Source organism: Lewinella sp. (assembly GCF_050633125.1).
Taxonomy (GTDB): domain Bacteria; phylum Bacteroidota; class Bacteroidia; order Chitinophagales; family Saprospiraceae; genus Lewinella.
In genome coordinates, this window is sequence record NZ_JBOEFX010000001.1 from 1 (window position 1) to 57,671 (window position 57,671).

Genomic DNA, 57,671 nt, shown 5'->3' on the forward strand with positions numbered 1-57,671 from the left:
AAAAAATCCCTGCAAGTAAGCCCCAGACAAGTGCTCTTTCTACACCTGTAGTTAAACCTACGTCAGCTGCGGGAGTAAGAGCCGATCAAGTTGCCGGTGGTATTGCCAAATGGTTTCAGGATAATTTGACCTGGTTGCTGGGCCTAAGCTTGGCCATCATTGCTTTGGCTATCTATCTTATGTTTTTGCGGCCTGGCCCCTCTGTACCTGACCCTGTTGCAGAAGTACCTCAGGAAAGATTAAATGCCAGCCCTTCAAAAAGCACACCTCCAGCACAAGAGGACGTCGCTGAAAATGATAACACGACGACCGAGAAGCTCCCTTCAGCTCCTTCTGAAGAGGATATGAATGATCTCGATACCGAAGCACCAACCATAGCTGCCGAAGAACACACTGCAGTCATAGCAGTAGGCCTTTTCGGCAACCCGGACAATGTGCAAAAACTCATGCAACGACTTTCCGAAGATGGCTATGCGCCGGTTTCTCGAAAGGAAGGCGGGAACTCTCGGATTGGTGTTAGTGTTCGGTTTACTACAGAAGCAGAACTACAGCAAGTCCTTCAAGAAGTACGCAAAGATTACGCTGAAAATGCCTTTTTGCTATCGCGTGATGGTAAGTCGCTGAGATAGTTCTTTAGTGTAGGCTTTTTATCACTTGGTAATGGTATGTTTTGAGCTTGTTCAGAAAACTTCGGAACAAGCGCTGTGAATTTTAATGCTTCTCTGTACAAAAAAAACAACCTCTCTGAACAAGGTTAATAATACATTTTTCATTCATTAACCATTTTAAAATTTTAGTATGACCAAGATTTTAAGCTTTCTCTTACCTGTTATATTATTTGTAATGGGGATTCAGGTTACACGAGATTATTTTGGAGGCGGCTCGCAAGAAAAAAGGAGCAACCTCGAACAATTAGTAGCTCAAGGCGAAGAAACGATTGGCTTTTTAAAAAACGAGTACACAGAAAAAACAGTAAAAATTGCTAGAATTCCGGTTACGACCTATGAAGTAGGGTATACTTTTCAAGTTGATGGAAAAGAATACAGTGGCCTGAAAACGCTCAATGATCCACCAACGGAGCCAACAATAAGCGTTAAATATTTGCCATCAGACCCTATGGTTAATGCTGCAAGTCCAGAGGCGGAGCTTGCGTCATTAGACGAATACGAAGGGGGGACTTCTACACTCTTAATTGGACTAGGTTTGATTTTAGCTGGACTTGGCTTGGGCTTTTATAGGTTCAAAGCTATGCAGAAAGGAAAATCAGCTTAAGCTGGTATTCGACCTCATTCAGTGTCGTTTTTCATTCCGATAAACATGGTTCTATCCATCTATGACCTCTACTGAGGTCAATTTTAGAGATCTGCTTTGACGTCGTACGGTGATGTTTCTTTAGGTGCGCAATGCAGTGCATAGGGCACACCGCATTCCGATCGAAGATCGGAAGAGAAGACCAAGGATGGGAATGTTATAAAGTAAAGGCGCGATGCATCGCGCCTTTACTTATAGCTATGGACAACCTGTTGCCAACCGAAGGGCGGGCAAGGGCCCAAAATAAATACTATTCTTATCGTCAAACAGTACGTAGGTGATCTGCTATTCCTCCACCAAAATCAAGGCGGCATTTCGCGAAACGGGAATCATCCCTCCGTTATGCTGACCGATGCCTTCGGTATTGACGACACCACCGTCGACAACGATTTTCCAATTGCCACTAGGGACTTCGATGCCCTGGGCTTGGTCTTTGCCATTGTAGGCAACGACGATACGTTTCCATGAATCACCTACGGCAGCTCCATTGAGGGTATAGGCAACAAGGTTCTCGTCATCGGTATCTATAAATTCCAAGTTCTTCTGGATATCCGCAGTGCTGGTCATTCGGAAGGCAGGGTGTGCTTTGCGGATAGCGATGAGTTCACGAAAGTAATCGAAAATCTCGCGGTACTTATGCTTGCGGCTCCAGTCGATCTGGTTGATCGCATCGGGAGAGTTGAAGGAGTTTTCAACGCCGTCTTTGGTTCTTAGAAAATCAACGCCGGCGTGGAGGAAACTTACGCCTTGGCTGGTAAGCACAATTGTGCCGGCGAGCTTATGCATCTGGATTTTCTCTGCCTCGGTGGCTTCTGGCCGCGAGAGGGTGAGCCGATCCCATAGGGTATGATTATCGTGGCAGCTCATGTAGGTCATACATTGATCTGGCTGAGGAGCCCACGCTGCCTCGGAGTAGTTGATGTCGCCATAATCAACCTGGGGGTGTTGGGTAGCGGCTACGATGCCAAATTTCAGACTCTCTTTCAGTGTTTCGTTGCCGCTGATGAAGCCGGTCGCATCGTGAGTGAAGACATGCCCCTTGATGGCATCGCGAACATCATCACTGAAAGCGGCGATGCCTGTAAGTTGTGGTGTGTTGGCTTTTACGGCCAGTTGCTTTTCGTCCAGTGGGCTATCGCCTGCCTTCCAGCCTTCGCCGTAAACGAAGATGGTAGGGTCGATGCTATGTAACTCGGCGGCTACAGTATTCATGGTTTCGATATCATGGATGCCCATCAGATCTACCCGGAAACCATCCATGTGGTATTCCTCTACCCAGTAGCGCATGGATTCTACCATGTATTTGCGGAACATGGCGCGCTCAGAAGCCGTTTCATTGCCACAAGCACTGGCATCAGAGAAGCCGCCTTCTGCATTTTGGCGATAGTAATAACCGGGCACCAGTTGGTTGAAAATTGATTCTTCGCTTTGCCCGGTGTGATTGTAAACCACATCCAGGATAACCCGAATGCCGTTGTCATGGAAAGTTTTCACCATCTGCTTGAATTCACTGATACGACGTGCGCCATCATAAGGGTCAGAAGAATAGCTACCCTCCGGGACGTTGAAGTTGAGTGGGTCGTAGCCCCAATTGTACTGCGCCTCGTTCAGGCGAGTTTCGTCTATAGAGCGGTGATCGAAAACGGGGATGAGGTGAACGTGTGTGACACCCAATTCCTTGAAGTGATCCAACCCTGTGGTCTCTCCATCTGGCGATTTAGTGCCACCTTCGATGAGCCCGAAATATTCGCCGGGATAGCCAGAGCCGGAAGAAGGATGAATAGTCATGTCTCGTACGTGTAGCTCGTAGATGATGATTTCATTGAAATTATTGAGGGCTGGCCGCTGGTCATCGTCCCAGTTTTTAGGATTGGTCAACCGAAAGTCAATGATATGCCCGCGTAGGCCATTTACACCTACTGCTTTTACATAAGGATCGGTTACTTCGGCGTTCCATTGCCCATCGTATTTGGCTTGAAAGGCATAATATTTGCCTAGCAAATTTTCCTCTACCGTGAGCGACCATACGCCTTGTTCTCCAAGCTTGAGTGCGAGGCTGTCCAGCGGTTCTCCATCAATACCTTCGGCGTAGAGTTTGACTTGTAGCGCTTCTGCAGCAGGGGCCCAAACCTTGAAGGTAGTGGCGGATGGACTGTATTGAAGTCCCAAATCCTGGCCTTCGTAAACAGGGTAATCGTTGTAGTTGTCGTAAACGGACACGGCAGTATCATTTTGGCAGGCGGCCAGACTTACAAGGAGTAAGGTTAGTACCATAGATTGGATAAAGATGACAGCTAGTTTCATATAGGCAAAGGTTAATGGTTGTTTGATGCTTTGGTAATTTCATGATGATACCAATATCCAATCATTTCATTGACCGACTTGGTAAGATCAAGTTGTGGCCAGCCTAAGGCTGCTTGTATCATAGGAACCAGTTGGTGGAGCCCATTGATATTGGTTTGTGGCTTAGTGGGCAATAGTTTTTTGAGTTGCCGCTTCAAATTTAAGGGAAGATAACTTGCCAAAGGCTTAAATAGTGGCTTTGTTTTTTGATCTTCTGGAAAAATAAGCTGCTTAGGTCGGAACCAATTGTCTTCCAATACCTCGCGGTACATTTGCATGTCTATGCGTAATCCGTTGGGGATTTGTTGCCAAAAACGAATGAACTCCAAGTCCCACAGCGGAAGATACCAATTGCAATCGAACCATTCGTAAGCCCGAACACCGTTGATAATGAACTTGCTGACGTATTCCCGTAGCACCCAATGCTCAAGTTCACTTACGTAATCATGTTTGTTACTGACCTCAGCCTGGGGAAAGTAAGGTTGCCATAATTGGCGGAGCGTGGGGGAGGGGTAGCGGATAAAACGCTGATAGATGAAATTTTGTAGGGTTTTAAGATTGTCGGGGCTAAATGAGAAGGTCGCTTCGGGCAGGTAACTCCCCGCTTGAAAATCACCACAATAACCGGGGCAGATGATGCTGTCTTCTTTTAGCCAACCCGATGCTTTTAAGAAGCGTAGGGCAAAATAATCTTGTTCTTGAGGAATGCTGCTGAGGTTGCCAGCGAAGTTTGTAAAGTCCTTCCAGTTTTGGTCGCCAAACTGTTGCAAAACCTCTTTGGTGTAAGGTACAAATTGCCAATCTACTCTTAATTGAGTAGCTACCGAACGAGCGATTTCTACTTCCCAAGTTCCTTCCTGTCCGTAAGTAAACGCCTTGAGGGCAGGGTATTGCTTTTGTTGGAGGATGGTCAGCAGAATACGAGAATCATAGCCACCACTGAGTGGAATGACGATCTCTCGGCCTGCCGCAAATGTGATGAGTCGGTCGATCTGATCTTCTAATAATTGGCCGAACCGTTGTTTGAGCACCGAGGGCGAATCCGTAAAAGGAGCTGGTCGCTGGTGCGGGAAATAATTATGAAGGTAGCAGCGATTGTTGTGGATTTCCAGAAGCTCGCCTGCCTGTAGCTGTTGCCAACCCAGGAGCAGCGTCGTATGCCCAGGGATAAACTCCGTTTGGGCGAAAGCCTTGTCTTTGTGGATTTGTAAAAGCGTCCCGTCAGCAGGCAATAAATGATTGGTCAGTTTGACTTCCTTTTCACGTACCGACCAAAATAGCGGAATCGTGCGCGCAATATCTGTGGCGGCGTAAGTATGGTTGTCCTTGGTCCAAATGAGTGCAAAAGAACCGTTCCACTCTTGCAGCAAAGCCGCTAGCGCTTCACAAGAATCTACTTTTAGCAGCAATTGCTCCACCTCTTTAGGCAAAAGCCATTGGCCCTGGTAATGAACATGCCCGGTCCACCAGCCATCAGACAAAGAATGCCAAACCCGTTTTTGTTGCTTGATTTGCACGTTGATCATGGCGGCTAAATTACGAAGAAAGTGGGAGTGGGGTTTCAGAGCCCTACGCCCTTGGATTTCCAATCTGGCTGGTTTAATGCGGGGCGTGAATACTGGTCCCAAAAGTGCCACACTCCTTTTACTGTCAGATTGAACATCCTGCCCTTACGCCCGCGGACAAACCTGAATTGGTGTCAAATTATCCAGCAAGATATTCCCGGGATATCGAAATGGCCCCTCTTTGTGAAAAGCTTCAAAAATGATGTAGCGGATGGGCTGTTCGGCAGTGAACTCAACACGGTGTTGCTTCCAGTAGGTGTGCTCGATGAGGGGAGATTCGTAGAGGAGCTGGTCTTTGCTACAGCGGTCGGTGCTGCCCCAGATGCGTATTTTTAGGGGGCTACTGTAGCCGCTGTAGGTAGCGCCGCGCGCGAGGTCGAGGCCGAATACGTAGCATTCTGCTTTCCCGATGGTACGTGGCAGGCGTTGGGTGATGCTCTCCCAGGTGCCATTGGCGCGGGTGATGAGGCCCACGTAGGTGTCACCATCATTGGCTTCTTGGTAGATGCCCCAAACGCCGGGGAGGATGTCGGGCGTAGTCATCGCTTCGCAGCCCAGCCAGCCGATGGGGACGGTAGCGTCTTGGGGTTCACCTTCAAAAGAAGGGTTTTGCCAGTAGATGGGTGGTGCCGTCGATTCTTGGCAAAAGCCAAGAAATGGGAGTGCGGCAAAAATAAAAGGAAAGACTCGGTAGTGATGATTCATTGGTTATCTTTGTATTGCACATAAAACAAAATCGCGTTTTATTTTCGTGCTGTTCCTTTGTTATGCTAAGCGCTTTTTGTAACGCTTAAAGTTACTAGATTCTCTCTCTTTTTAGTTAATAAATAACGCACTCTCAAAATGAAAACCCTCTTTTTCTCCTGTATATTACTGGTGAGTATGTTATTCTTTTTGCCATCGCTTATTGGCCAACCTCACCAATGTACTAATCAATTTTTCATTTCTCTTTATCAATCAAATAATCCTTCGTTTACGCGCTTTTATGAAGTAGAAGCGACGGAAGATCAGGTCAATTTTAATACCGTCTTTAATGCGAACGCCTGGATCAATGCTATCGGTTTTAACCGCTTGGATCATTACATTTATGGGGTCCGGCGGAATACGGGCGACATTATTAGAATTGCAGCCAATGGACAAGTGACAACGGTGGGTACCGAGCCGGTAGTGGTATCCGAAGGCGGCTGGATTACGGGGGCAGGTGATGTCGCATCAGATGGGCGTTTCGTTGTCAATCAACGTCCTCGGAATTCTTTGTTTATCTATCAAGTTACGCCAAGTTTTAACTTTTTAGAGGAGTTGCCACTGCGCTGGGACCCCTCTACAGGCAATTCTGGCCCGGTAACTATCGCATTAGACGATATCGTTTTTGATCCCTGCAACGCGAATGTAGCTTTTACCTTCCAACGATTTTACGACGTAGTGAGCGCGCCTCCAGAACCCGTTGCTACCAAGAATAATTTGTTAAGGATTGATATGGATGCCGACAGTCCCACTTACGGTAATGTTTTTACCGTAGGAGCAGCCGACCCCAATGTCGTTCAACATATCGGAGCCATGTTCTTCAATAACCAGGGAGAACTCTATGGCTATGGTGCTACCAATGTAAACCCTAGCACCTCTCCTAACCAGAACCGAATGGTACTTATTGATGCCCAAACAGGAGCTGCCACGCTGGTAGGCACTGGCCCTTCAGCGGTAGGGAACGATGGCTGTTCTTGCCCTTATACCCTCAGTATTGTCAAGGAGTTAGAAGGCGTAAATTATGGTTGTGAATCAACAAGCGTAACGTATTCCGTAACGATTATTAACAAAGCGTATGAAAATTTAAGCGGGTTACGCTTGCGAGACCAATTTCCTGCGGGAACCGTTATTGCGCAAATTGTCCCGCCTAATCCGATGGGAGTAGCCGCTACTGCGGGAACAGGCATAGGGGAAGAATTACTGATTTACGATAACTTTAGCATCGCTGACGGAGACACCCTCCGTTTTGAAATTACGGTAAGTACGGATGTGCAAGGAGACTTCTCTAGCCAAGCGATCATAGAAAGCCTCCCCGCGCTATTAGGCGACCAGATTTTATCCGATGATCCAACCACGGTAGCAATCAATGATCCTACCAGGGCAACCCTCAATAACCCGACAAATGGAGAAGTGCTTGTTGAAAACGAAGCCTTTCTTTGTGAAGGAGATAGCCTCTTTTTTGGCGGGGAAACGATCAATACGGCAGGTGAATTTGAATACCTCGTTGAAACGCTTGACCCAGCGTTGTGCGATACGCTTTTTCGTCTCACTGTAAGCATTCGCGAAGAGGTAGAGCTGCTGTTGGAGGCTTTCCTTTGCCCAGGGGAGTCGTATGCCTGGCAAGATACTTTGCTGGGTGCAGGTAGTTATCAGTTTTTATCTCCTTCTGTTACCTCCGGTTGTGATACGGTCACTTATTTGGAACTTTATGCATTGCCACCTGCCATCGGAACGGCAGCAATTACGCTTTGTGGCGAAGAGTCGGTTTTGGTGGATGGGGTGAGCTATCAGCAGCCGGGTGAATATGAGGTGTTATTGCAGGGAGCGAGCAGTGAAGGATGTGACAGTTTGCTGCTGCTGGAGGTATTTCCTCCTCAGAAGTTGTACATTCCCAATGCCTTTAGTCCTTTGAATAGAGATGGGGTGAATGATGAGGTCGTTTTGTTTCCTGGCAAGTCGGGAGCGCGCATTGACCGTTTTGATATTTTTTCTCGTTGGGGAGAACATCTTTATCGACTTGATGATGTTGATTTCAATGGCCCCTTATCTACCTGGGATGGAACGTTCAGAGGTCGGCCCGCACAGACAGGTGTTTATGTGTATTACCTCAATTATACCTGTAGTTCTGGTAAGCAAGTGTTTTTAGAAGGCGATTTACACCTGGTGAATTGATCGGAATTCCAGCAGGGAGGTGTATAATTCTTTCAACTCTTGGTTTAAAGCATCAGGGAGTACCCAGTTTTCCTTGGGCAAGGGAGGTCTTTTGATCAACACGGAGGAAATGGGGTAGTTTTCTAATTTGAATCCGAAAGCGGTAAGCCTTTGGAAGATGCTAGCGGAATGCTCTTTTACATCGTCGGTGGTTCCCAAAAAATAACCTTCTTCCGGAAGAGCTTTTACTAAGGTTAATAGTTGCTCGTTGTAATATTTCCATGCTTTTGCATAGCGGAGTGCTCTGACTTTCCTGTTTTTTATCAGTAAATAGCTTTTGTACCAACGTTTTAACGGATGATCGCGCAAGCTCAAACGGATGCGAGTCCAGTCGCGTTGCATGAGCGAGTTGATTACTTTGTCCGGGTGCCGAACCAATACGATGTACTTGGCCTGTGGTAGTAACTCCTGGTAAAGCTCAATAAACAAGCAGGTTCTTGGTTCTTTCCAGCCCCATTGATGGTGCAGCTGGTGCTTATAGGTCACCATGGCTTTGGCCCGTGCGCGATGATAGGCAGAAAGTTGCAAAGGAGTTTCACCAGCGTAGGTGTAGTCCGTTTTATTATCTTCCAGAATGTCTTTGTGAAGTTGTAAAAAATCTATGTCTTCATAATGCCCAGTGGGGTTGCTCTCGTCGTGGGTCAGTAGCCTGTCGCCAAGATGAAGGCCACAATGATGAAGCCAATTGGCCGTTAAGGAAGTACCCGAACGGTGCATACCCAACAAGACGAGCACAGGGGAAGAATCAATCATGTAGCATAAATATTGTTCAAGACTAAGGAAGGTTATAACTTCGTCGCAAAAGTAAGCTCAAAATTTTGAAAATACCACCAACCGTTGGTCTTGTAATTCCGTATTACCTGGGAGATGATTTTATAGAAGGATGTTTGGCGAGCATTCAAGCTTCTGAATATCCGGTAAAGACGGTTTATCTGGCGGATAATAGCCCTGAACCTTATGCTGGAGTAAACGCGCAAGGAATAGCGCGTCTGCCGCTACCTGCGGGAATTGGTTTTGGTCGTGCGTGCAATGCAGGCTTGGCCAAAGCACTAGCTGACGGGCACGATTATCTGATGATCCTTAACCAGGATGCTGTTTTGGCACCAGATACCATCAGCCATCTGGTGGAAGCTATGGAAGATTGCTTGCTAGCAACAGCAGCGGCACCATTGTCGTATGATCTTTCCCTACAGCATATCAGCGAAAAAACTTATCACCATTACGTAGCGCCAATTACCGGTCTGGCTACCGACTTGGAGCGAGGTGACCTAAAACTGAGTTACCCTGTCGATTATACACAGATCAATGGAGCCTGTGTTATTTTTCGTGCTACAGGAATGGTCGATAAACCGTGGTTTGACCCCGTTTTTAAACAATACGGTGAGGATACGGAGCTTTTTCAGCGCCTTCTTTATGAATACAACACGCCATTGTTAGTAGTGCCTCGGGCGCGAATTGGCCACCAGCACTCCAACTTTTCGGCGAAAGGAGAGCGTGCCGACTGGATAGCTGCGCAAGTACGAACGGGTATGCTGATCTGCTGGTTGAAAGACCCACGCCGGTCGTGGGGCGGATCACTTTTGAAAGCATTCATTGTTGCTTTACACACCCAATGGATAACGGTTCGCGCTGGTAACGGTCATCGTTTGCCAACATTTTGGCGAAGAGATATACAATTATTGGGGCAATTAGCCGAAATTCGCCGCCGCAGGGAAAGCAATTATCTTTATCAGTTCGTTCAGGATATGATAAAAAAAGATACCACTGGTCAATAAGCAGCTATGGGGGTAATTCAAAGACAAGGGTTGAAGGCAGGCATCTGGATGTATGCAGGGGTCTTGTTAGGCTTTTTAAATGGCATTCTGCTTTACCCTCGTATTTTGGGCCCCGAGGTTTATGGTTTTGTTCAGTGGCTTTTTCCAACAGCTGCTGTGCTAGCTACTTTGGCTAGCTTGGGGATGAGGTCGGGGGTTATTCGGTATTTTCCGTTTTATCGGGATAAAGGAAAATTGCATTCCGGATTTTTGGGCTTTAGCCTCTTGGTAGCTCATATCGGCCTACTACTCATGTTGCTGATTTTGTGGGGAGGGAAAGACTATTTTATTGAATGGTTTCGCTCGGATAATAATGAGAAATACCTCCTGAGTAGTTACTGGTTGTTGCCTTTGTTATTAACCCTTTCTGTTTCCTTCGATATCCTGGTTGCTTACCTTACGGCGCTTTTACGACCCAGTATTACCTTGTTCTTCAAGGATTTAGTAGCCAGAGTGATTACCACAGCACTGATCGTTTGGTTTTATTTTGGAGGCTTGACGGTGGATCAGTTTCTACTTTTGATCGTATTGAAACAAGGGATTCTTGTCCTTGGAGCCTATGTTTATCTAAAGCGAATGGGGGAGTGGCACCTCAAAATTGATTGGCCGGCCTATCCCACCGAGCGTCTGCGAGAAATGGGGAGTTATAATTTATTTAATGTGCTCAGCGGGGTTGGTAATCAGTTGATTAACCGCATTGACAGCATTATGATTCCGGCTATTCTGAGTTTTGAAGCCAATGGCGTCTACAGCATATTTTACTTTATTACGACCATCATTATCATGCCTTACGAGGCCGTCCGGCAAATTGTGACGCCACTAATTGCGCAAGCCTGGAAAGACAATGACGAAGTTCAAATTCAGGATATTTATAAACGCTCAACAAGAGGGGCTTTTGCCATCGCACTCTTGATTTTTATTGGCATAGTTGCTAATTTAGACAATGCTGTTTTACTCATCGGGCCCGAATTTGCGGATGGCACTACTGTAGCGATTTGGTTGGGTATTGGCCAGTTGATCCATTGTGTGAATGGGTACAACGTGACGATTCTCAATTTGAGCGATCGCTTTCGCTGGGACTTGGTTGTAAAAGTATTTGCGGTGGTATTGAATGCTTTGGCCAATTACTTACTGATTACGAAGATGGGGATCACTGGCGCGGCTATTGCTACAGCGAGTACGATTATGTTGACCAACGTAATTTACCAAAGCTTGATTTGGCGCTATTACAAGATGCACCCTTTTAGTTGGGAGATATTGGGAATACTGCTGCTGGGAATTGTTGTTTTTGGGGCGCAAGCCCAGCTGGCAAGTATCTCTTATCACTTTTTGGTAGACTTGGTGGTCCGATCATTGTTGATCGTCGTTTTCTTCGGTTTGGGTATTTTAGGCTTTAAGCTGGTGCCGGAGGCGCGTGACATGCTCGATAAACTTCCGTGGAGAAAATAGAAACCTCACATTAATTTATTGAGAAAGCGGAATGTAGACCGTCAGTTTGGTGCCTGTGATTTTGCCATTGGCATCACGGGGCTCTTCCACTTTTAATTCAAATTGGTTATTGTTTAGAATCGACAACCTACGCTGTGTGATGGTCATGCCTAACGATTTGTGCTGGTATTTACTGGCAAATTTAGCTTTTTCGGCTTTTGTTACGCTAATACCCGGGCCGTTGTCTTCAATGATTACACGCAAGGTGTTGTCTATTAATTCGTAAGATAAAATGATCTTCCCATCGCCACTTTTTGTTCTCATGCCATGGAGGACGGCATTTTCTGCAAAGGGCTGAATAAGCATGGGCGGCACGCGCACCCAGTCGGCCTCAATGGTAGGGGGAACGTTAATTTCGTAAGTAAAACTGTGGTTAAACCGCAGTTGTTCCAGCGCCAGGTAGTTGTGCAAAAGCTTGAGTTCTTCTTTTAATAAAACCGTCTCTTCTTCTGCAAATTCCAGCGCAGAACGGATAAGTTGGGAAAAACTCGTCACCATTCTAATGGCTTTATCTTGTTCTCCTTGGTCACCAATAATCATTCCCTGAATGGTACTCATGCAGTTGAAAATAAAATGAGGGTTCATCTGGGCGCGGTAGGCTTGTTGTTTAAGTTGGGTGACTTGCTCTTGTAAATTGGTGCGTTCCTGCGCTTGAGCAAGGGTTTGTAATCGGCGAGTGAAAAACGAATAAGCAATCCCTAATGCTCCCAAGGTACAGATGAGGAAAAACCAGATGGTTTGCCAGAAGGGCGGAGAGATATTGATGACTATTGGTGCCGCCGCAATCCAGTTACCAACTTTGCCTTTAGCTTCTATATCCAGTTGATAGTTGCCGGGATTGAGATTGAGCAAGTCCATGGAGTTATTAACAGTTGTGAACCATTCATTTTGAGGATTTAAGCGGAAGCGATATTGTATATTTCCGTCTTGTGAATAATCCAAAAGATGGTAATCCAACTGAATATTATTTTCCTGCCAGTCGAGTTGTTGCAATTGGGTAGGAGGGTACGCTTTCCCATTAACGAATATTTTATCAATGTAAAGAGGGGAGGGGGCTATTACAGTGGGAGGTTGCTGGCTGATTCGTGTAATGTTATTTTGAGAAATCAAATAAATGTAATCCCCCAGAATAGCGAGATCATTAATATGCTCATTAGGCAGCCCGTCTTTACGGGTGAAGATGTAGTTAGCCGTAATCCCTTCCTCTAAGGGGATGCGATTGAGCCCCTTGTTACCTGTTGCCCACAAAATACCGTCTGCTATGTGTAGATGACTGATAGTGTTAGAGCTAAGCCCATCGGCAACCGACCAGATGATGAGCGAGTCTGCTCGTTGAAGGTAGATGCCACTTCCTCGGGTAGCTACTGCGATCCCTCCGCCGGGCAGCAGTTGAATATCTTCGATTCTTTCCCTGTAAATGGGATGGCCCTCCTGGGCAATGGGAGGGGTATTATCTCCCGCCAGTTTAAATAATCCGTCTAAGCCTCCTAGCCATACGTTGCCTTGCAAATCTTCTGCAAGAGCAGTCATTTTGTTACTACCTGGCAGAGGGAAGTTTTCTTCAATATTGATTTTTTGGTTTTGGTAGGAAAACTTAAAGAGCCCACGCATCGCATGTATCCCCCAAAATTGATTGCTTTGCTGAGAGGGTTCTATTTTTTTTAAACCAATACCCCGCATCATTCGATTGACCTCATAATAGCGTTGGTATTCCGTCCAAACACCATTGTCCCAGTATTTAAGTGGAGAAGTACTAAAGATAGGTAGGGAATCAAAGGCCACCAGATCGTTTAGACTATTCACGTTTTCAATGAAAGAATGTTCCTGCAAACTCAAATCCTCTTTCACTGTATAGACTTTTCCGGAAGATTGAGCCACGATGATGCCTTCGTTTTTGCTGATCACTATTTCACTAAGAATACCACCTTCTTGATTGGCGTCAACGGTATTGGTAAAGTTTTCGGGGACGGGGGCATAAAATATACCATCCTCGAGGGTAGCGACCCACAGCCCGCCCCAGCGATCTTTGAGCACGTGGGTGATTGTGTATCCTTCCAGTAGAACAGCACTGGGCTGATGTGCCAGAAGCCGATCTACGGAAGCGTAATGTTTGAGACCAGCCAGCAGGTTGTAACCAACCATAATGCTGCCGTCGCTATCATTGAAAACGCAATTGATGAAATCGGGCGATCGACCCGTCAAAAATTCAGGTGCTCCTTGCACAGGTATATGGAAAAGGGAGTCGAAATTTTGGATAAGTGGTCCAGCTGTGAGCGCTTGGACATTGGTGCGACTACCGGCTCCTTGTTGTGGGCGATCAGAGTGGTCTACGGGGAAATGGTAAGATAGAGGAGTTGGGTTTAGTCCATGATAAACCAGAAAAAAGAGTAGATTGTTATCCCAATATTTTTGAGTGAAATAAGTTTTTCCTTCTTCGGAATCATTCAATTCTCTAGAGAGATAATATGGGGTGTTACTAGCCTCTGCGTAGTAAATGGAATGGTAGCCCTGTTCTTCGATTGTGGTGTTAAAGAAAACACTCAGTTTTCCTTTTTTATCAATTCTGCCAATATTATATCCCTTCATAACCACTAGCATTTCTCCTTGCTCATCGATTTCGAAGTTTTCAATCAGGTAATATTTACTTCTGATCTGCTGAAGGACGTCGTTATGAGCATAAGGCACGATGGTATCACCCTGAACAATGTAAAAATTACCTGAAAAAGTGCTGAGCCAAATCCAGCCCCGGTGATCTTCTTTCATCACCAATACGGTTTTGTCTAGTAGTCCTTCTTCCGTGCCGTAATTTTTAAATTCATAGCCATCAAAACGGCTCACACCATTGTCTGTGGATATCCAGATGTATCCTTCTCGATCCTGAATAATTTCGTAGCATTCGGAACTAGGCAAGCCATCTGCGGAGGTGTAATGAAAAAAAGAAGGCTGTGGATTTTGTCCAGCTGCGATGAAGCTCCACCCGATGCTCAAAAGGGATAATAGCAAGCGCGGGAAGATGTTAACGTGTAGTGATGTCATAGCCGTTGGATTAACTAAAGACTGGAATATTGATCGTAACGGTGGTACCGACAATATTACCGTGCTCATCCTTAGGTTCTTCGATAAGGAAGTTGTAGTCTTCATTATTGAGAATCTCCAATCTCCGCTGGGTAATTGTCATGCCTAGTGACTTGTGCTGATATTTGCTTTGGGTTTTATGTTTTTGAGCCTTGGTTGCACTGATTCCTGGCCCATTGTCTATAATTTTCACTTGTAAGCTTTCCTCCGCTAATTCATACTGGATGACGATTTTACCATCACCAGTTTTTTTCTCCATTCCGTGCAAGACGGCATTCTCTACGAAAGGCTGTACGAGCATTGGCGGAAGCCTAATCCAGTCAGGATCTAAATCAGGGTCAATCTCAATAGCATAGGAAAAGTTGTGATTAAAGCGAATTTGTTCGAGTGACAAATAGTTTTCCAAAAGGGTTATTTCTTCTTCTAAACTCAGGGTTTCTGCTTCCGAAAACTCTAAAGACATTCGAATCAATCGAGAAAAGTTGGCAAGCATTTTTACAGCCTGATCCTGGTCGTGATTATCGCCAATAATCATTCCCTGGATGGTACTCATGCAGTTGAAAATGAAGTGCGGATTCATCTGCGCACGGTAGGCACGTTGTTTGAGTTCTGTGACTTGCTCTTTAAGTTTTAGTCGTTCCTGTTCTCTGGCTAATAAGTTGAGTCTGCGCTTGAATAACCAGTAAATAAACACCAAGCCCAATGCTAGTCCTAAGATGATAAACCAGCTTCGTTGCCAAAAAGGAGGTGTGACTACAATCGATAAGGAGGTTGATGGACTCCATTGCTGATCATTTTGTAACGCCTGAATTTCCAAGGTATACGCATTAGGAGCAAGATCAATTAAGGTAAGGCGGGGTTCATTAGTTTCCACCCATGGAGCATTTGCTAATAATCGATACCGGAATCGGTTGGGGCGATAAGCAGCAAAGTTAAGCGCAGAGAAGTTGATATTGATCGTACTTGCGTAAGGTACTTGCTTGTGGGAGGCAACAGGAACATTTTCTTCATTGACAATGATAGTTTGAATGACCACCTCTAAATGATGATACCTGTTTTCCAACGAAAGTGGGAAAATATTGATTTGTTGAGGATCTAAAGTCCAGAGTTGATCTTTTTGAAAAGCAATGTCAATGATATCCAGAGAGGAAAGACCATTCTTGGGAGACAGGAAGTAAGTTTGCCGTAAAGTATCCTGGTAAGTGATTTTAAAGATGCCGGTTCGATTAAGCACCCAAATATTCCCTTCGGGGTCCGTGTGTATTTTATTAACGGGATGTTTTGCCATCTCCTCATTGAAGGAAGGATTAATCAATTGCCCATTTTTATAATGCAATAAACCTTTTCGTTTAGTGCCAATCAGTAAGGATTCATCGGGCAGTAATTCCAAGGCATTGATTTGCTCATTATGCAAAAGACTGTCGTTGAATAGTAAGAGCGTATTTGCTCGTTGTGAAAACTGATAAAGACCTGCTCTTGAGCCGACCCAAAGATGATCTAAATCACGTCCGGCAGCACAGTTGATATTTTTTATATCAAATGGAAAGAGGACTTGCTGGAGTGTATTTTCCTCGTCTTCCTCTCCCAATGTAAGTTGATACAGATAAACATGGGAATAACCTGTAATATCAGCTGTAGGAGGTAGGTCATCGATCAGTCCGTGTATCGCTACAGTGGTGGAGGTGATCGTGTCGTTGATATGATGGTAAATGGTATGCCAGGCGTCTTGTTTGAAGATTTTTATTGGAGCACTGGTTAGTAATGTCTGTGAATTTTGATCGTATTCTACCATTAATAAATCAAAAGCATTAGCTAAAGGAGGGAGCTCTTTTTGTAGTTTTTCTTGATGAATTTTAAACCACCTCCCTTCTTTAGTTCCGATATACAAATCTTCCTGATGAGGGTAGGTAGAGGTGATACCTTTGTATTGGTCGGGGGCAATGTTAAGATCAAAAATTTTGTGGTGAATGGAGGGGATATAGAATATTCCCTTTTGGGTAGTGGCTACCCATATACCTCCGGATTGGTCTTCAAAAAGGTGGCTAATGGTGTAGTTTTCGAACAAGCTGAATGCAAGATGGTCTACTTGGAAATCTTCTTTACTGTTGTATACCCTCAATCCTCTTCCTTCGTAAAAACCAATATAAACCATTCCTGTTTTAGACTCCAGGATGCAATTGATTGTTCCGTGGTGAAACGGCTGACTCCTTTGGACATTGAAGTGTTGGTCCAGGAATATGTTATTGGTTTTGTAATTGAAAAAGTATTGGCCTCCGAGTTTGAAAAAATAAGAGGTTTTACCCCCTGCACCTGTGAAATTGCTACTGTTTAAAGTAATTTCTGTTTGGTAGTTTTTCGCGATGGTACTTTTAAAACTCAAAAAATGGAAATTTGAAAAAGGTATTTTATCGTTTCTGGTACTGTTTTGGAGGAAACCTTCATCTATTTCGTAAAGGCCAAATTGGAGCGAGGATTTCAAAGGAAGGGTCCAATCAGAAACTTCGCCTTGTGGCGTAATTTTAATTATTGATTTATACATAAGGGAGGCGTGTAAATTACCTTCCTTGTCTACAATGAAATTGTGTACTAAATTATAATCAGTCCTGGATTCTTGAAAAATGTGATTGTGTTCATAGGCAGCAATAGTGTCTCCTCTGTGAATATAGAAATTACCCGAAAGGGTATTCATCCAAATCCAACCGCGATGGTCTTCGTGCATGAAGAGTACGGTTTTATCCAAAAGACCTTCTTTCGTGCCATAGTTTTTGAATTCGTCGCCATTGAATCTACTGACGCCGTTGTCGGTAGATATCCAGATGTACCCCTTTTTATCTTGTAGTATTTCGTAGCATTCGGAGCTGGGCAGGCCGTCTTCGGTGGTGTAGTTAAAAGAAAAAGGCTGAACTGATTGCGCAGCTACCAACCCGGAATAGAGGATCAGGTTGGTGAACCAAAGGAGGCGTTTTAAGCCTGATATGGGAAGAGAGCTGTGCATTGTTTGTCGTAAGTAATGCTCAAGTGGTTTTTGCGCAATAACACGGTGAAAATAAGCAATCTTTTTTGGAACACTGAGCAGTGAATGCTTTACCTAAAGCAGTGGTTTGCAGAATTCGAGATGATGGGCTCTGAATTCAAGATGGTAAGTTCCGAATATTAGATAAAGAGAATGTATATTTTTTTTCAACTTACATTTGAGAAGTAAGCAGGAGGATTATTTGATGTTTTGACGAATGCTTACAAAACGCGCTTTCTCAAAAGATTTAAGCTCTCTCTTGAAATTAGGTTCCGATTAAGTAACAGCTGAAACGTTGCTACTTAATCGGTTTTTAAAAGCACCTAGAATTTTTTTATTCTTTTAATAAAATCCTCCCTTCTGGCACGTGCTAAAGGGATCGGCGTTTTGTCGCGCATGATGATTGTACCACCGTCCTGAAATAAATAACTGGAAACCCACCTTAAATTAATAACATGCGACTGATGGCAACGAAAAAAGCTGCTCTCAGGTAGCATTTTTGCAAATTCGCCAATGTTTTTGGCGACCGTTATCACCGGCTGGCTCTCACTGTGAAAAGCAGTAGTGCCCCGGTCGGAACTAAGTCTCATCAGCCCAGACAATGGAATGAAATGGTAACCTTGGTCATTGTTGACTACAATTGTTTCGGGTTCATTTTTATCCCAATCATTACGCATGGCCTGCAAGCGCCCAGAGAGTTGATGGTTGTTTCTCTCCTTAATAGATTTCTGTACCACATAGATAAGACGATCTGGGTCGATGGGCTTTAGTAGATAGTCCAACGCGCTGTATTCGAAGGCCTGAAGGGCGTATTGGTCATAGGCAGTGACAAACACCAGCTGGAAGCTTGGCTGCTTGATCATCTCCAGTAGGTCGAAGCCGGTATGTTGGCCAATACGAATATCAAGGAAGACGATTTCTGGCTCCAGTTGCTGGATCAGCTTGCCTGCGTCAATGATATTGCCCGCTTCGCCAACAATTTCGACTTCCGGACAATACATCTTCAATATGCGGGAAAGGGTAATACGGGCTGTCGTTTCATCGTCGACCAGGAGAGCCCTCAAACTGTTTTTCATACTAGTTTATGTCTTGGGATTAACCGAAGCGCAGAGAGAAAATCATTCTACGGTAGGCAGCAGCAAGTTGCGGCTAGCCAAGCGAAGCAAGATAGGAGAATTTGAGATAAATTACTAAACTTTAACCTTCGCTGCAGGTTAAAGACATCAAATCAAAATGTCTTTGATATTATTCACCTTCTACAGAAATCCTAGCTTTTTTTGTAACCTCCTATTCCTATCAACTTTGATAAGCCCACTACTGTAGCCATCTAATTTAAAACCAACAATCCCTTCCAACTCTTGAAAGAAATCATCGAATTCGAATACAACAGGTTCTTCATCGTCTAATACGAAGGAAGCTTTGATCGAAGCATTCAATATCTTAAATCGTTGGGCCATATTCCGATATTTGATTTTTTACTTCTTCATGTCGCCGAACTGAATTGTCCTGTTGGCCCTCGTCGTTGAACGGACTTCGATGGCTACTTTTAGAACGAGGTCCAAACCGCTAACCACCCAACCATCTAACAAACTCCTATCCCGGCAAAAACTCCACCAACTCACAATAGCCAAAGAATTTTCCATTCCGGTCGAAGACCTCGCGGCGGATGACGCCGACTGTGGGTGCAAACCAGTCGCGGAGTCGGAAGCGTTTGCGTACCAGCTGGGTTACCCATAGCTCGTAGGCCATGGCTACGCAAGGGAAGCCACCGGCTGGGGTACTCAGGTCTTCTTGGTCGAGAATGTGCACGGGGCCGATAGCGAGGTCGATTTCCAGAACTTTGGCTCCCTGACTGTAGCCCGTGATGTGGGAATAAGCCTGAGGAATGCTGTCGCCGGAGCTGATGCCTTTGGGGAGGAGCCAGCCGTTTTCTTCAGTGCGCAGCTCAAATCCTGCCAGCGAGCTCAGCATATCGGGGGTGAGTTTGGCTAGCAGGTCTTGGGCCAGCCCATTTTCGGTACACCTGATTTCATACTGCCCACGGTAGACGGTATCCTGAAAAGCATTGAGTATCACGACCTCCAACTGATTGTGGTCAGCCGTTTTTTGTGGTAAAACTCGGTGGAAGGTGCGGAAACTCGGCTTTTCATTAGCACCATACCATTGATAAGTCCATTGCCGGTCCACGGGGAATTCGGCAAGGCTACTACAGTCATTTTGGGCCAACCCGGAGAGGGAAACGCCAATGATTAAAAGGACGGTGGTGAGTAGTTTTCTCAAGGACAACAAATTTCACCCCAAAAATAGGTCTTTTTTTGTGATCAAGGCTTTCAATTGTAAAATAGAAACTCTACATTTGTGCCCGCTGCTAAACGGAGGAACTAATTCCCCGAATTACTTGTCTTAAAAAAGCAGCATCGGAACGGTCCCGTAGTACAACGGATAGTATATAGGTTTCCGGAGCCTAAGATGGTGGTTCGATTCCACCCGGGATCACAAAAGCGTAAGTCAGTATAGTGCTGGTTTGCGCTTTTTTGTTTTTAAACGCCTCACATCGAGCTACTAGACTATATCCCCATCTTCTAAATTTACAATAGACAAATCTAGTCTCTTTACGATTAGCCAAATGGCTAGCACTATTTCTTGAAGAACTACAGGTATTGTAAGGAGAATATATGTCGTTGAAACAACTTCCGTTAGCTGGAATAAGATTAAGAAACTGGCTGACATGATAAGTACATTGCCCAATATTCCCCAGGCAGACAGCCACTTAGGGATATAATTTCCTTGGTAGAAAATAGTGTATAAAATTAGGTTCCCCAGCCCTGTCGCTAGCATTACGCCTAGATGGTTAGTTAGATCTCGAAACAGCTTTAATAGGTTGCCTAAGTATTCAAAATACGCCAAGTCTGAAGGTGCTGAGTTTAGGTATAACTGACTTAAATAGATAAATAGTGGGAGCAAGATCACCCCTATTAGCTGAAAAACGCCTGCCATTAACCGAAATCCTACAAAACCAAGGGCAAGGGTTTCTTTATAATCCTTAAGGATTTGGTAAAGTACCAGTGAAAATCCGATATAGATTGGGACCAATAGAAACTGGAATAAAGCTCCGGTTAGTACTTGATTCCTGTTTGGGTAAACCTCTGTTAGATAGTCTGTTCCTTCAACAGAAGGAACAATACTTAGAATCCCTGAAATCATCCCAAGAATTATTAGTGTACCGGCAATTATTGCTGCCCTTTTATTGAGACTGTTCATTAATGTGTGTCTGATGAATAATTGCCGAAATGTATCTACTTGATAACCAGTAATAAAAAATCTCTGCGGGCTCTGCGGCTCTGCGCGAAACACACAATTTTGAACATTCTCCTTTTATTTGAGTTCATTGTTTTTACCTTGGCTTGATAATTTAGCAGTGTTGACGGAAGAATACCTCCCTCAAAGGTTCGACAAGATCGTGTGAATGATCTATAAATTATTGACCTAATACTCGGGATTCTACTAGCGCTTAGAAGTTGTCAGATGTAATTCATGGATTAATCGACGAATCGGAGTTGTTTCTTGCTTTGGAAGGGGCCGTTTTTGGTGAGATTAACAAAAGAATAAAGAAGCCAGCGTCCATCTCTGGACGTTTTACGGTATGTGGTAAGCACCGAGAATAAAAGTAGTTTGGTATACAAGGCCGCGATAAATTAAAAAGAATCAATTTAAAATTGTTATTGATTTTTTTCTAAATTGTGTAGTCTCAATTTCTCGTCCCCTAAAATAATTGTGACCGTTTGAAACACAGGTATACCGGATAAGGTATAACTGGAAGAGCTCTAGAGGTGGAGTAGGAGAGAGGTGTATATAACTAACATTCTTATATATTTTGTTTTTTTTAATAACCAGGCGGTTATTGATTGCAATCACTTAATTACTTTTTGATGGGTTATACTTGTCATGGTATATAGTGTTTTGTTGTCAACGATTTACTTTCTGCCGCTGCAGTTAGGATAACCATGAAACTAGAGCACGTTCTTAATTACCTGAATTCTTTTGAGAAAAACCCATTTCTCAAGTGCATTGATAATATCATTTCTGAAAAGCCTAAGAATTTCAAGGAAGTAGACAAAATCCTTAATCAACTGGATGGTCGGTTGAAAAATGCCGACAGTGCGAGTGTGGGCCTTGTTTTGGGGCTTGTAGAGGACGAGTTTTCTCAGTTGGTAAGAGAGGAATTTCTAAATACAACGACTCAGTTGGATATCCTCATCGATATCATTAATCGAGACGGTAATTCTTTGATGAAGCGAGAGTGGCTGGGGCAATTGTACGATAAGGAGATCAAGAAAATAAAGAGTAAGCTCAAGGACTTTAAAGCCCTCTTAGAGGAAGAAGCTACAGACGGGCGGCTGAGAGATTACCGTATCTATTCAGAATGCCTTAAAACGGCCTATCATAACGATAGAGAAAACAATCAGGAGAACAAAATCACCAATGATGAGCAATCGATCCTGGTAACTCTTGCACGCCAGCTAGAGCTTTCCCACGAAGAGATAAAGCTAATCAATTATTCTATCCTCCCTCTCGAGAAGTTAGATGTTGATGAAATCATTAAATACCTTACCGGTATTGGGGTTATTTTTTATTCCAGAAAGAACCATCAAATTTATGTAGCAGATGAGGTTGTTCGCGTTCTCCGGAAAATCAGAGGTAAGGAAATCCCTGATAAGATTTTCCGTATAGTGCTTAAGCAGCTGAAAGACAGCCAGATTAATCAGCTCAGCCGTAAGCACAATATCAACTGGAAACTCTCTAGAGAAGAAAAAATAAAAGAGATTATCGATGAAGGCATTAGCTTCCGGGGAGCTATCTCTAATGGCATTTTTAAAGATGATGTGAGCAAAACGGATCGGAAGAATTTTGTCAATGAGTTAGTGGAAAAGCGTTTAAGTATAGAGGAGCGTATCAAAGGGTCTACGATGGAGGCGAAGCTTGGTAGTTTGATAGAATACTTCGAACGCAAAGAAAGAGATGGGGCGATCAGTATATCCATCAGTGGTTACGATAAGTTAATGCAGGATCTGGCTAGGACGAACAAAACGCTCAAGAAGAAAATTAAAACAGCCTTTGAACTACAAGAAGAAGATGTTTTGGGTGCTAAATTTCTATTGAATTACAACATCAAACCGATGGACATCCTCTACTTGATGGAGGATGAGGAAATAAAGCAATTTTGCGAAGCACAATCTATTTCTACTCGAGGTAGTGAGGTGCAGAATATCCTGGCTCAATACAAAGATGTAGAAAATCTCTTCATTGAGAACTACGTAAATATTGCCATGCGCAACTACAACTTACTTGTAGAGAACGGATTGGATATCAAAGAAGCTGATCTTGGAATCAAATTTGAAGAGGTGACAAAGACCATCTTCCGAAAGCTCGGCTTCACCATCGCGGATGATCTTAGAAAAACGATCAATACTGCCAAAGACAAGATGGATATCCTACTAAAGGACAAAGACGAGTCGGTCATTGTCATAGAGTGTAAGTCTATCAAGGAGCGCGGGTATAATAAATACAGTGCTGTATCACGCCAAATGAAGGCCTACAAAGCCTTGGCGGAGAAGAATAGTCTGATTGTCAAGAAGCTCTTCCTGATTGCCCCAGAATTCACAGATGACTTCGTGAATGAATGTGGCCTCGATTATGAACTCAATCTTTCCCTCATTACAGCAGATACCCTCCTGGACATTTACCAAGTATGCCAGGAGAGTGGAAACAAGACCGTTCCAATTTCCTTACTTATGCGAGATGTGCTGATTGATAAGGAGCGGGTTTTGAAGGCGTTGGGGAGGTAGGAGCAGGTGCTGGTTTTTCTAAAAATCACAAGCCCTCATCCACCCTCTCCTTAAATATTTTCGGCTGGTCGATATGCAAACCAAGCACTTTGAAGGTTTTCTTCTTTCCGTAGAGGCTCGTCAATTCGTAGGTGCGATTTAGGTGGATGATCACATTGTGACTTTCCATTTCGCCTAAAGGCGAAAGCTTTTCCGACAAGGAATCTTTAGCCAAGGGTTTTCTTGAAAGTTCAATATGATCGATGTCTGAAAAGGAGATTTCCACTTCACTTAGAATGCCATACTTGAGTGACAGACGGTCTTCATGGATAGAAATGGGCCTCCTGGAGAGCGATTTTGCAAAGCCTAATAGCTGAATACCGGTGTAAATACTCAAGGTTGTCAAAAACCAGGCGGCGATGTTGCTCCAGCTAGCAAGTAAAAGATGAATGGCGACGGTCTCAATACCAACAATGAAAATAAATATTCCGAGCAATGCCGGCGTGCCGCTTCTCTTGTGGTAGGTAAACTCATTGTCTTGAAGTGGCCGCTTCCTCCAATGGATAAAACCGTAATAAATGACGGCAACTTCGGTCGCAAATGGCACCGCAAGTTTTGTAGGAAGAATTTCGCTGCACGTACTTTTCAACGTGTTATAAAGATCAGGTGTAGCACCTTTTAATCCTTTATAAGTCTTGATCGCCTTACGAACCTTAAAGACCACAAAAATTAGTATTGAAACTTCAATGACAGGTAAAACCCAAGCCTTAAAGATGGTCAAATAGGTTTGACTGTCTTGTGGCAGCAGGTACGAACCAATCAAAAGCCCAATAATCATCACCGGGACGACCGTTGTCTTGGGGATCTCCGTTTTCCGAATAAGAAGAAAGTAAACCAACGGAACAGTAAACAACAAATCAGCTGTAATTGCAAGGTTAATCGTGTCGCTACTCCCCGTCAAAAAGGAAGAATTTATGAATAAGATAAGCACGCCAAAAAGGCTTAATGGAATCCCAAAATTGATAAGGTTCCTATTGAGGTTGATGGTCTTATTCATATCGTTTGTTTTAGCGCGTTGCATAGTGGATAGTGCAATGTGGCCGAAGTAATTACTCGCACAAGCAAGTGTATTCCGCAGCAGGTAAAGATAACCCAAATTGATGTCTAGTTCATTGTAATTGAGAGCGAAAAGCTCTAACCCTGAATTTATTTTTTATATTAGCCTAACGAATAACAGCCGCTTCTGTAAATATATCCAGACCACTTAAGTAACGGATATAAAGCAGCAGCAGCCCCGCGCTTTTTATTTTTTTTCACCTTAAATATTCTATTATGAAAAATTATGCAATTTGTTTATTCCTGCTTTGTGCAGTAGGTCTCACCACTGCTTATGGGCAGGTAAAGTTTGGTCTTAAGGGAGGGCTTACCCTCTCCAACGCGGTCATCAAAGGCGGTGGTATTGAGTTGGATACCGACATTCTTACGACTTTTCATATAGGAGCTGTCGCTGAATTTGGTGTTTCCGAAAACATCGGTATTAATACAGGTCTTTTGCTCACTGGGCGAGGCTACAAATACACCTTCGATTTTCTCGGTACTTCTGAGGAGTTTAAAAACTCGCTGATGTATGTCCAGATTCCGGTAAATGTTATTTACAACGCAGACTTGTTCTATTTTTCTGCTGGTCCTTACTTAGGTATTGGCGTAGCCGGAAATTCTGATAATGGAGACGAAAAAGTTGATGTAGAATTTGGTAATGGAGAAGACGATGATGTAAGTCCTATGGATATTGGCCTCAACGTGGAATTGGGCGTTAACCTGAATAATGTACGCTTAGGTCTTGGTTACGGATTGGGCCTTTTCAATACCGTACCTAGTGATCAGCAGGATGGAGAGGACGAGGATTTCAAGGCGACCAATAATGCCATCAATGTAAGTGCTACTTACTTCTTTGGTGGGTAATTGCCTGTTTATAAAGCAAAAAATAAAAAGCCTCAGTCATTTATGATTGGGGCTTTCTATTATATTTCTATCTGTGACCTAAATTTCAGTATTTCGAACTTTCGCAACCAACAACCATCTAACCATCAACCATCCAACCCTTAAAGATGTTGACTATTTGTTTATTATAAATCACCCCAAATTTATCCCCAAGTGAAGTACCTCCTCACCTTGGTATTGGCAAGCTGTGCTTTCATCGGCAGTAGCCAAGTTCAACCCATTTTAGAAGCCCCTCCCCGGCGCATTGACCTACTCAAAATAGATGGCCGCAATGCCGTAAAGAGCGTCTTGCACGCCTATTCAGGGCCAGCACGTTGGAAAAAGAAAGAATGGCTCATCGCCGGTGGTGTTGCCTTAGGTACTTACGGTCTTTTTCTCTTGGATGAAGAGGCCAATCCTTTTTTCACTAAACAGCACGATGACATTCCCGGAACCGTTCAGGATTTAGCCTTTTACTTTGGTAAACCGCAGTACAACTATGGCCTCACTGCGGCCGTATACGGTGTCGGGTTGCTCACCAAGAATGAGAAAATCCGCAAAACGGGCGTCTTGCTCATCGCTTCCGCTACGACAGCAGGCCTTATCCAGTCGGTCAGTAAAACCGTTGTCGGCCGGGCGCGGCCCAGCACCGGCGTCGGAAATAGCGATTTTGATTTTTTCAACGGCACGCCCGATTATCATTCTTTTCCCTCCGGGCATGCTATCCTTGCATTTACTACAGCTCATGCGCTGGCCCGCAGTGTCCATAACCCTTGGCTCAAAGTTGGTATCTATAGCCTGGGCGCTGTCACCCCCGTTTCTCGCTTGTGGACCAACGCCCATTGGCTGTCCGACATAGGCCTAAGCTTAGCCATCAGTATCATCTCCGTAGATAGCGTGTACAATTATCTTCATGCCAGCGGCGATTACGACCACCAGCCACGTATCTCCTGGCGCTTACAGGCAGGCCCTTCCTCGGTAGGTTTAGTTGGCACCTTTTAAGGTGTAAAGGTTGGAAAAGTGTAAAAGTTAGCCCGAACCTAGCACCCATCCGCACCCCGCACGTCGCACCTAGCACCCCGCACGTCGCACGTCGCACCAAGTCACACCCCGCACCTTGGACCCATTCCCCCTTTCCAAGTCAAAATCTACCTATTCGAGAGCATTCCCATAGTGAGTTTGCCTAGATTGCCCAAGATTCTGTATTTTAGGCTATCAAAATAAACTAACAATATGCCAAGTTACAGTCTAAGTATCAATGGGCAAGCCCACGAGGTGGAGGTTGCCGAGGATACGCCCGTGCTTTGGGTGCTCCGGGATCATATCAAATTATTAGGCACCAAATACGGTTGCGGAATCGGTCAGTGTGGGGCTTGCACCATCCACCTGGATGGGTTGGCGATGCGGTCTTGCTCTGTACCTGTTTCCTCGGTGGGTAGTCAGAAGATTACTACCATCGAAGGGCTTTCCGAAAAAGGCAATCATCCCGTTCAGCAAGCCTGGATCGAGCATGATGTGCCACAGTGTGGCTACTGCCAGGCCGGACAGATCATGAATGCTGCCGCTTTACTCGCAGATACACCTAGCCCCAGTGATAAAGAAATCGCTGCTCGGATGAATGGTAATATCTGCCGCTGTGGCACTTACACCCGTATCCAAAAGGCCATCAAGACGGCTGCTGAAAAAATGAGCTAAAGTCAAAAAAAAAAACGGATTCTCTGACAATTTTTGTGTTGAGAGTCAATCGAAAGCAAAAATCACGCTCCTTATCAGTCGCTTACGATTTTTACTTTAGCTTGACCACAAAAATTGTCAGAGAAGGAAAATCCAGTACAATGAAAGTTAAAACACAACATAATCGCCGATCTTTCTTGAAAGTATCGGCTGCCGCTGGAGGAGGATTGGTACTCGGATTCAGCTGGCTGGCTGGCTGTTCGCCTGCCGAATCGGAGATTGCCGAAGAGGTAGCCCGTCAAATGCCGGAAAACTGGTTTGATATCAATGGTTTTCTCAAAATTGGCGACAATGGCCTCGTAACCATTATGTCGCCTAATCCAGAAATCGGACAAAACGTCAAAACTTCCATGCCGATGATCGTCGCCGAAGAGCTTGATGTCGCTTGGGAAGACGTTATCGTAGAGCAAGCCGGCCTTGATACCGACAACTTCACCCGCCAACTGGCAGGTGGGAGCCAGTCGATTCGCTTTGGCTGGCCAGGCTTGCGCAGAGCTGGAGCTGCTGCTCGTCATCTACTCGTAGCTGCTGCCGCAGAAAAGTGGCAAGTGCCAGTAGAAGAATTAACGACAGATAATGGTATAATCACCCACGCTGCTACGGGCCAGACCATTGGTTACGGCGAGATCGCTTCCGCAGCAGCTGGCATAGAAGTTCCCGAAGAAATAGCCCTCAAAGAACCCGCTGATTTTAAAATCATTGGTCAAGGGAAAAAGAATGTCGATGGACGAAAAATAACAAAAGGCGAGCCCTTGTTTGGTATCGATGTGCAGCGAGAAGGTATGCTCACTGCGATGATCATTCATCCACCCGCTTTTGGTATGAAACTCAAAGCTTACGATGCCACTACCATTAGTAGTATGCCTGGCATTAGCAAGGTCTTTACGATTAACGCCGACAAAGAAGGCGTAGAAAAGCAATGGTCAGACACCAATGCCTTCCCGGAATTGATCGCTATTGTAGGTGAAACCACCTGGCAGGTGATGAAGGCCAAGAAAGCTTTGCAGGTCGAATGGGAGCAAGATACCCCTCCGGAAAGCAGCCCTGAATTGCAACAAGCACTGGTGGCATTGATGGAGACCACTCCTAAGGAAGCAGCCCGTAAAGATGGCGACCCAACAGGGGCTTTTGCTGCTGCTGCCCAAGTGATAGAAGCCACATACACGGCCCCTTTCTTGGCGCACAATACCATGGAGCCCATGAATTTCTTTGCGCACGTGACCGCCGATCATGCCGAATTAGAAGGGCCTATCCAGACCCCCGAATTCTTGCGTCCTACGGTGGCTGCTCTGGTGGGTTTGCCCGAGGAAAAAGTGTCTATCATGATGACCCGCATGGGTGGTGGTTTTGGCCGCCGACTCTACGGCAATTTTGGGGTAGAAGCCGCCTTGATCTCCAAAGAGATGAACGCGCCGGTAAAACTCCTATACACGCGAGAGGATGACATGACCCAAGGCACCTATCGCCCGGATTACCGTGTGACGTATCGCGCAGCACTTGATGAGAATAACGAGCTAATTGGTTTCCATGTTCGTGGTTCCGGCACCAATGGTAGCCCTGTCTTTGCCAACCGGTTTCCTGCCGGAGCGGTAGACAATTACCTGGCTGAAAACCTTGAAAAAAGCTCCAATATTTCTACTGGCGCCTGGCGCGCACCGCGCTCGAATTTTATCGCTGGTGCAGAGCAAGCTTTCCTGGATGAGGTAGCTGAAGCAGCAGGAAAAGATCCTATCGAATTCCGTTTGGAACTCTTTGATCGTGCGATAGCAAAGCCAGTAGGAGAGGAGAACGACTACGAAGCAGATCGCTACGCAGGTGTGCTCAAGCTGGTAAAAGAAAAGGCTGGCTGGGGTGCCGAACGGGTAGGTGTTCATCGCGGGGTAGCGGCTTATTACTGCCACAACTCTTATGTAGCTCAGGTCGTGGATGTAGTTATGGAAAACGATCGCCCCAAGGTAGATAAAGTATGGTGCGCCGTAGATTGTGGCATTGTGGTCAACCCGGAGGGGGCCATCAACCAGATCGAAGGGGGCATTATTGACGGCATCGGCCACGCTATGTACAGCGCCATTACCTTCGAAGATGGCAAGCCTCAACAGCGCAATTTTGACAAGTACCGCCTGATTCGTCATACGGAAGCACCCCGCGAAATTGAGGTCTTCTTCGTCGAAAATGGTATCGATCCCACAGGTTTGGGCGAGCCATCGCTGCCACCGGTTATCGGAGCACTGGCAAATGCGTTGGCCAAAGCTACTGGCGAGCGATTGTATCACCAGCCTTTTGAACTGAACTCAGAGGAAGTACTGGGTTAGTAAGAGGTACGAAGCAGGTAAGAGTGGATATGTCAGGTAGGAAGTGTCATTGATTTGGCATCCCCCGGCCTAAGAGCTTATTTGGTAGAGCCTGATTAGTCGAAATCGAGCAAAATTTATTCTGATTGAGGCTCAAGGAAGGAGCATAGCCGTAGCTAAGTGACTGATCGCAGAACGAAGAGCAGGATGAAATTTGCCGATTGCAGACAATTGAGGCCCTACCAAACAAGCTCTAAGAGCCGGGCCGGGCTATCCGCTCTTATACGCCTCCGCTTTGCTACGCGCATACCGCTACTATCCCTGGCTGTGCTCGCTCCGCTGCGCTTTGAAAACAAGTGATAGGGTTTATTCAATCTCGAAAGAAATCATTGAGAAGCATAAGGTTGATATCGAACACTTTTTAAATAAAGTGGGTAGTCAACTGGGGTTGAGAAATTTCCCCGCCCATGCAGAAGTAAGAATAGATGAAAACGGAAAAATTGTGCCTATTGAAATCAATCCTTTAAGATTTGGTGGTTGGTGTACTACTGGCGATTTGTTAGGGGTAACCTTAGGTTTTAACGCCTACAAATGCTTTTATGAAAACAAAAAGCCAGACAGGGAGGAAATATTTGATTACAAAAAAAGAAATGATGAATACCCTGACCTTTTTCCGCTACGGCATTCTATTACTGGCTTTCGGAGCATTACCTGGTTGGTCGGTGTCTCAGGTTTATGTCGACCTTTTAGTAGGAGCCCATCCTCAGTTTTTGAATGATGGGGGAGCTTCCGTTCATATCAACGGAGCGATTGGCTACCAGGGAAGTACGAACGTGGGATATGGCGTCTGTTTTGGAGGGATGAGTGTATTGTCGGTAAGCACCACTCGATCTTTTTCCACCTTTGGGGTACAGTATCGGTGGCTCGGTAATCAGCGCCATAAGTATTTTGCAAAAGCAGAATTTGGAACGCTACTTAACGCTAGTTACACCACTGATGGCCCTTATCTCTATGAATACGAATCAGGCTTTAATCCTTATTTTCGGATTTATACAGGCTACCGTTTAGGGCGATTTACGGTAGCGCTCAACTATACCCGGATTACGCCTTTTTCTGAAAGCATCTTGGCCTATGATGAAAATACAGGTGATTTTTTGCCCACTAATGATATCCGACACCGAGACCAGCATGACTTACAGCTGTCTATAGGCTTTATGCTAGATAACTTTCGTCCGATAAAGAAGATTCGGTAAGATTCGCTTATCTTAGAGAGGCTCGATTGGGGTTTATTCCGATTTGGTGTGTTTATTCCTAATTCTAAACGATACAAAATGGAAAATCAAACAACAACAATTCCAAAGTGGTATTGGGCCGTAGCTGTCATTTTTTTACTCTGGAACCTGATGGGTGTAGGTTCGTTTTTTTACCATGTGTTCATTACGGAAGAAGCCTTAAGCGCTTTACCTATCGCAGAGCAAGATCTTTATCGAAGCTATCCATTTTGGACAAAAATAGCTTTCGCTGTTGCGGTCTTTGGAGGTCTAGCTGGCTGTATAGGCTTGTTGATGAAGAAAGGATGGGCCAGAATGGCTTTTATCATTTCGCTAGCTGGCATCATCCCGCAAATGAGCTATGACTTGTTTATTAGTAACGCAAAAGAAGTCTATGGTGAGGGTACAGAATATATGCCTATTTCCATTATCGTAGTGGGGGTGTTTCTCGTTTGGTTTTCTTCCTATGCAGTCAAGAAAGGTTGGTTGAGATAGGTATTCCCCTCAGCCAGTGATAGTAGTGGAATGCGCGGAGCTTGGCGAGCACATTATAACGGATAGCGCGGTGCCTTGGCAGGCTGCAAAATAATTACCACCGTGCGAAATTTTGAAATTTGTATTTGTGTTGTTCCCTTCCTTCTCTTCAACTGTTCTACCTTTGCGGAAAATAAAAAAGTTTAACATGTCCTACCAAAATCTGCTGGTGACCGAAGAGGGTCCCTTTCTCACTGTAACGATCAACCGCGAGAAGGCGCTTAATGCCTTGAATCAACAAACGATGAGCGATTTGGCGCAGTTTTTTGGTGAAGATTTGCCTCAACGTAGTGATGTTCGGGGAGTGATCCTTACTGGTGCTGGCGACCGTGCTTTTGTAGCAGGTGCTGATATCAAGGAGTTTACCAGTCTGGAAGGAGAAGGAGGTGCCAATATGGCCCAACGTGGACAGGATGTCTTCTTTTTGATTGAGCGTTCGCAGGTGCCTGTGGTGGCGGCTATTCAAGGGTTTGCACTGGGTGGTGGTTGTGAGTTGGCCATGGCCTGTCACCTGAGAATAGCAGGAGAGAAGGCACGTTTTGGTCAGCCTGAAGTGAATTTAGGAATTATCCCTGGTTACGGGGGCACGCAACGACTGATCCAATACATTGGCAAAACAAAAGCAACAGAATTGATGATGACCGGCGATATGCTGGGCGCAGAGGATGCGCTGCGGCTTGGCTTGGTCAATTATGTTGTAGCTCCTGGTGAGGAAATAGCCAAGGCGAAGGAACTTCTACAAAAAATTGCCACAAAAGGCCCACGCGCAATCGCTAAAGTGATCGAAGCCGTCAATGCCTATTTTCAGTACGATGTCGATGGGTTCGCTAATGAAGTTAGTGGTTTCGGAGATGTCACCAAGACCGAAGATTTCAAGGAAGGTGCGCAAGCTTTTGTTGAGAAGCGGGCTGCTAATTTCACAGGGAAGTAGGGGGGGCGCTGCGCTCACGGAGATGCTTGCTGCTCTCGCGGTTTTTGCAACTCCCTAGATGATGTATCTCCTCTTTAAATCTGGATCACGTTTTAGCTAGTTCTTTGGAGAATCTAAAACCAATTAACTTAGCCCCGTGAGCGCAGCGAACACTAAAACCCTCCTTCCATCATAAATGGCAGGCGCATTTGCATACCTTGGCCATCAGACATTTCCTTTAGGTAGTTGTAGTAAGGGTAGAAGCTGCCCAACTGTTCCTTGAGCGCCATCTTTTGCAGTGCATCCTGAGGATTAAGCAATTCGTTGGCCAAGCGCTCCCAAGGGTGTTGTGGTGTGGGATAGGTGGTGGTGTGGTAATCCTCTAAGCTGGCTAGTTCTGCTGCTTTTGTGATGGCGGCATCTAGGTTGCCTAATTCATCTACCAGGCCAATTTCTTTTGCGGTGGTACCAACCCATACGCGGCCTTGTGCAACACTATCTACAGCAGCAACGGGCATTCCACGGCCTGTACTTACTCTACTAAGGAAGGTTTCATACATCTTTTGGGTACGTGCCCGCAAGAGGGCTTTTTCTCCTTCTGACATATCGAATGCAGGGTTGATACCTGCGGCAAATGGGCCAGTTTTTACACTGTCGAAATGAACGCCTATTTTTTGCTTGAGCAATTCTTGAAACTGTGGAATAGCACTCACCACACCGATACTGCCGGTAATGGTACTAGGTTCGGCAAGAATATGATCAGCAGGAGCTGCGATGTAGTAGCCGCCGGAAGCAGCAACGGCTCCCATAGATACGACCAGTGGCTTACCGCTGGCCTTGAGGTCCATAAGGGCTTGCCAAATATGATCAGAAGCCATGGCGCTACCGCCGGGAGAATTGACACGAAGTACAACTGCTTTGACGCTTTCGTCGTTCTTGAGTTCTTCGATGAGCTTGACGTAGGTTTTGTCACCGACCTGCGCCACCTGGCCTTTACCGTCGACAATGACTCCTTCAGCCATTAGCAAGGCGATTTTTTCACCACCGTGATTCACATCTTCCAATAATGGGTTGTAGTAGCCGCCTAATTTGACAAAATTGATATCGTCATTGCTATCTAGACCGATTTGGCCGCGCAATTGATCGAGTAATTCTTCGCGGTAGATAATTTGATCTACTAGCCCCGTGCTTAGCGCATCATCAGGGTCTATACCTGCGTAGGTAGCCGCTAGTCTGTCAAGGGCCGCTGTGGAAAGTCCTCTGGTTTCGCTTACATCCTCGAGCATTAGGCGATACATTTCTCCCAAGAAAGCGCGAGTTTGATCTTTGCTAGGCTCCGACATGCTGTTGCGGCGATAGGGTTCAGAAGCACTTTTGTAGCGGCCCGCAAAAAAGACTTCATAGTCTACACCAATGCGGTCCAGTACATCTTTGAAAAAGGGATACTGAGCAGAGAATCCACGCCAGTCTACCACGCCTAGAGGTGCCAGTGTTACCTTGTCAGCAGCAGAAGAGAGGTAGTAGCCCCCTTGGGCATAATAAGGAGCATAGGCGTAAATGAATTTGCCACTGGTGCGGAAATCCACTAGCGCCTCACGAATAGCGCGCATGGTCGTAAAGCTGGCCATCGGCATTTCTGGTTCGAGAAAGATACCTTTTATCTTGTCGTCGTTTTTAGCTTTTTCAATAGCCTTGATAATGTCGCGCAGCCCCAGCGTACGTTCAGGGTCAAGCTCAAAACTTGCGGTTTCAACATTGTCCATTAATTCAGGAATCGCCTGGTTCAGCTTGAGGTGTAAAACCGAATTAGCGCTTACCGGAGTAGCTTGGTCAGCCTTGCCGGCCAGGGCTCCTATACTGCCAACGACAATAAAGAAAATTACGAAAAGGGCAATGAAAGTGCCCAGGCACGAAGCAAAAAGAAACTTGAAGAATTGACGCATGCTGTTTTGTTTGGGAACGCGAAATTTGGGATGAAAAAATCACGAACACAAGGTATCCATTGCATCTTGGATGCAGGCCTTTATTCGATGAAGAACGAGCTTCTGTAGACTAATTTAATAACGGCTTCCACCCTTGGCTATCGCTAACCACTGGTAAAGGAAGATACCGATGAATAAATACATCATAAGATTGTCGGCCATCTCATGATTTCCTAGGAATACCGTGACTACCCCCAAAACCCACAAGGCCCCTAGTAAGATGGTTGACCCCACTAGAATGCGTTGGTCTTTAGGCGTCCGTCCGGCAAACATAGAAGACAGGGGAATCATCATTGCAATAGCACCAATGCCTGAGAACAGATAACCCTCGTGTTGCACATTGCTAAAAAAGTGGATGCCAATAAATACTAAGGCTACTGCCAGCAGGGCACCAACCAGCCGTGCGCTTATTTTTGCCTTTGGTTTTAATAAGTATTTGCCGAAAGGGTGTAAAAACAGAAAGAGGTTAGAGATAGGTTCAAAGAACCAGGTGGACAAGGCAAAAGCGATGTAGGCGTAGAGAATAGGGTTGAGGAAGGGAGCTAAATCGGGGTTGTTTTGTGCGATGTTATTCACTACGCGGTAGCCAAGATAGATACCGATGATAAAAGCCCATTGGTATTGTGCTGTAAGGCGGTTCATCCAGAATACGTAGCGTAAAAACTGCCGGTAAAAGAAATTTTTAGCTTTGATGGCTTCCATCATCCCGGCTTGGGCATATTCGAAATTGGGCTGCAGGCGGAGCGCTTCGGCAAAATGCTCTTGTGCTTCCTGCGCGCGACCGGTTTCTAATTTTGACCAGCCCAGATTAGCGTGTGTATAGCTGTTTTCCGGCTGGTGTTCCAGCGAAGTGGCAATGGTATCAAGTGCATCTTCGGCTTTTTCCAGTTTTACCAGTGCTCGAGCACGAACGTTGAGACAAAAGGTGTTTTCGGGGTCGAGGCCAAGGCCTGCATTGGCTGCTTCAAGGGCACCTTGATAATCCTTGGTCGCCAGTTTCAGTTCTCCTAAAACGCCACGATAAGCGCCTACGACGGGGTTCAGGACGATGGCGTTTTCTATTTCTTTTATGGCTTCCGGCTCTCTGTCGAGTCGGAAGAGGATCAATGCTCTTTGAGCAATCAGTTCGTCATCATTTNNGCCCGGGAATTGATCTCCAGCGCCTCTTCGTGTTGGTCTTGCGCAGAGAGCACCTCTGCCAGAAGGAAGAGTGCATAAACCTCGTCGGGGTTTTCACTTAGATGCTGTCGGACTTCCCGTTCAGCTTCCGGAAAACGTTGCTGGTTATAGTAGAGCTTTGCTTTTTGGAGACTGTGGTCGTTGCTCATAGGGTTATTTCTTGACTTTGAGGTAGGAGAGGATATCGTCGTAAAGGCCACTTTCGTTGGCGTAAAGTGCATAGTTGCGAGCAGTGTTGAACCATTCGCGGGTAGTTGCTTTGTGTACTTTAGCAGCCTTGAGCAAGTCTTTGGTGGCAATAGGATCAGGAATACCCGTACTGAAGGAAGCCTTTAGCTTGTCTTCAATACATCGATCGATGACGGCTTGTAAATCCGCACCGGAAAAGCCTTCTGTTTTTTTAGCAACGGAGGATAAGTCTACTTTACCCAATGGTTTGCCCGCCAGCATTATTTGCAAGATAGCTTCCCGTCCTTTTTGGTCAGGTGGCTCCACGAAAAGGATTCGATCAAAACGACCGGGACGGCGAAAAGCGGGATCCATGTGCCAAGGAGCATTGGTGGCTCCGATAACCAGCAGGCCATCGTTATTAGCATCTACACCATCCAACTCTGATAGGAACTGATTGATTAGTTGCCGACCAGCAGATTGACGCATATCTGAACGGCTGGCACCCAGGGCATCTACTTCATCGAAGAAAAGCACACAGGGCGCTTTGGCGCGAGCTTGTTCGAAAAGTTGGTGCAGGTTTTTTTCGCTGCTGCCAATCCACATATCCAGAATGTCGCTAATGCCAACACTGATGAATTCTGCATTTATTTCACCTGCTGTTGCTCGTGCCAGGTGGGTTTTTCCACAGCCGGGAGGGCCGTACATCAGGATGCCACCACCGATTTTTTTGCCATAAGCGGCGTACAGTTCTTTGTGTTCCAGTGGTTTGATGATCTTAAGGCTGATTTCGTCCTTCACGCGATCCATACCACCGACATGCTTGAAGTTGATGCCGGGGCGACTGCTTCGCAAAGCATCTTCATCAATACCGTCATCGGCATCAGCGGAAGCATCAAAGTGGAAATTGCGGAAGGCCTGGTCCAGTTCTTCGTCGCGCAGGGTAGGGTTGGCCCGTACAAGTTCTTGGAAAGCCTGTTGCGCTTCTGCTTTGTTGTCGTTGCGCAAGTAGGCCCGACACAGGAGCAGTTTGTAGTTCTCGGCATCAGGGTCGAGGTGAAGTAATTCTTCGATTACCACGATGGTAACGCCGTATTTTTCCTGGTGGAAATAAGCTTTGGCTAAACCAAATTTTGCGTCCTTGTGCTGTGGACTTAGTCGTAAGACGGCCTTAAACTCCTGCTCTGCTTCCTGGTATTGAAACAGTTGTGCGAGCGACTGAGCGAGGTGCAAACGCAGAGGGATATTATCTGGAGAATGCGCAAGCGCTTCGCGAAGGTTATTGATAGCATTTTGGTCCATGAAGAGGTTGTTTTTTGGAGCGCATTATTGGGACTGGAATAATGTGTAGACATTAGAGCTTGTTGGGGAATTTCATCAGCCCTAACCGTTCAGCAAGAACGCAATCCTAAGCCGTAAAATTCCAAAATATTTGCTCATTTCCAAAATAAATCCTGAACTTGAAGACATGAAAGTAAGTTTTGAGCACGAAAAGCTGGTGGTTTTTGAAAGTGAGCTGATGCAAACCACCTGTACTTTGATCATAGGAGAACGGCATCTGCTGCTTGTAGACCCCAATTGGCTGCCTTCAGAGGTAGAGAAGATTGCGCAGCGAGTCTCTGCATTACAAGGTGATCGGAGTCTTTATCTTTATTTTACACACTCGGATTATGACCATATTATTGCTTACGAACGATTTTGTGACCAAGCTCAGGTGATCGTTTCACAAGCATTGTTGAGTAATCCGGAATGGCACCAGCAGCTAGAAGAGATTCGGCAATTTTATGATCAATACTATCTAGCTCCTCCCTGGCCTGTAAGCTACCCTCAAAGGGCTGATTTGATTATTGCACAGCCCGCAGAGCGACATGAAATCGGGGGAGAGGTCTACCATTTTTATCAAGCCCTAGGACATAACCGTGATGGATTGATCGCTTTTCACGAAACCACAGGTACGCTGATCACGGGAGATTACCTCTGCGGAGTGGAGTTTCCGTTTATCTATTACAGTGTTTTGGCTTACCAAAAGACGCTAGACCTGCTAGGTCGCTTGTTAAACGATTTACCGGTGAAGACTTTAGTGGCTGGCCACGGTGCGGTCACACAAGATAAGCAAGAGATGCAAGCACGTTGGCAAGCATCACAGTGGTATCTGGATGCCCTGGTGGCTTATGGCCGGGACGGGCGCGGTTTCCCGGAAACGGAATTATGGAGGAAGTACCCCTATTTTCAGCACATTCAGAAGAAATACCATCAGGCCAACCTGGCTTTGGCTAAGCGGGAATTGGGAAGGATTTGAACCACCAAAGGCACCCGAGGGCAAATTCATGAATTCGCCTTGAGCCTATTCATACAACAAGTATTTTGCCCTTACCTGATTAAAGGTTTCAAGATCATCTTGCCAGCTGGCTCGGATTTGTTCGGCAGTCCAACCGGCGGTGACCTGTTCGCGGAGGCGACTACTACCGGCGAGTTTGTCTATGAAATGATTGGAGAGGAAAAAGTTTTTCTTGTCGGGATAGTGAGTGTAGGCTTGTAGTAAATAGAAGAGATTAAGCTGGCCTTCTGCACGGATGGCAGCAGGGGTAAGGCGTTCGAGCGAGATTCCATTGCATGTTTCGTTTTCTAGCTTTGGGTATTTAGCGCCTGGCCCGCTACGGGGGGTGAATTTGTAGCTGCCTATGTTGAAGTCAGGGTGTCCGTATATCTGAAATTGGGTATTGGTGCCTCGCCCTACGCTAAAGACGGTGCCTTCAAAAAAGCACAAACTAGGATAGAGGTAAATCGACCTCATATTGGGTAGGTTAGGGGAGGGAGCAACCGGAAGGTCGTAGGAAGTTTGGTGCGTATAGTTGGTACATCTGATAACTGTAAGCTTCGGCTGAAGGGCATTGTCTAGCCAGTTTTCGCCAATAATCATTTGTGCATATTCTCCTACTGTCATACCGTGTACAACGGGCACAGGGTGCATACCTACAAAAGACTGAAAATTTGGGTCGAGGATAGGCCCATCAACATAGTGCCCATTTGGGTTGGGGCGGTCGAGTACCAGTATCGGTACATTGTGTTTAGCACCAGCTTGCAGCACATAATGCAGGGTAGAGATATAAGTGTAAAACCGCGCGCCAACATCCTGGATATCAAAGATCAGTAGATCAATGTTTTTTAAATCCTCAGCGGTAGGTTCTTTGTGTTTTCCATAAAGAGAGATGATCGGGATGCCGGTTTGAGGATCTCGACCATTGGCGACTTTTTCACCGGCGTCAGCATCGCCTCGAAAGCCATGTTCGGGAGCAAAAACTGCCTTGATATCCATTTGGTAAAGAAGAAGAGTATCTACCAGGTGAGTTTTTCCAATGGTAGAAGTTTGATTGACGACCAGCCCCAATCGTTTGCCACGAAGCATTGGCAGGTAGTCTTGCAACTGCTCAGCCCCAACTTGGAGGGTTAGTTCTGGCGTATTCGCTTCCTTTGTTTCAGGGCTGTTTTGGGAAACGACAGCTCCATTTGTAGAGCTATGCTCACCGTTTTGAAGGTCGGTATTTACACAAGCTTGTTGCCAAAAGGCAAAAAGTAGAACAAAAATTTTTATTTTTGCGTTGTACATAATAATCATGGCTAAGAAAGATCAGCGATTTGCAATAGTAGACGTGGAAACAACGGGTGGCCGAGCCTCCCGCGATAAAATTACAGAAATCGGTATAGTTATCCACGATGGTAAGCAAATAATCGACACCTACGAGAGTTTACTTAATCCTCAGACGTATATCCCGGCGGGGATAATACGGCTAACGGGCATTAACCAAGAGATGGTAAAAGATGCTCCGCTTTTCCACGAGGTAGCCCGTGATATTGTAGAATTTACGGAAGGTTCCATCTTTGTGGCGCATAACGTTCGTTTTGATTATGGCTTTTTGCGCGAGGAATTCAAGCGATTGAGTTATACCTATACGCGTAAGCAGTTGTGTACCGTTCGGATGTCTCGCAAGGCTTTCCCCGGTTTGCCTTCCTACAGTTTAGAGAACCTGATTAAGCATTTTGGGATACCTACGGATGCTCGTCACCGAGCGCTAGCAGATGCCTTAGCGACGGCAGAGATACTAGAACGTATACTGGACAAGGAGCAAAACCAGGAGGAAGTGCGCGTGATGGTAAACATGGGTATTAAGGAGTCTAAGCTCCCGAATGGTATTAAACTGGATCAAATTCATGGCTTGCCAGAATCTTGTGGTGTTTACTACCTCCATGATAAAGCCGGTGAAGTAGTGTACGTTGGGAAAAGCATTAATATCAAGAAACGCATTGCGGAACATTTTGCTGATCAAACAGATAAAGGCCGGCGGCTGCAAAAACATGTTGCCGATATAAGTTATGAAGAAACGGGGAGTGAATTAATTGCTCTTTTATTGGAATCCTACGAAATCAAGCGACTTAAGCCTCCGATTAATAGAGCCCAACGGCGTACAAAGTTTCCCTTTGCCATACATTCGTATACCAACAAGGAGGGTTTTGTCTGTCTTGATGTGATTCGGAATAATGCGGAAAACCGTGAGAAATATGAAGTGATTTCAGAGTACCCTAGTATGTCGAGTGCAAAAGGACGCCTCAATTTCCTGGTTAAGGATCTGGAGTTGTGTTCTCGGTTTTGCCACCTGTTTCCGGGTACTGGGGCTTGTTTTCATTATCACCTCAAACAATGCAGAGGAGCTTGTGCTGGCAAAGAAGGTGTGGAAGCATACAACGAACGGGCTTTATTAGCAAAAGAGCGACTCCGTACTGTTTTTGACAGTGATTTTTTATTGTTGGATGAAGGTCGACATACGGAAGAGAAATCAGTAATTTTGGTACAAGAGGGGCACTTCGCTGGATTTGGTTATATTTCTTCAGCAGAAGCCGCTGATCAAGAAACATTAATAGAAGCAGTAAAAACTTACCCTGGCTATCCAGATACTGCCCGTATTATCCAACGTTTTATCAACGATCATCCGAAGGCCAAAATTATTGCACTGTAATGCTAATAGATAAGCGTTAGCGAAAATACAATTACAATTGTCCATTAAAATTATTCGTCCACAAGACTGGTTTGACCTTGCTGCTAAGCCACTATTATTTGATGTTCGTTCTCCTGGAGAGTTTACCGCTGGGCATTGGCCAGGTGCGAAGAGTTTGCCTTTGTTTACGGATATAGAAAGGGCCGAAGTCGGAACATTGTATAAGCAAAGAAGTCCGGATGAGGCTTTTCTGCGGGGTTTGGAATTCTCGGGTAGAAAGATGCGTTGGTATGTAGAAGAAGCACGAGCGCAAACGAAGGAAGATACTTTGGCAGTGCATTGTTGGCGCGGAGGGCAGCGGTCACAAAGTATGGCTTGGCTGCTAAGTAAGGTGTTTCGAGAAGTATTAGTTGTAGAAGGAGGATACAAAGCGCTACGTAATAGAGGCCGGCAAAATCTTGCTGAGTTTGAGGTGCCCATGTTCATGCTAGGAGGCCCAACGGGCTCTGGCAAGACTAAAATATTACACGAATTGCAAGTACAGGGAGGGGCCATTTTGGATTTAGAGGCAATGGCTCATCACAAGGGGTCTTCTTTTGGTGCCTTAGGAGAAGAAGAGCAACCTACTGTTGAGCAATTTGAGAACGATCTTTTTTATCAATTTCACAGCCTAAAAGCAAGTCCCCAGCCAATTTGGTTGGAAAATGAAAGTAAATCTATTGGCAGGGTCTATTTGCCGAATGAATTGTGGCAAAAGATGTTGACGGCACCTTTGGTGCAATTAGCTATTCCGTTGGATTGGCGAGTTGAGAATCTGGTAGCAGATTATGCCAATTTCAAAAAGAAAGACTTAGTCCTCGCTTTTGAACGAATCCGTAAACGTTTAGGGGGGCAACACCTTAATGCTGCGTTGAAGGCATTAGAAAAAGATGATTTTGCTACGGCTGCCAGCATTGCTCTCAAATATTATGACAAAGCCTACCTCTCCAGTTTAGCGAAAAATGGGCAGGAGCCTGATTGGATTCTTAAACCAGAGGAGAATGACCCTAAGGCTATTGCTAAAGCATTGTTGACTTGGCAGGAAGCACAAAGAGGGCTGAAATCATGAAAACTATTGGTCTTTGGGTTGAGTGTGGCGGCCGCGATGACCATAAATGTTTTGTGGTGATTGCGAGAGGGGGAGAGATTGTGTATTGAGTGCCTCCCACGACCCGCATGGCGGGACCCACCCTATATCTGGTGAATCCAGTCCGAACACCGCACATCTCTGCTAACCTTAGCAAGAGACACGCTATCACACCCTCTCTTCAGTGAATTGAAAAGAGGCCTACATTGCGTAAAAAAACCGATGATTGTCTCTGCGACCGTGCAGAGGGTAGTTACCGCTGATTGATGAGCAATCGGTCGATTTGCTCTTTGCAAAGATAGTATTTTATAGTCAAGTAAGCAAATTTTGTGTCTAATTTTTTAATTAAACATAATTTGTTTTCTGTTTGTTTTTCTTGCCCAACAATCCTTTATTCCAATACAACTCAATTACTTTTACATTTTTTGGCAAGCCAGCTATTATCAAATTGCTTTATAACGGGAGCAAAGGCCCCAAATATCAAACCTTCAACTGAAAGATGTCAACCCCAAATCAATTTCCATTAACGCAGTACAGTCATGGTGCTGGCTGCGGCTGCAAAATTTCGCCACAGGTTTTAGATACCATCCTTGCTTCTGATCAGGCGAGTCCCCATTTTTCTTCCTTGCTGGTCGGTAATCAAGAGCGTGACGACGCTGCCGTAATGGAGCTAGGGGATGGTAGTGCAATCATAAGTACGACAGACTTCTTTATGCCCATTGTTGATGATCCTTTTGATTTTGGTCGAATCGCTTCTGTTAATGCCATTAGTGACGTTTATGCGATGGGCGGGACTCCTTTATTGGCTATCGCCATTTTGGGATGGCCAATCAATACTATCCCCGCCGAAGTAGCGCAGCAGGTTATCGCTGGTGGCCGACAAGCTTGCCAGGATGCTGGAATCCCATTAGCTGGAGGGCACAGTATTGATAGCCCTGAGCCGATTTTTGGACTTGCAGTGACAGGGCGGGTTGCTGTTGGGGACTTGAAAAAGAATGGCGGAGCTCAGCCGGGAGATTATCTTTTTCTGACCAAGCCTTTGGGGGTAGGTATCCTGAGTACAGCACAGAAAAAAGGGAAGCTGAGGGACGCAGATCAATTCTTGGCTCGGGATAGCATGATTAAGCTCAATAAGATAGGAGTAGCTTTGGCAAAATTACCTTATGTACATGCGATGACCGATGTGACCGGATTTGGGTTGATTGGACACTTGCGTGAAATGATGGACGCGAGTAAAACCAGTGCTCGAGTTATTTTTGATAACGTCCCTCTCATTGATCCAGCTGTTATCCATTATTATTTATCGGAAGGCTGTATCCCTGGAGGCACCAACCGCAATTGGGCAAGCTACAGCCACCGGGTTGGAGATCTAACTGATTTGGAAAGAAATATTCTCTGTGATCCCCAAACAAGCGGTGGCCTGTTAGTAGCGGTGGCTCCTGGCGAATTGCCAGCATTTCAGCATTTTCAACAAAATCAGAACCTAGATTTGTTGCCAATTGGTAGGGTAGAGGAGCAGAGGGATAAATTGGTGTATGTGGAATGATATTTAGGGAGGCCTAAACCACGGTCTTGTTGGTGTTCAAAAGAAAGATTGACATTTAGCATCTTACGCGATGATAGTCATCATCTTCTTTATTGGTAGTATTCTTGTTCTTTAAGCTAATTAGTAAACGCTAATACAATCTTAAATCAATAATTATGAATATCAAAGTGAAAGATTTGATGGTAAAGTCTGTCATCACCACAATGCCGCATAAATCTGTTGGACATGCTCAGTCAATAATGACTAAAAACAAGATTAAGTCTATCCCTGTCATTGATAATGAAAACAATATAAAAGGCATTTTTACGGCCACTGATATGCTCAGTGATTTTTCAGATAACACTCCCCTTAGTCATGTCATGACTACAAAAGTATACACTATCCCTCCTTATTCAGACGTCCATATTGCCGCTCGTGTAATGCGTAACCACAATATTAATCACCTTGTTGTTGCGGATGAACAGAAAATTGTTGGTGTCTTGAGTGCTCATGATCTTCTGAAATTAGTTGAAGACCATCGATTTGTTATGAAAAACGCGCCAACGCCTTCTAAAAAGAAAGGGGGGCGGGATTAAGATTACTTTTAATATCCAAATAGCGAAGCTTGACTTTTACTAAAAGTCAAGCTTCGCTACGTCATAGTTTTTAACAAATGCTCTTACCCTCTGATTTCTTTAATCATCTTTATGGCATCATGGGTAAGTTGTTCGATGCGTGCATAGTCAGGTACACCATTCTTATCCTTGACCATGAGTTGTGAACCCATGCCAACACAGCTTACTCCGGCTTTAAACCAGGCCTCCAGGGATTCACGGGTAGGAGAAACGCCACCAGTAGGCATGATGGATGTCCATGGCTGTGGGCCTTTAATGTCTTTTACAAAACCAGGGCCATATACACCACCAGGGAACAGTTTTACGACTTCACAGCCTAACTCTTCCGCTTCGCAGATCTCTGTAAGAGAGCCACATCCAGGTGACCATAGTACTTTTCTGCGATTACACACCAAAGCGATATCTCTGCGGAAAGCAGGTGTAACAATAAAGTTAGCTCCCATCTGCATGTATAATGAAGCGGTGGCCGCGTCTGTAATAGACCCTACGCCTAGGATCATTTCTGGTAACTCTTTTCTAGCAAAAAGACTTAGTTCACGAAAAACTTCGTGAGCGAAATCACCGCGATTGGTAAACTCGAAAAGGCGTGCACCTCCTCGGTAACAGGCGCTCAATGCCTCTTTGGCAATAGTAACATCTGAGTGATAAAAAACAGGAACTATACCACTGTCCTGCATAGACTGAACAACTTGTATTCTACTAAAATTAGCCATAAAAAATAGGAAGTTTTAATAATGGGGATTCATAGAGAACTAGTTGGTTTCTTAAATTTCCCAACAAGTTCTTAGCCACAGAGGCACGGCGTTTATGGAAAACCTTCCGTGCCTCCGTGGCAGTAAAATTTAACGACTCACACGACCGCTGGCATCACCTCCCATCAATTGCGTTACTTCAGAGATAGTAGCTAGGTTTGCATCGCCATAAATGGTGTGCTTTAGGCATGAAGCCGCAACCGCAAAATCTAGCGCTTTTTGATCGTCGTCAGGATAAGCAATCAGGCCGTAGACCAGGCCACCCATGAAGCTGTCGCCTCCACCTACTCGATCAACGATATGGGTGATTTGGTAAGTTGGTGCCTCAAAGAGCGTTTTACCATCATAAAGTACCCCCGACCAAGTGTTATGCGATGCACTGATCGATCCTCTTAAAGTGGTGATGGCTTTCTTACAGCGTGGAAAACGTTCCATTAGCTGCTGTAAAACAGATAGATAGGCCTTGGCATCAACAGAGTGTCCTTGGGTCACATCGACACCTTTAGGATGAATCCCGAAGTGCTTTTCGGCATCTTCTTCGTTACCTAAAATAATATCGCAACCAGCCACTAGTTCGGGCATTACTTCTTCGGGCTCTTTACCATACTTCCATAGGTTTTTCCGGTAGTTGAGGTCCGTAGAAACGGTAACACCCATACGATTAGCTGTTTGGATGGCCTCTAGGCAAGCATCGGCTGCCCCTTGTGAGATAGCTGGTGTAATACCCGTCCAGTGAAACCATTGTGCATCGGCAAAAACGGCTTCCCAGTCGACCATGCCTTTTTCTATGCTGGCCATTCCGGAGTGTGCTCGGTCATAGACCACTTTGCTACCTCTGCTTACGGCTCCCATTTCCAGGAAGTAGATACCTAGCCGCTCGCCGCCGCGAAGCATGTGTTGTGTACCTACGTTGCGTTTACGCATCTCCATCAGTGCACATTCACCCAAATCATTGGCAGGAATGCGAGAGACAAATTCTGTGGGTATCCCATAGTTAGCTAGTGAAACAGCTACGTTGGATTCACCTCCGCCATAAACAACATCAAAGCTGTTGGCCTGAGAAAAACGTTGCATTGCTGGAGGAGTCAGCCGCAGCATGATCTCTCCAAAAGTGACTACTTTTTTCATATTATTACTTGACTTAATGTTTAATATTGCTCCTTAATTAAGTGGTTTTAATGGTTCAATTTTCGGGCATAAGACCCACACTGCTGCTAATGCAATGATCGCCAATGCAGCTCCTATAACAAAAGCTGGTGTATAGTTACCTCCCGCAGTAAGCAAGGGAACTAATACGGTAAGCCCCGCCGCAGTCAATTTTGCTGCGGTTCCCGCAATACCTGCAAGTGTTCCAACGGTATTGGAACCAAATAAATCACTGGGTAGCGTCTGAACATTACCAATTGCAGTCTGGAATCCAAACAGGATCACAGCCATCAGCAAAACTGCTGTTACCGGCCCTCCGGGATTTGACATGGCAAATAATGCTGGTAACATGATCAAACAACCTAATGTTATCACCGTTTTACGGGTCTTATTGACAGACACACCTGCTTTCATGCGATTCTGAGCAAATAAACCCCCAAACCAGGCACCTAACATGGCTCCCACGTAGGGTACCCATGCGTAAAAACCTATTGATTTGACGTCCATGCCATAAACCTCATTGAGATAAATAGGAATCCAGAATACGAAAAGCCACCATATTGGATCAATCGCTGCTGAGGCGATAATGACTCCCCAGCTTTCTTTATGTTTAAGCATGTTGGTGGTTGTCGGATTATAGCCTTCGTCAGGTTTTCCGTCACCATCTATGTCTTGATTCTGCTGACCCTTCAGGATGTAATCACGCTCTTCGTCAGTAATCCATGGATGTTTCGACGGAGGTGATTTTACAATAATCCACCATGGAATTAACCACAACAGACCAATAACACCAACAATAATGAAAATGAACTTCCAAGACATGTAAATCGATAATATACCGATGGTCGGAAAGGCAATGATACCTCCAATCGCAGCACCTGAATTGAAAAGTCCTTGTGCAAAAGCTCGCTCCTTAGTGGGAAACCATTCGGCATTACCCTTAGCAGCGCCAGGCCAGTTACCGGCCTCCGCAACACCTAATATTCCTCTGAATATACTAAGGCTGACAACACCTCTGGCAAAGGCATGCATAGCTGTTGCAATAGACCAAAAGCCAATAGATAGTGCAAAGCCAATGCGGGTACCCACTTTGTCAAATATTTTGCCAAAGATAGCTTGACCAAAGGCATAAGAGAAAAGGAATACTACTGAAATAGTCCCGTAAATTGCTTTTCGTTCATCTGCATTCTTCTCCGGATACAGATCTTCTGCAATATCCGGCCACAGAACAGGCAAAGCCTGTCTGTCTATGTAATTGATTACCGTAGCTAGAGCGATGAGACCGATTACCCACCAACGCAAGCCACTTACCTTTTTTTTGATTTGATTTAACATAAGCTATTGGTCTAATGTTTCATGGTCTACCTCTTGCGACTTAATTTTGTCGACTAAGAGAAATTTATTACTTGCTTTCATTAGAATTAGTTGTTTTGATAAGTTGATAAGGGCCTTTCCATTCCCACGTTTTTTCTTTGGTATTCACACTGTGAATGGCTCCTGCTGTTGCATCTTTTTGAGCAAGCATTAATTCCCAGGTGTTACCGTTTTTATGCTGAATCTGACAAATAACATAAGCTTCGTCAGCATGTAAGAGACTTAACTTGACCACGTCTCCGAACGGAGAAGAGGGGATTTCTTCAACAGGATTGTAGCTCCCGTGAGACTCCAATATAGAAATGAAAACAGGATTAGTAGCAGCATTCTTTCGAATCATAAAGGCAGGGTCACGCCGGAGATTGAAGGAAGGGTCATTTGCGCCCAGGCGCATAAAGTAGAGTTCATCTGATGCATTAGCCAAAGACGTCTGGCTGTAAAATTTCCCATCGGAAAACCAGGTTATTTGAGCTTGTCCATCAGTACTATTTCCTTTTGCTTCTGACCATAAGTGCTGGTAACCATGGCCATCTCCCATTACTTCATGCTCAAGTTTATATTCGAAATTGGTAGACAGGAGGTGTCCGTGAAACCAAGTAGGAAGATCAAATTGGGCAGGGGTGGCACCTGTTGCTTGATAGATGTCAATAACTACAGGGTGTTCAAAATCTTCATCCTGAAGTAGGAACATAGTCCGTTGAAGCGTATGATCTTTATAGGCACCGGTGTCGACAGCCCCTATGAGTTGAATATCTGATTGGTCGGCCTTACCAATGTATAAATCTGGTTGTCTTGTTTCCGCAATGCGGATGTCTCCGTTATAGTGGGAGGTTTCGTTGACAACCAAGGTGTTGTGAGCGATGGATTGCTTGGCCCAGGTATTGTTTTCGCGTAAGTACCGTCCTCCACCTTTTTGTTCAATGTTGACCCAACGAGCTGAGGCGTAGTCCTGAATAACTTCCCCGGTTTCATCATACAACGAGTAGGAAAGTTTATCAAAGTGGCCATGTCCCATACCTTGGGCGGTATATTTCATTACCAAACAGATTTCGGTATCTTTCTTTTGGCTAGCACGTAGAATGGCTAAGCCTCCTTCTTTACCATCGGCACCATCTCTATAAAGCATAGACTTTGGCACAAAAGGCTCTGCTAAACCTTGGTGAATTGCTTTAGCTACCGCAAAACCAGCATCTGTAAGAATAACTTTTTGTTGATGCTGGGCAATAGATAGTAATTGGGGGTCACGTCCACCATCCAGGTAGATTAGATCCACTGCAGTGATCACTTCGCGAGCCTGGATTGACATCCCTTTTTGGGAATCGTTGATTGGGAAAAACACACCTTTGTAATCGGCCTGATTCAATAAGGAATAGGTTGCCTTTTCGAGTATGCGATCACGGTAATTAAAGATATCTAATGCTGGCTGATTATTTGCTAAAGCCTTGCTGAATAGCAGAAATGGATAAATGGCGTAACGCAAATAATAAGGTCCTTCCGTAAAGTAACCATCAGGGGAGAAAGAGTAATCGAGTTGGGCAAGAAACCCCGCTGCTTTTTGCCCGGTCAGCTTGATTTGACCATTATCGTTGTCACGTAAATCATCAGGCAGTTGATCATTGGGTAACCCGTAAAGGGCCTTCTGTAGCAATTCGTCGTCCTCCATAACGATCGCTATCATGCCTACAGCGGCATTGGCCCAGGTACTGTGGTTATGGATACGGTTGAAGAATTGAGGGTTGTCAACAGAAAGGAAATTGGCCATCGGGCGAAAAAGCTGATCATTTAGCAACTGCTGTTCTTCCGTAGAAAGCCAGTCGTAGATACAATCATAGGCCTGGCTTACGTAGACCAACCAGTTGGCATCGTTGAGGCATTGCCAAAATAATTTTCCTGTAGCGTACGATCTTTTAGTTGGGTGTATTGGTAGGGTAGGGTAGAGTTGGGCATAAGTCAATAAGGCATCGCGTACAAAAACGGCGTATTTCTCTTCCCCCGTGATTTGAAATAGCACACCTGCCTTTTGTAGCAAGAACCAATTTTTCTTATGCTGCTCATGAGTATAACCACCTGCCATATCCTTAGGTACCGGTACGGGTAATGGTTGCCCTAAGACTTTATCGACTTCTTGCTTCGCTTTGTCTAAAGCCTCATCGAATAGGGGAACACTACCTAAGCCAGCCCTGATACGTTCAACCCCCTCCAAAGTCAGACTTAAAGATGGATGCTGAGCGTTGATCGAAGTCAACAACAAAAAGGACAATATGAGGGTACAGATATGTCTAATCACTATTTTTTGGATTACATTTTCAGCAGAATAAGCACTGCTATTAGATATTTTTATCCATATAGCATTGTCATAAATATCAATATAAAAAAAGTTAGCGAAGCGTATTCAAAACTAACCTGAATTGATCAGATAGATCATTGAAGAGGTATTTTTAAGTTTAGGTATCAAAGTGAATAAAAGAAAGTAATCAACAATAAAACTATGGTTGAAATACGGTCAATTGGCTGAAGTCTATTACATCATGTAAATGCTTGCGCATAACTTCTGCAGCTCCCTGACTATATTTATCTGTAATATGCTTAAGAACGAGCTGATGCTCGTGAAATGCCTTGTATTCTGTCTCATCATCACAAACCTTATATTGAATAAAGCTTTTAATGATATCTGGCGTTATGATCAGCATCAGAGACTTTAACACCACATTTTTACTTGCTTCTGCAATTTTTAGGTGAAAAAGCAAATCTTCCTCAATGGCAGGTTCTCCTTGCTTTACTTTGAGTTCGTATGCTTTTAGTGCTTTTTTTATTTCTGCTAAATCATCCTTCGTGCGGCGCTCTGCTGCAAAATGCGCCGTAGAGGTTTCCAGAATAACTCGTGTTTCCACTAAAGAAGTAAAATCACTTTTCTCCAATTTTAATACATCCGTAATCAGCCCTTCTAAAGCCGTTATTCCAATACCAGCGACCACTGTACCACTTTGTGGTAATGTCCTCAGTATGCCATAAAACTCCAGCTTCTGTATGGCATCTCTAACAGTTGAACGACTGACGCCAAGTCGTTCTGCCAACTTTCGCTCAGCAGGTAAGCGGTCTCCCGGAGTCAGTTGTCCAGTAGTAATCAGTTCTTTGATTTGCTTGATAAGCTTATCAACTGGTGATTCTACCTTGATTTCATTGAAATTTTCTAACATCCCTGTTTATTATAGAAGCTGGCTGCAAAATTGGTTGACCATTAATTGGTTGACCAAATATAAGTCATATTTCCGATTTGCCAAATTTTTTTTGCAAGGAGACCTCTAATACAACACTTGATATTGAATTCGTAATAGAAGATAAGCTCCGAGGCAGGTAAAATATGCAATGTGAAGTAATTACGACATAAATAGACTTGTTTAGCAAGGACAAATTCTGCTACAAGTGGTAACTCCTAGATCGTATGACGATCAATACAGCTAAATTTTATCCTGCACTTCGTTAGATTTTTCGCCGAACTAATTTCTCACCACCTTACGGGTCAACTCCCTGTAAGCAGTACCATTCTGAAGCATGAGTTTTATATTTAATATATAAATGCCAGGTACCAATTTGTCCAAATCAACCACCAATTCATTATCATCTATTCGATACTCCTTTGAGAAAAGACTTCTTCCGGTCAGATCAACTAGCTCTAAATGAGAACGGTAGATTCCTGGTGGTAAATTACTCAACCTTACGCTACCATCTGTTGGGTTTGGAAATAAAAGCACTTCACTTTTAAGGCTTTCCAGAACACCAACCGGCCCACCGGGATCTTGAAACACATTAATAGTCACCGATTGTGTGCCACCAGTAATTGTCAATGTTCCCGATCGATTAACGTTCTCTTCGTTTGGATCAATTATTATATTGAGTTGGGTGTCTCCCGATCCAGATGAAAGGTTAGTTGAGATCCAACCCGTGCTGCTCGTTATGGTCCAATCGATATTACTGGAAATCATAATAGACCTAGTCTCTCCTTCTCCTCCAATATAAAGCTGTGATACATTTGCAGTTACGTAATTGACAAGGTTGTCAAATAAGTAGGAAGGACCTGTGTTCATCTCGTTAGCATATGGTTGGACATTGACTGTTGATGAAAATTCAGAAGCACCAACCGCTCGATCAGTTATTGATACCGGTCTCGATTCTGTCATCAAATCAAACAGTATTTCATTATCATAATCCATGCCTGGATAAAGAGGAACCGCTGGGTAGCCGGCACTAGCTGCCGCAATAACAGGGCTGTTAGATGCTGGCTGAAAGAAGCCTTCGGTATTTGCAACAAGCAGAGGGTCTGTATTTGAAAGTCCAGACGATGGGGAATCAATCCCTAGGGTACCAAAGGCAAGGTTACCAATCCAGGTTTCATTTCCAGTGTCTTCGTCAAATAGTTGCACTTTGGGGTCCGTAAAAATATTATTAGCAATGATAACATTGGTGGGTGGGTTACTTCCTGGACCTCCCAATCTTAATTCCTCTGAATCGATAATGGTATTATGATAAATGTGAATATCAGACAAAGGGTCAGACGATTCGTTTTGTAAGTAAATTGTTCTTCGATCTTGCCCTTCGAAATAGTTGTTGTAAACGAAATGATTAGAACCCTCTCGTATTCGAACTCCTCCCATATTATTCAGAAAAAAATTGCCGTAAACGATTCCTTCATCACCATGTCTTAGTACCAGTTCAGCTACCGGGTTGTTTTCAAAGGTGTTATAGCGATACACATTTTGTCTAGACTTATGCGAGATAATTTCACCATCTCCATTGCACTGCGTAAAGTAGCAATACTCCACAAGTGTACGACTATCTAAATCCCCTTGTGAACTGACCCCAATTCTGATTGGTTCAATACCTTGGTCATTGCCTATGCCATCGAAATTTTTGAAGGAACAATATTGAATCTTGTGATAGCCGGGTTCATCATCCACTAATATGGAGAGTATATTCTGATCATCTAAGTTGAGGCGATTCTCGAAATTACAATAGCTAATGGTCGTTCTTCTGGATTCTTCATACACCCTGAGGTACTTGAAGCTCGTATAATTCTGAATGTTTACATGCGTAATCAATATGTCACTTCCATATACTCTAATTACATCTAAAGTGGGAACAAAACCTCCAATATATTGAAAGCCAGAAAAAGTAACATCATCACCATTGATGACAACTCTAGATACTCCTGTAAACAAAACAGTTCCGTACGGTATTGCGGTTACTATCAATCCATCTTTATCAATATCCATACGAGTATCGGAATAGGTACCCTGCTCCCATGCTATTGTATCTCCTGCGTTTGCCAGGTCTTGGGCCGTATTGAACTCTGATTGAGACGAAACATCATAGCGGTTTTGCGCACTTACCAGAACACTAAGGAATAGAAACGAAAACAAAAGAGGAATTTTCATAGGTACTTAGTATTGCGCATAAAATAAAATGCGATTCTCTCAGGTTCTCCATAATAGTTAACATGTTTGAAATGAACCACTTAGTTAACTATTATGGAAAACAGACCACGAAGTAGCCGCGAATCGAATCGCATTTTATTTTCGTGCTGTTCCTTAAATATTTTAGCGTTTTATAAGCTTACGAACTTCGGATTTGTTACGGCCTTCAAGCTTTATAAAATAAACACCTGATTGAAGCCTACTTATATCCAGTGTTATTAACTCATTAATAGGTCTTTGGATGACGCTTCTTCCTGTTGCGTCATAAACGACCACGGTATCATATTCATACCCGGCTTCTATTGTTACGATGGATGAGGCGGGATTGGGAGATATCCGTATTTTTTCCTCCTCTAATTCCGTCACATTTGTAAATGTCCGCTCACCGTCACCAAACACTCTCAATTCCGTAAGACTTATCCATGTACCAGTGTAAACATCTGCACCTGATACGGTTATTCTTACGAATCTGGCTTCAATACTATCTACAGCATTGATAATTGGCGCAGTAGCGGTACCTGGAATATTATTGTTTGATCTGTCTATGATAGTGGTAAAGGGGCCATCTTCATTTAAAGCACCTTCAATAATGAATTGATAAGCTCTGTCTTGGTAGCAGGTAACTTCTGTCTGGGTTATCTTTATATTCCCTTCTAAATCAACAGTTGCAGATTGTGGAAAGCCTGATACAGCCCAACGCGTACCGGTATCATCATCTACAAGCTTATCTTCATCGTTGTTACCATCTGGCGTACCGGTACCTACAACCGGCTGTCCCAATGCCCAGTTGAACTCATCGGAAGGAGTAAGTACGTCTAAGGTTTGCGAATCGGTAAATCCTCCATCGGCGGTTGTTACGGTGATGGTCACCTCCCCCTCAGAAATTGCGGACAGTAAGCCGCTTTCCGATACTGTTGCAACACTTGTATTGTCAGATTCAAAAATCAAATTTTGATTGGTGGCATCTCCAGGAGAAACGAGTGTCTCTAATTGGAGATTGGCTCCAACAGAAATTGGTCCGGTAAGCTCACTCATGTCCACTCCAGTTACATTTATCGGAACCTGAACCGTAATGTTGGTACTTAAGGAGGTCTTTGACCCTCCTTCGTTATCTGTAGCCCTGGCTGTTAATGTATAGGCTCCCTCAGGTACATTTGTCCAGGTAAATGAATAGGGAGGAGTAGTGTCTTCTCCAAGTATATTACCACCACCTTCAATAAACTCTACTGTTGTCACTGAACCATCAGAATCTTCCGCGTCAACGGTAATCGTGATGTCACTACCAGGTAAGAAATTAGTACCGTTGGCAGGATCGGTTATACTGACAGATGGGAAATAGTTTTGTGGCGAACCATCTTCTTCAAATAGTTCATCAAAATGTGCAGTTGCTTCACCAGCATCCTGAAGGTAAACCCCTGCTTTCCAATAACTAGGCCAGGTCCAGTAGGAGACATCCATATTCACCTTTTCTTCTCCTTCAAAATCGATGATCATATTTCCGTCAACCAATCGAATATCACAGTTAAAATATCCACCTGGGTCTTCGCCAAGATCCACATGAGTGGTATTAGATCCGCCGTTATCGGTTTTGATTGCTGCCCAGATGTGATTAGTGGGGAAACTAGAATTCTTCTTATAAATTCTTAGTAATGGTTTATTTGGTCCACTACCAGCATTGGCATCATCGTGAATTTGCATTACAGTGACCTGGTCACAAGTCTGCTCTACAATATCAATTCTTCCGTGAAGCGATCGATTCTCGTCGTTGAGATCCCAATTCGTTTCATTCCGGAGCTCTGTTCGTTGGCTATCACCAGATTGATTGAATCGTATTTTGTCACCATCAACTACATAGAACCACTCGGGATGTGTATAGCCAGCATTAAGTGCGTCTCTGTCGCGAAGCGTTGAGCTGGTAGGACCTTGTAACTTGCATTCTGCGAGAAAAGGTTGAAATCTTGGTATATCAGATGGGGCAAGATAGGCGGTTGGTGGGGTAGGGGCAAAGTGCGTAACATCTAAAGCGAAGAAAGATACTTGCGCATATTCGTCTGGATCTCCAGCGTTGTTTTGGTTATAGTTTCCTGCTTTGAAGTACATCCAATCATCAGCAAAGCCACTATCTGTCATATCTACTTCTTGAACAACATCATCCATACCATCTCTCATGATGGTTACCGTCAGAAGATTACCAATTGCCTTAATCTCGTAGCTAAACTGTTCACCTAAAGCAATTCCATCTACTGGATCGGGCACACCATCATTTCTACTACCAATCATTTCGTACCATTGTTCAGGGCCGGTAGTAGGTTCATGAGCGAAATAAATAGACCCCTTGGTGTTTCCAGGCAATTTGCGATAATACAATCTACAAGGCTCATCATTGGAGGCGTGTATTTGTCCGACGATAGTTCGACCTACCTTAAAACTTGCATCAGAAGTCTCAGACACATGATCCACCGCTACGGTGGCAGTCATGATGCCGTCTACACCTCCAGCAGCTTCTTGGTTTTCCATCGTAGAAGAAGAAAACACCCAGTTGTTTTTATTTATTCCTTGAGTAGGAATGCTAGTGTCAAGTCTACGAATCATCTCTCTTAACTCGTTCCTCGGATAGGTGCTGCCACCCGTAGCTCCATCGTTGGGACACCAAAATACCATGGCACCAGTAATCGGGTGGGTGTAGAACTCACCATCCACTTCATAGCCAGCTACCAGTTGCTCTGCATCTCGTTCTTGTTGATTTGGACGGGTAAGTTTCCAATAAGAAAGATCAAAATTCCCACCGGGAGGAAGGTCTGGATCTAAGTCCTGTGCCGTAGCAGAACTAACCACCATACTCATTACTAATAGTAGAAAAACAGATCGAGTGTAAGGTAAAATATAAGAAAATTCAATTTGTCTTATACTTTGAAGGTTACAGCAAAATGACGTTTTCATAATTATTTTTTTTAAAAGGGGCGAAGAGTATTGAGTAGGAAATACCTAAACCAAGCATGAGAAATGTCCAACTAAGAGCATGTTTGGTACGTTAAGAGGGGCAGTATAATTACGGAAAGATTCAAGTGTCCTCTACCTAGAGTATTTCGCAGAAAATAATCCCGATAGCTATCGGGATTATTTTCGTGCTGTTCCCTAAAGAAGGAGGAATCTTGAATCTTCCCAGTAATACCCTGACTAGTACCCGGAGTTTTGGGTCAAATTAGGGTTGTTTGTTATTTCCAATGGAGGAATTGGTAGCAAGTAGTCCCTGGATGGGTCAAAGTTTCTTGTGCCTAGTTCGGCTTCAAAACCATTTGGTCCGAACACCTCATTACCCATCTTCCTTCTGACTATATCGTACCACCTTTTATGCTCAAAGGCAAGCTCTAATCTTCTTTCCTCTAGTACATCATCAACAGTGGCTCCCGAGATGTTCGCAGGTACAGCACTTGGAGCACCGGTTCCATCCCCATTTCTAGCCCTTTCCCTTATCATGTTAATCCATTGATCAGCCTCTGCCGTATTACCAAGTTCAGCAGCAGCCTCAGCAGCGATTAAGAGCACTTCGGCATAGCGCATCAACTGGTAATTGGATTCCGAATCTCTTCCGCTAGTATTAGCCTGTGGCAAGGAGCCTGCCATAGCTGTATACTTGGAAATATGTGGACGATTCGCATTACGACCATCTAAGCTAGAAAAAGCAGTAAAAGGAATCAGATTACCACTGTTGTCTAATGCTTCATCATCAAAACAGACGTCCTTTCTGTAGTCTCCATCTTCCCAGGTATCATATACTTTTTGAGCTGGCACCAAAACAGACCATCCCCCTGAAGGGTAATAGGTTGCTTGACCATAGAAACCTGTGAAAGCAGCTAGGTAATCTCTGGATTCATCATCGATATTGGTTGCTACGAAGTCTATTACAAAAATAGGCTCTAGAGAAAAATTGGTATTCTCTGCATGAAAGATATTACGATAATCTGGCTCCAATGCCAAGTTGTACGTTCCTGCCTTATTGATAATATCAGTAGCTTCATTGTAGGCCAGTTGATATTCTCCTCTGGTGAGATAGACACTAGCGAGAAAAGCACTAGCGGCTGCTTTGCCAGGAAGGGCTCTGTTAGCTCGTGAATCTGGTAACCATTCCTTGGCATATTCAAAATCTGCAATGATGTTCTCATATACAGTTTCCACAGGTGTTCTTGGTGCCACTGATGCTTCAGCAGTACTAATTTTCTCGTCTAAATATGGAATGTCTCCAAAAAGTCTGACCAAATGATAGTAGGCATAAGCTCTAATGAATCGCGCTCGTCCTGCTATTTCCTCACTCACCCCAGGGCTTTGTTCTTCAAGAACAGCTACCTCTCGTAGGGTCTCATTGGCACCTCTCACCATCTGATAGAGCCGAGGCCAGAAACTTCTTTCAGGATTAGACGGATTTAAAATCAGTGGATTAGTTGCCGAGACCGTAAATTGATCGTGTTCAATTCTTTCAGCTGCAGTGGTAGGGTTTCCTATAGCTACCATATCTGAACGCAGCATAAGTGGTAAGCCCAAGCCTCTAGACAGAAATGCTCTAGCCGTTAAATTAGCATAAGCACCAGCAATGGTAGTCTGCACTGTTTGCAGATCGACCACCCGCTCATCTGGCTCCAATTCACTTAATGCGTTCTCTTCTAAATCCGAACATCCCACCATTGATAAACCAAGTACCAATGCTAATAAATATTTATACATATTCATATTAATAATTTTTTATTGATTTAGAATTTCAAGCTGAGACCAATAGTAATTGACCTTAGGTTAGGATAATTACCAAAATCATGCCCTTGAATTACATTATCATCTCCACTGCTTTCGCCACCACTACCAAAGTAACTCACTTCAGGGTCTAGTCCTGAATAATTAGTAAAGGTTAGTAGGTTCTGAGCACTGATAGATAATCTTGCTGAACCGATTCCAACTTTATCCAGCATACCATTTGGCAAACTATAGCCTAAAGCTACATTCTTAAGTCTTACATAACTTCCGTCTTCTACGAAACGAGATGAGCGCTCTCTTCCTCTGATGGCTGCTCGAGGTATATCGGTATCTGTGTTATTTGGCGTCCAGGAATTTAATACATCCGTTAAGCCATTACTGTCACCATTGTATAATTGAACAGCTGTCAGGTTATAGATATCTCCACCTACAGCCCCTTGGAAAAAGATATTCAAATCAAATTTCTTGTA

Annotated in this window: 42 protein-coding genes, 1 tRNA gene and 1 pseudogene (1 of these 44 running past the window's edge); 20 read left to right on the plus strand and 24 right to left on the minus strand. The window is 44.6% G+C overall.

Annotated elements, in window-relative coordinates; all coding sequences use genetic code 11:
- Positions 1 to 629: SPOR domain-containing protein (locus ACRBG0_RS00005; RefSeq protein WP_431484883.1), on the plus strand; the 629-nt coding region annotated here is incomplete at its 5' end.
- Positions 630 to 798: 169 nt separating this feature from the next.
- The gene (locus tag ACRBG0_RS00010; protein WP_431484884.1) at positions 799 to 1,272 is read left to right on the plus strand and encodes a hypothetical protein; all 474 of its coding nucleotides are present in this window, start codon (positions 799 to 801) and stop codon (positions 1,270 to 1,272) included.
- 324 nt (positions 1,273 to 1,596) lie between these two features.
- On the opposite strand, the gene pulA is transcribed toward ACRBG0_RS00010, so the two are convergent.
- The 3 genes from pulA to ACRBG0_RS00025 form a co-directional block, all read right to left on the minus strand.
- Positions 1,597 to 3,615, minus strand: a complete 2,019-nt coding sequence (gene pulA / locus ACRBG0_RS00015) for a type I pullulanase (protein WP_431484885.1) — start codon at positions 3,613 to 3,615, stop codon at positions 1,597 to 1,599.
- A gap of 11 nt (positions 3,616 to 3,626) precedes the next feature.
- Positions 3,627 to 5,180 (minus strand): asparagine synthase-related protein, encoded by a 1,554-nt coding sequence (locus ACRBG0_RS00020; RefSeq protein ID WP_431484886.1) that lies wholly within the window; start codon positions 5,178 to 5,180, stop codon positions 3,627 to 3,629.
- A gap of 144 nt (positions 5,181 to 5,324) precedes the next feature.
- Complete coding sequence (locus ACRBG0_RS00025) at positions 5,325 to 5,924, minus strand: hypothetical protein (RefSeq protein ID WP_431484887.1); 600 nt, start codon at positions 5,922 to 5,924, stop codon at positions 5,325 to 5,327.
- A 138-nt stretch (positions 5,925 to 6,062) separates the two neighbouring features.
- Between ACRBG0_RS00025 and ACRBG0_RS00030 the strand changes: the two genes are divergently transcribed.
- Positions 6,063 to 8,135 (plus strand): DUF6923 family protein, encoded by a 2,073-nt coding sequence (locus ACRBG0_RS00030; RefSeq protein WP_431484888.1) that lies wholly within the window; start codon positions 6,063 to 6,065, stop codon positions 8,133 to 8,135.
- Here the strand turns inward: ACRBG0_RS00030 and ACRBG0_RS00035 are convergent.
- Positions 8,118 to 8,927: a sulfotransferase gene (locus ACRBG0_RS00035; RefSeq protein ID WP_431484889.1), complete on the minus strand. Its 810-nt coding sequence runs from the start codon at positions 8,925 to 8,927 to the stop codon at positions 8,118 to 8,120. The two genes, ACRBG0_RS00030 and ACRBG0_RS00035, sit on opposite strands and share 18 nt — an antisense overlap.
- A 65-nt stretch (positions 8,928 to 8,992) precedes the next feature.
- Here ACRBG0_RS00035 and ACRBG0_RS00040 point away from each other — a divergent pair, with 65 nt between their 5' ends.
- Positions 8,993 to 9,949: a glycosyltransferase family 2 protein gene (locus ACRBG0_RS00040; RefSeq protein WP_431484890.1), complete on the plus strand. Its 957-nt coding sequence runs from the start codon at positions 8,993 to 8,995 to the stop codon at positions 9,947 to 9,949.
- Between the two features lie 6 nt (positions 9,950 to 9,955).
- On the plus strand, positions 9,956 to 11,437 hold the full coding sequence (locus tag ACRBG0_RS00045) for an oligosaccharide flippase family protein (protein ID WP_431484891.1): 1,482 nt from the start codon (positions 9,956 to 9,958) through the stop codon (positions 11,435 to 11,437).
- Between the two features lie 15 nt (positions 11,438 to 11,452).
- Here the strand turns inward: ACRBG0_RS00045 and ACRBG0_RS00050 are convergent, their stop codons facing one another.
- From ACRBG0_RS00050 to ACRBG0_RS00070, 5 genes are all read right to left on the minus strand, one after another.
- Entirely contained in the window at positions 11,453 to 14,512 is a 3,060-nt protein-coding gene (locus ACRBG0_RS00050) for a histidine kinase (RefSeq protein ID WP_431484892.1), read from the minus strand.
- A 10-nt stretch (positions 14,513 to 14,522) separates the two neighbouring features.
- Positions 14,523 to 17,546, minus strand: coding sequence for a histidine kinase (locus ACRBG0_RS00055; protein WP_431484893.1), 3,024 nt, complete (start codon positions 17,544 to 17,546; stop codon positions 14,523 to 14,525).
- A 341-nt stretch (positions 17,547 to 17,887) separates the two neighbouring features.
- Entirely contained in the window at positions 17,888 to 18,640 is a 753-nt protein-coding gene (locus ACRBG0_RS00060) for a LytR/AlgR family response regulator transcription factor (RefSeq protein ID WP_431484894.1), read from the minus strand.
- A gap of 180 nt (positions 18,641 to 18,820) precedes the next feature.
- On the minus strand, positions 18,821 to 19,021 hold the full coding sequence (locus ACRBG0_RS00065; RefSeq protein ID WP_431484895.1) for a hypothetical protein: 201 nt from the start codon (positions 19,019 to 19,021) through the stop codon (positions 18,821 to 18,823).
- A 136-nt stretch (positions 19,022 to 19,157) separates the two neighbouring features.
- Positions 19,158 to 19,844 carry a TapB family protein gene (locus ACRBG0_RS00070; protein WP_431484896.1) on the minus strand — a complete coding sequence of 229 codons (687 nt, stop codon included), beginning with the start codon at positions 19,842 to 19,844 and terminating at the stop codon, positions 19,158 to 19,160.
- Between the two features lie 144 nt (positions 19,845 to 19,988).
- Here ACRBG0_RS00070 and ACRBG0_RS00075 point away from each other — a divergent pair.
- Positions 19,989 to 20,060: transfer RNA gene (locus ACRBG0_RS00075), tRNA-Arg, on the plus strand.
- Positions 20,061 to 20,126: 66 nt separating this feature from the next.
- Here ACRBG0_RS00075 and ACRBG0_RS00080 read toward each other — a convergent pair.
- Positions 20,127 to 20,825 (minus strand): DUF4386 domain-containing protein, encoded by a 699-nt coding sequence (locus ACRBG0_RS00080; protein ID WP_431484897.1) that lies wholly within the window; start codon positions 20,823 to 20,825, stop codon positions 20,127 to 20,129.
- Between the two features lie 743 nt (positions 20,826 to 21,568).
- Here ACRBG0_RS00080 and ACRBG0_RS00085 point away from each other — a divergent pair.
- Positions 21,569 to 23,410, plus strand: a complete 1,842-nt coding sequence (locus ACRBG0_RS00085; RefSeq protein WP_431484898.1) for a hypothetical protein — start codon at positions 21,569 to 21,571, stop codon at positions 23,408 to 23,410.
- 25 nt (positions 23,411 to 23,435) lie between these two features.
- Here ACRBG0_RS00085 and ACRBG0_RS00090 read toward each other — a convergent pair whose 3' ends face one another.
- On the minus strand, positions 23,436 to 24,446 hold the full coding sequence (locus ACRBG0_RS00090; RefSeq protein ID WP_431484899.1) for a hypothetical protein: 1,011 nt from the start codon (positions 24,444 to 24,446) through the stop codon (positions 23,436 to 23,438).
- A gap of 275 nt (positions 24,447 to 24,721) precedes the next feature.
- Here ACRBG0_RS00090 and ACRBG0_RS00095 point away from each other — a divergent pair, with 275 nt between their 5' ends.
- The 8 genes and pseudogenes from ACRBG0_RS00095 (at position 24,722) to ACRBG0_RS00130 (ending at position 32,130) form a co-directional block, all read left to right on the plus strand.
- The gene (locus tag ACRBG0_RS00095) at positions 24,722 to 25,351 is read left to right on the plus strand and encodes a porin family protein (protein WP_431484900.1); all 630 of its coding nucleotides are present in this window, start codon (positions 24,722 to 24,724) and stop codon (positions 25,349 to 25,351) included.
- Between the two features lie 192 nt (positions 25,352 to 25,543).
- A complete protein-coding gene (locus ACRBG0_RS00100; protein WP_431484901.1) occupies positions 25,544 to 26,371 on the plus strand; it encodes a phosphatase PAP2 family protein in 828 nt (275 codons plus the stop codon).
- Positions 26,372 to 26,602: 231 nt separating this feature from the next.
- Positions 26,603 to 27,064, plus strand: a complete 462-nt coding sequence (locus tag ACRBG0_RS00105; RefSeq protein ID WP_431484902.1) for a (2Fe-2S)-binding protein — start codon at positions 26,603 to 26,605, stop codon at positions 27,062 to 27,064.
- A 140-nt stretch (positions 27,065 to 27,204) separates the two neighbouring features.
- Positions 27,205 to 29,415, plus strand: coding sequence for a molybdopterin cofactor-binding domain-containing protein (locus ACRBG0_RS00110; protein WP_431484903.1), 2,211 nt, complete (start codon positions 27,205 to 27,207; stop codon positions 29,413 to 29,415).
- A 325-nt stretch (positions 29,416 to 29,740) separates the two neighbouring features.
- Positions 29,741 to 29,932 (plus strand): annotated as a pseudogene (locus tag ACRBG0_RS00115) (ATP-grasp domain-containing protein); the annotation flags it as partial.
- Between the two features lie 61 nt (positions 29,933 to 29,993).
- Positions 29,994 to 30,647, plus strand: coding sequence for a hypothetical protein (locus ACRBG0_RS00120; protein WP_431484963.1), 654 nt, complete (start codon positions 29,994 to 29,996; stop codon positions 30,645 to 30,647).
- 78 nt (positions 30,648 to 30,725) lie between these two features.
- Complete coding sequence (locus ACRBG0_RS00125; protein ID WP_431484904.1) at positions 30,726 to 31,160, plus strand: hypothetical protein; 435 nt, start codon at positions 30,726 to 30,728, stop codon at positions 31,158 to 31,160.
- Between the two features lie 187 nt (positions 31,161 to 31,347).
- Positions 31,348 to 32,130 (plus strand): enoyl-CoA hydratase/isomerase family protein, encoded by a 783-nt coding sequence (locus ACRBG0_RS00130; RefSeq protein WP_431484905.1) that lies wholly within the window; start codon positions 31,348 to 31,350, stop codon positions 32,128 to 32,130.
- 152 nt (positions 32,131 to 32,282) lie between these two features.
- Here ACRBG0_RS00130 and sppA read toward each other — a convergent pair whose 3' ends face one another.
- The 3 genes from sppA to ACRBG0_RS00145 all read right to left on the minus strand — a co-directional run bounded on the left by sppA (position 32,283) and on the right by ACRBG0_RS00145 (position 36,740).
- On the minus strand, positions 32,283 to 34,052 hold the full coding sequence (sppA, locus tag ACRBG0_RS00135) for a signal peptide peptidase SppA (protein ID WP_431484906.1): 1,770 nt from the start codon (positions 34,050 to 34,052) through the stop codon (positions 32,283 to 32,285).
- 114 nt (positions 34,053 to 34,166) lie between these two features.
- On the minus strand, positions 34,167 to 35,198 hold the full coding sequence (locus ACRBG0_RS00140; RefSeq protein WP_431484962.1) for a tetratricopeptide repeat protein: 1,032 nt from the start codon (positions 35,196 to 35,198) through the stop codon (positions 34,167 to 34,169).
- Between the two features lie 225 nt (positions 35,199 to 35,423).
- The gene (locus ACRBG0_RS00145) at positions 35,424 to 36,740 is read right to left on the minus strand and encodes an AAA family ATPase (RefSeq protein WP_431484907.1); all 1,317 of its coding nucleotides are present in this window, start codon (positions 36,738 to 36,740) and stop codon (positions 35,424 to 35,426) included.
- A gap of 166 nt (positions 36,741 to 36,906) precedes the next feature.
- On the opposite strand from ACRBG0_RS00145, the gene ACRBG0_RS00150 reads away from it, so the two are divergent.
- The gene (locus ACRBG0_RS00150) at positions 36,907 to 37,737 is read left to right on the plus strand and encodes an MBL fold metallo-hydrolase (protein ID WP_431484908.1); all 831 of its coding nucleotides are present in this window, start codon (positions 36,907 to 36,909) and stop codon (positions 37,735 to 37,737) included.
- 45 nt (positions 37,738 to 37,782) lie between these two features.
- On the opposite strand, the gene ACRBG0_RS00155 is transcribed toward ACRBG0_RS00150, so the two are convergent.
- Positions 37,783 to 39,054 carry an exo-beta-N-acetylmuramidase NamZ family protein gene (locus ACRBG0_RS00155; protein ID WP_431484909.1) on the minus strand — a complete coding sequence of 424 codons (1,272 nt, stop codon included), beginning with the start codon at positions 39,052 to 39,054 and terminating at the stop codon, positions 37,783 to 37,785.
- On the opposite strand from ACRBG0_RS00155, the gene ACRBG0_RS00160 reads away from it, so the two are divergent.
- The 4 genes from ACRBG0_RS00160 (at position 39,053) to ACRBG0_RS00175 (ending at position 43,676) form a co-directional block, all read left to right on the plus strand.
- Positions 39,053 to 40,450: an exonuclease domain-containing protein gene (locus ACRBG0_RS00160; protein ID WP_431484910.1), complete on the plus strand. Its 1,398-nt coding sequence runs from the start codon at positions 39,053 to 39,055 to the stop codon at positions 40,448 to 40,450. The genes ACRBG0_RS00155 and ACRBG0_RS00160 overlap by 2 nt on opposite strands.
- A 37-nt stretch (positions 40,451 to 40,487) precedes the next feature.
- Entirely contained in the window at positions 40,488 to 41,537 is a 1,050-nt protein-coding gene (gene mnmH, locus ACRBG0_RS00165; RefSeq protein WP_431484911.1) for a tRNA 2-selenouridine(34) synthase MnmH, read from the plus strand.
- A 517-nt stretch (positions 41,538 to 42,054) separates the two neighbouring features.
- Positions 42,055 to 43,101, plus strand: coding sequence for a selenide, water dikinase SelD (selD, locus tag ACRBG0_RS00170; protein WP_431484912.1), 1,047 nt, complete (start codon positions 42,055 to 42,057; stop codon positions 43,099 to 43,101).
- A 155-nt stretch (positions 43,102 to 43,256) separates the two neighbouring features.
- Positions 43,257 to 43,676, plus strand: a complete 420-nt coding sequence (locus tag ACRBG0_RS00175) for a CBS domain-containing protein (RefSeq protein ID WP_431484913.1) — start codon at positions 43,257 to 43,259, stop codon at positions 43,674 to 43,676.
- 83 nt (positions 43,677 to 43,759) lie between these two features.
- Here the strand turns inward: ACRBG0_RS00175 and ACRBG0_RS00180 are convergent, their stop codons facing one another.
- The 9 genes from ACRBG0_RS00180 to ACRBG0_RS00220 all read right to left on the minus strand — a co-directional run.
- Positions 43,760 to 44,428 carry a bifunctional 4-hydroxy-2-oxoglutarate aldolase/2-dehydro-3-deoxy-phosphogluconate aldolase gene (locus tag ACRBG0_RS00180; RefSeq protein ID WP_431484914.1) on the minus strand — a complete coding sequence of 223 codons (669 nt, stop codon included), beginning with the start codon at positions 44,426 to 44,428 and terminating at the stop codon, positions 43,760 to 43,762.
- A gap of 129 nt (positions 44,429 to 44,557) precedes the next feature.
- Positions 44,558 to 45,595: a PfkB family carbohydrate kinase gene (locus ACRBG0_RS00185; protein WP_431484915.1), complete on the minus strand. Its 1,038-nt coding sequence runs from the start codon at positions 45,593 to 45,595 to the stop codon at positions 44,558 to 44,560.
- Between the two features lie 33 nt (positions 45,596 to 45,628).
- A complete protein-coding gene (locus ACRBG0_RS00190) occupies positions 45,629 to 46,948 on the minus strand; it encodes an MFS transporter (protein ID WP_431484916.1) in 1,320 nt (439 codons plus the stop codon).
- A 67-nt stretch (positions 46,949 to 47,015) separates the two neighbouring features.
- Positions 47,016 to 49,274, minus strand: a complete 2,259-nt coding sequence (locus ACRBG0_RS00195) for a heparinase II/III domain-containing protein (RefSeq protein WP_431484917.1) — start codon at positions 49,272 to 49,274, stop codon at positions 47,016 to 47,018.
- Between the two features lie 199 nt (positions 49,275 to 49,473).
- Positions 49,474 to 50,184 (minus strand): FadR/GntR family transcriptional regulator, encoded by a 711-nt coding sequence (locus ACRBG0_RS00200; RefSeq protein ID WP_431484918.1) that lies wholly within the window; start codon positions 50,182 to 50,184, stop codon positions 49,474 to 49,476.
- Positions 50,185 to 50,484: 300 nt separating this feature from the next.
- On the minus strand, positions 50,485 to 52,419 hold the full coding sequence (locus tag ACRBG0_RS00205) for a chondroitinase-B domain-containing protein (protein WP_431484919.1): 1,935 nt from the start codon (positions 52,417 to 52,419) through the stop codon (positions 50,485 to 50,487).
- Positions 52,420 to 52,581: 162 nt separating this feature from the next.
- The gene (locus tag ACRBG0_RS00210) at positions 52,582 to 55,398 is read right to left on the minus strand and encodes a polysaccharide lyase family 7 protein (RefSeq protein ID WP_431484920.1); all 2,817 of its coding nucleotides are present in this window, start codon (positions 55,396 to 55,398) and stop codon (positions 52,582 to 52,584) included.
- A 237-nt stretch (positions 55,399 to 55,635) separates the two neighbouring features.
- Positions 55,636 to 57,183 carry a RagB/SusD family nutrient uptake outer membrane protein gene (locus ACRBG0_RS00215; RefSeq protein WP_431484921.1) on the minus strand — a complete coding sequence of 516 codons (1,548 nt, stop codon included), beginning with the start codon at positions 57,181 to 57,183 and terminating at the stop codon, positions 55,636 to 55,638.
- 20 nt (positions 57,184 to 57,203) lie between these two features.
- Positions 57,204 to 57,671 carry the final stretch of a SusC/RagA family TonB-linked outer membrane protein gene (locus ACRBG0_RS00220; protein WP_431484922.1) on the minus strand. Its footprint extends 2,622 nt past the window's final position, so the window shows 468 of its 3,090 coding nt (coding positions 2,623–3,090); the start codon falls outside the window, past its right edge; its stop codon occupies positions 57,204 to 57,206.

Bases quoted from the DNA above. Each gene is read 5' to 3' on its own strand.
- ACRBG0_RS00010 (WP_431484884.1), top strand. From the start codon at position 799: ATGACCAAGATTTTAAGCTTTCTCTTACCTGTTATATTATTTGTAATG.
- pulA (WP_431484885.1), bottom strand. From the start codon at position 3,615: ATGAAACTAGCTGTCATCTTTATCCAATCTATGGTACTAACCTTACTC.
- ACRBG0_RS00020 (WP_431484886.1), bottom strand. From the start codon at position 5,180: ATGATCAACGTGCAAATCAAGCAACAAAAACGGGTTTGGCATTCTTTG.
- ACRBG0_RS00025 (WP_431484887.1), bottom strand. From the start codon at position 5,924: ATGAATCATCACTACCGAGTCTTTCCTTTTATTTTTGCCGCACTCCCA.
- ACRBG0_RS00030 (WP_431484888.1), top strand. From the start codon at position 6,063: ATGAAAACCCTCTTTTTCTCCTGTATATTACTGGTGAGTATGTTATTC.
- ACRBG0_RS00035 (WP_431484889.1), bottom strand. From the start codon at position 8,927: ATGATTGATTCTTCCCCTGTGCTCGTCTTGTTGGGTATGCACCGTTCG.
- ACRBG0_RS00045 (WP_431484891.1), top strand. From the start codon at position 9,956: ATGGGGGTAATTCAAAGACAAGGGTTGAAGGCAGGCATCTGGATGTAT.
- ACRBG0_RS00050 (WP_431484892.1), bottom strand. From the start codon at position 14,512: ATGACATCACTACACGTTAACATCTTCCCGCGCTTGCTATTATCCCTT.
- ACRBG0_RS00055 (WP_431484893.1), bottom strand. From the start codon at position 17,546: ATGCACAGCTCTCTTCCCATATCAGGCTTAAAACGCCTCCTTTGGTTC.
- ACRBG0_RS00060 (WP_431484894.1), bottom strand. From the start codon at position 18,640: ATGAAAAACAGTTTGAGGGCTCTCCTGGTCGACGATGAAACGACAGCC.
- ACRBG0_RS00065 (WP_431484895.1), bottom strand. From the start codon at position 19,021: ATGGCCCAACGATTTAAGATATTGAATGCTTCGATCAAAGCTTCCTTC.
- ACRBG0_RS00080 (WP_431484897.1), bottom strand. From the start codon at position 20,825: ATGAACAGTCTCAATAAAAGGGCAGCAATAATTGCCGGTACACTAATA.
- ACRBG0_RS00085 (WP_431484898.1), top strand. From the start codon at position 21,569: ATGAAACTAGAGCACGTTCTTAATTACCTGAATTCTTTTGAGAAAAAC.
- ACRBG0_RS00090 (WP_431484899.1), bottom strand. From the start codon at position 24,446: ATGAATAAGACCATCAACCTCAATAGGAACCTTATCAATTTTGGGATT.
- ACRBG0_RS00095 (WP_431484900.1), top strand. From the start codon at position 24,722: ATGAAAAATTATGCAATTTGTTTATTCCTGCTTTGTGCAGTAGGTCTC.
- ACRBG0_RS00105 (WP_431484902.1), top strand. From the start codon at position 26,603: ATGCCAAGTTACAGTCTAAGTATCAATGGGCAAGCCCACGAGGTGGAG.
- ACRBG0_RS00110 (WP_431484903.1), top strand. From the start codon at position 27,205: ATGAAAGTTAAAACACAACATAATCGCCGATCTTTCTTGAAAGTATCG.
- ACRBG0_RS00120 (WP_431484963.1), top strand. From the start codon at position 29,994: ATGAAAACAAAAAGCCAGACAGGGAGGAAATATTTGATTACAAAAAAA.
- ACRBG0_RS00125 (WP_431484904.1), top strand. From the start codon at position 30,726: ATGGAAAATCAAACAACAACAATTCCAAAGTGGTATTGGGCCGTAGCT.
- ACRBG0_RS00130 (WP_431484905.1), top strand. From the start codon at position 31,348: ATGTCCTACCAAAATCTGCTGGTGACCGAAGAGGGTCCCTTTCTCACT.
- sppA (WP_431484906.1), bottom strand. From the start codon at position 34,052: ATGCGTCAATTCTTCAAGTTTCTTTTTGCTTCGTGCCTGGGCACTTTC.
- ACRBG0_RS00145 (WP_431484907.1), bottom strand. From the start codon at position 36,740: ATGGACCAAAATGCTATCAATAACCTTCGCGAAGCGCTTGCGCATTCT.
- ACRBG0_RS00150 (WP_431484908.1), top strand. From the start codon at position 36,907: ATGAAAGTAAGTTTTGAGCACGAAAAGCTGGTGGTTTTTGAAAGTGAG.
- ACRBG0_RS00160 (WP_431484910.1), top strand. From the start codon at position 39,053: ATGGCTAAGAAAGATCAGCGATTTGCAATAGTAGACGTGGAAACAACG.
- ACRBG0_RS00155 (WP_431484909.1), bottom strand. From the start codon at position 39,054: ATGATTATTATGTACAACGCAAAAATAAAAATTTTTGTTCTACTTTTT.
- selD (WP_431484912.1), top strand. From the start codon at position 42,055: ATGTCAACCCCAAATCAATTTCCATTAACGCAGTACAGTCATGGTGCT.
- ACRBG0_RS00175 (WP_431484913.1), top strand. From the start codon at position 43,257: ATGAATATCAAAGTGAAAGATTTGATGGTAAAGTCTGTCATCACCACA.
- ACRBG0_RS00180 (WP_431484914.1), bottom strand. From the start codon at position 44,428: ATGGCTAATTTTAGTAGAATACAAGTTGTTCAGTCTATGCAGGACAGT.
- ACRBG0_RS00185 (WP_431484915.1), bottom strand. From the start codon at position 45,595: ATGAAAAAAGTAGTCACTTTTGGAGAGATCATGCTGCGGCTGACTCCT.
- ACRBG0_RS00190 (WP_431484916.1), bottom strand. From the start codon at position 46,948: ATGTTAAATCAAATCAAAAAAAAGGTAAGTGGCTTGCGTTGGTGGGTA.
- ACRBG0_RS00200 (WP_431484918.1), bottom strand. From the start codon at position 50,184: ATGTTAGAAAATTTCAATGAAATCAAGGTAGAATCACCAGTTGATAAG.
- ACRBG0_RS00205 (WP_431484919.1), bottom strand. From the start codon at position 52,419: ATGAAAATTCCTCTTTTGTTTTCGTTTCTATTCCTTAGTGTTCTGGTA.
- ACRBG0_RS00210 (WP_431484920.1), bottom strand. From the start codon at position 55,398: ATGAAAACGTCATTTTGCTGTAACCTTCAAAGTATAAGACAAATTGAA.
- ACRBG0_RS00215 (WP_431484921.1), bottom strand. From the start codon at position 57,183: ATGAATATGTATAAATATTTATTAGCATTGGTACTTGGTTTATCAATG.